The 57,671-nt window shown below is 34.2% G+C and carries 44 protein-coding genes and 1 pseudogene (1 of these 45 running past the window's edge); 21 read left to right on the top strand and 24 right to left on the bottom strand.

Annotated features, from left to right (window positions below):
• From A9G38_RS10545 to A9G38_RS10510, 8 genes are all read right to left on the bottom strand, one after another.
• Nucleotides 1–434, bottom strand: the 5' portion of a protein-coding gene (locus A9G38_RS10545) for a methylated-DNA--[protein]-cysteine S-methyltransferase (protein ID WP_034909882.1). The gene continues 106 nt to the left of window position 1, outside the view; the window shows 434 of its 540 coding nt (coding positions 1–434); the start codon lies at nucleotides 432–434; its stop codon lies off the left edge, out of view.
• Between the two features lie 142 nt (nucleotides 435–576).
• Nucleotides 577–1,341: a histidine phosphatase family protein gene (locus tag A9G38_RS10540; protein WP_034909954.1), complete on the bottom strand. Its 765-nt coding sequence runs from the start codon at nucleotides 1,339–1,341 to the stop codon at nucleotides 577–579.
• A 13-nt stretch (nucleotides 1,342–1,354) separates the two neighbouring features.
• On the bottom strand, nucleotides 1,355–2,683 hold the full coding sequence (locus tag A9G38_RS10535; protein WP_034909880.1) for an OprD family outer membrane porin: 1,329 nt from the start codon (nucleotides 2,681–2,683) through the stop codon (nucleotides 1,355–1,357).
• A 270-nt stretch (nucleotides 2,684–2,953) separates the two neighbouring features.
• Nucleotides 2,954–4,348 carry a glycoside hydrolase family 1 protein gene (locus tag A9G38_RS10530; protein WP_034909877.1) on the bottom strand — a complete coding sequence of 465 codons (1,395 nt, stop codon included), beginning with the start codon at nucleotides 4,346–4,348 and terminating at the stop codon, nucleotides 2,954–2,956.
• A 3-nt stretch (nucleotides 4,349–4,351) separates the two neighbouring features.
• A complete protein-coding gene (locus A9G38_RS10525; protein ID WP_034909875.1) occupies nucleotides 4,352–6,232 on the bottom strand; it encodes a beta-glucoside-specific PTS transporter subunit IIABC in 1,881 nt (626 codons plus the stop codon).
• A gap of 187 nt (nucleotides 6,233–6,419) precedes the next feature.
• Nucleotides 6,420–7,262, bottom strand: a complete 843-nt coding sequence (gene licT, locus A9G38_RS10520; protein ID WP_034909873.1) for a BglG family transcription antiterminator LicT — start codon at nucleotides 7,260–7,262, stop codon at nucleotides 6,420–6,422.
• A gap of 172 nt (nucleotides 7,263–7,434) precedes the next feature.
• A complete protein-coding gene (htpG, locus tag A9G38_RS10515; RefSeq protein WP_034909871.1) occupies nucleotides 7,435–9,309 on the bottom strand; it encodes a molecular chaperone HtpG in 1,875 nt (624 codons plus the stop codon).
• 310 nt (nucleotides 9,310–9,619) lie between these two features.
• Nucleotides 9,620–10,981, bottom strand: a complete 1,362-nt coding sequence (locus A9G38_RS10510) for a sodium-dependent transporter (RefSeq protein WP_202961520.1) — start codon at nucleotides 10,979–10,981, stop codon at nucleotides 9,620–9,622.
• 528 nt (nucleotides 10,982–11,509) lie between these two features.
• Here A9G38_RS10510 and ubiG point away from each other — a divergent pair.
• The 3 genes from ubiG to guaB all read left to right on the top strand — a co-directional run bounded on the left by ubiG (nucleotide 11,510) and on the right by guaB (nucleotide 15,324).
• Nucleotides 11,510–12,220: a bifunctional 2-polyprenyl-6-hydroxyphenol methylase/3-demethylubiquinol 3-O-methyltransferase UbiG gene (gene ubiG / locus A9G38_RS10505; protein WP_034909869.1), complete on the top strand. Its 711-nt coding sequence runs from the start codon at nucleotides 11,510–11,512 to the stop codon at nucleotides 12,218–12,220.
• Between the two features lie 95 nt (nucleotides 12,221–12,315).
• The gene (gene gntT, locus A9G38_RS10500; protein ID WP_335340401.1) at nucleotides 12,316–13,656 is read left to right on the top strand and encodes a gluconate transporter; all 1,341 of its coding nucleotides are present in this window, start codon (nucleotides 12,316–12,318) and stop codon (nucleotides 13,654–13,656) included.
• A 201-nt stretch (nucleotides 13,657–13,857) separates the two neighbouring features.
• Entirely contained in the window at nucleotides 13,858–15,324 is a 1,467-nt protein-coding gene (gene guaB / locus A9G38_RS10495; RefSeq protein ID WP_034909865.1) for an IMP dehydrogenase, read from the top strand.
• Between the two features lie 541 nt (nucleotides 15,325–15,865).
• On the opposite strand, the gene A9G38_RS10490 is transcribed toward guaB, so the two are convergent.
• A complete protein-coding gene (locus A9G38_RS10490) occupies nucleotides 15,866–16,912 on the bottom strand; it encodes a LacI family DNA-binding transcriptional regulator (RefSeq protein WP_034909864.1) in 1,047 nt (348 codons plus the stop codon).
• Between the two features lie 178 nt (nucleotides 16,913–17,090).
• Here A9G38_RS10490 and A9G38_RS10485 point away from each other — a divergent pair, with 178 nt between their 5' ends.
• Genes A9G38_RS10485 through dnaB form a run of 3 tightly spaced genes read left to right on the top strand, consistent with a single transcriptional unit; the run spans nucleotide 17,091 to nucleotide 20,366 of the window.
• Nucleotides 17,091–18,110, top strand: coding sequence for an aspartate-semialdehyde dehydrogenase (locus A9G38_RS10485; protein WP_034909860.1), 1,020 nt, complete (start codon nucleotides 17,091–17,093; stop codon nucleotides 18,108–18,110).
• Nucleotides 18,097–18,888 (top strand): tRNA pseudouridine(38-40) synthase TruA, encoded by a 792-nt coding sequence (gene truA / locus A9G38_RS10480; RefSeq protein ID WP_034909858.1) that lies wholly within the window; start codon nucleotides 18,097–18,099, stop codon nucleotides 18,886–18,888. Before A9G38_RS10485 ends, truA begins: the two co-directional genes overlap by 14 nt.
• A 53-nt stretch (nucleotides 18,889–18,941) precedes the next feature.
• Entirely contained in the window at nucleotides 18,942–20,366 is a 1,425-nt protein-coding gene (gene dnaB / locus A9G38_RS10475) for a replicative DNA helicase (RefSeq protein ID WP_034909856.1), read from the top strand.
• A 117-nt stretch (nucleotides 20,367–20,483) separates the two neighbouring features.
• Here the strand turns inward: dnaB and A9G38_RS10470 are convergent, their stop codons facing one another.
• From A9G38_RS10470 to A9G38_RS10455, 4 genes are read right to left on the bottom strand one after another with little or no spacing between them, the layout of a single operon-like run.
• The gene (locus A9G38_RS10470) at nucleotides 20,484–21,320 is read right to left on the bottom strand and encodes a metal ABC transporter permease (RefSeq protein ID WP_034909854.1); all 837 of its coding nucleotides are present in this window, start codon (nucleotides 21,318–21,320) and stop codon (nucleotides 20,484–20,486) included.
• Nucleotides 21,317–22,183, bottom strand: a complete 867-nt coding sequence (locus A9G38_RS10465) for a metal ABC transporter permease (protein ID WP_034909851.1) — start codon at nucleotides 22,181–22,183, stop codon at nucleotides 21,317–21,319. Before A9G38_RS10465 ends, A9G38_RS10470 begins: the two co-directional genes overlap by 4 nt.
• A 6-nt stretch (nucleotides 22,184–22,189) precedes the next feature.
• Nucleotides 22,190–23,080: a manganese/iron ABC transporter ATP-binding protein gene (locus tag A9G38_RS10460; RefSeq protein ID WP_051634116.1), complete on the bottom strand. Its 891-nt coding sequence runs from the start codon at nucleotides 23,078–23,080 to the stop codon at nucleotides 22,190–22,192.
• The gene (locus A9G38_RS10455; RefSeq protein WP_051634122.1) at nucleotides 23,080–23,925 is read right to left on the bottom strand and encodes a metal ABC transporter substrate-binding protein; all 846 of its coding nucleotides are present in this window, start codon (nucleotides 23,923–23,925) and stop codon (nucleotides 23,080–23,082) included. Before A9G38_RS10455 ends, A9G38_RS10460 begins: the two co-directional genes overlap by 1 nt.
• A gap of 480 nt (nucleotides 23,926–24,405) precedes the next feature.
• Here A9G38_RS10455 and A9G38_RS10450 point away from each other — a divergent pair, with 480 nt between their 5' ends.
• Entirely contained in the window at nucleotides 24,406–25,332 is a 927-nt protein-coding gene (locus A9G38_RS10450) for an L-lactate dehydrogenase (protein ID WP_034909849.1), read from the top strand.
• Nucleotides 25,333–25,471: 139 nt separating this feature from the next.
• On the opposite strand, the gene A9G38_RS10445 is transcribed toward A9G38_RS10450, so the two are convergent.
• Complete coding sequence (locus A9G38_RS10445; protein WP_034909847.1) at nucleotides 25,472–25,756, bottom strand: hypothetical protein; 285 nt, start codon at nucleotides 25,754–25,756, stop codon at nucleotides 25,472–25,474.
• 108 nt (nucleotides 25,757–25,864) lie between these two features.
• Nucleotides 25,865–26,371 (bottom strand): CbrC family protein, encoded by a 507-nt coding sequence (locus A9G38_RS10440; RefSeq protein ID WP_202961519.1) that lies wholly within the window; start codon nucleotides 26,369–26,371, stop codon nucleotides 25,865–25,867.
• 221 nt (nucleotides 26,372–26,592) lie between these two features.
• Here A9G38_RS10440 and A9G38_RS10435 point away from each other — a divergent pair, with 221 nt between their 5' ends.
• The 6 genes and pseudogenes from A9G38_RS10435 to A9G38_RS12355 form a co-directional block, all read left to right on the top strand.
• A complete protein-coding gene (locus tag A9G38_RS10435) occupies nucleotides 26,593–26,865 on the top strand; it encodes a hypothetical protein (RefSeq protein ID WP_141671800.1) in 273 nt (90 codons plus the stop codon).
• A gap of 626 nt (nucleotides 26,866–27,491) precedes the next feature.
• The gene (locus A9G38_RS10430) at nucleotides 27,492–28,127 is read left to right on the top strand and encodes a hypothetical protein (RefSeq protein WP_141671799.1); all 636 of its coding nucleotides are present in this window, start codon (nucleotides 27,492–27,494) and stop codon (nucleotides 28,125–28,127) included.
• Nucleotides 28,108–28,980 (top strand): hypothetical protein, encoded by an 873-nt coding sequence (locus tag A9G38_RS10425; protein WP_034909837.1) that lies wholly within the window; start codon nucleotides 28,108–28,110, stop codon nucleotides 28,978–28,980. Before A9G38_RS10430 ends, A9G38_RS10425 begins: the two co-directional genes overlap by 20 nt.
• A 298-nt stretch (nucleotides 28,981–29,278) precedes the next feature.
• Complete coding sequence (gene proC / locus A9G38_RS10420; RefSeq protein ID WP_034909835.1) at nucleotides 29,279–30,088, top strand: pyrroline-5-carboxylate reductase; 810 nt, start codon at nucleotides 29,279–29,281, stop codon at nucleotides 30,086–30,088.
• A 303-nt stretch (nucleotides 30,089–30,391) separates the two neighbouring features.
• Complete coding sequence (cspE, locus tag A9G38_RS10415; RefSeq protein ID WP_034909833.1) at nucleotides 30,392–30,601, top strand: transcription antiterminator/RNA stability regulator CspE; 210 nt, start codon at nucleotides 30,392–30,394, stop codon at nucleotides 30,599–30,601.
• Between the two features lie 240 nt (nucleotides 30,602–30,841).
• Nucleotides 30,842–31,027: pseudogene (locus A9G38_RS12355) on the top strand (DUF5339 family protein); the annotation flags it as partial.
• Nucleotides 31,028–31,033: 6 nt separating this feature from the next.
• Here the strand turns inward: A9G38_RS12355 and A9G38_RS10410 are convergent.
• From A9G38_RS10410 to A9G38_RS10400, 3 genes are all read right to left on the bottom strand, one after another.
• A complete protein-coding gene (locus A9G38_RS10410; RefSeq protein WP_034909946.1) occupies nucleotides 31,034–31,516 on the bottom strand; it encodes a thermonuclease family protein in 483 nt (160 codons plus the stop codon).
• Nucleotides 31,517–31,653: 137 nt separating this feature from the next.
• Entirely contained in the window at nucleotides 31,654–32,175 is a 522-nt protein-coding gene (gene fabA, locus A9G38_RS10405; protein ID WP_034909831.1) for a bifunctional 3-hydroxydecanoyl-ACP dehydratase/trans-2-decenoyl-ACP isomerase, read from the bottom strand.
• A gap of 117 nt (nucleotides 32,176–32,292) precedes the next feature.
• Nucleotides 32,293–34,065, bottom strand: a complete 1,773-nt coding sequence (locus tag A9G38_RS10400) for an AAA family ATPase (protein WP_202961518.1) — start codon at nucleotides 34,063–34,065, stop codon at nucleotides 32,293–32,295.
• Between the two features lie 189 nt (nucleotides 34,066–34,254).
• On the opposite strand from A9G38_RS10400, the gene A9G38_RS10395 reads away from it, so the two are divergent.
• Nucleotides 34,255–36,027 (top strand): DUF3413 domain-containing protein, encoded by a 1,773-nt coding sequence (locus A9G38_RS10395; RefSeq protein ID WP_051634115.1) that lies wholly within the window; start codon nucleotides 34,255–34,257, stop codon nucleotides 36,025–36,027.
• A gap of 37 nt (nucleotides 36,028–36,064) precedes the next feature.
• Here A9G38_RS10395 and lipA read toward each other — a convergent pair whose 3' ends face one another.
• Together lipA and lipB are read right to left on the bottom strand one after the other, a co-directional pair.
• Nucleotides 36,065–37,024, bottom strand: a complete 960-nt coding sequence (gene lipA / locus A9G38_RS10390; protein ID WP_034909830.1) for a lipoyl synthase — start codon at nucleotides 37,022–37,024, stop codon at nucleotides 36,065–36,067.
• 10 nt (nucleotides 37,025–37,034) lie between these two features.
• Nucleotides 37,035–37,655 (bottom strand): lipoyl(octanoyl) transferase LipB, encoded by a 621-nt coding sequence (gene lipB / locus A9G38_RS10385; protein ID WP_034909828.1) that lies wholly within the window; start codon nucleotides 37,653–37,655, stop codon nucleotides 37,035–37,037.
• Between the two features lie 375 nt (nucleotides 37,656–38,030).
• On the opposite strand from lipB, the gene aceE reads away from it, so the two are divergent.
• The 4 genes from aceE to A9G38_RS10365 all read left to right on the top strand — a co-directional run bounded on the left by aceE (nucleotide 38,031) and on the right by A9G38_RS10365 (nucleotide 44,475).
• Nucleotides 38,031–40,697, top strand: coding sequence for a pyruvate dehydrogenase (acetyl-transferring), homodimeric type (gene aceE / locus A9G38_RS10380; protein ID WP_034909932.1), 2,667 nt, complete (start codon nucleotides 38,031–38,033; stop codon nucleotides 40,695–40,697).
• Between the two features lie 12 nt (nucleotides 40,698–40,709).
• Complete coding sequence (aceF, locus tag A9G38_RS10375) at nucleotides 40,710–42,299, top strand: pyruvate dehydrogenase complex dihydrolipoyllysine-residue acetyltransferase (protein ID WP_034909826.1); 1,590 nt, start codon at nucleotides 40,710–40,712, stop codon at nucleotides 42,297–42,299.
• Between the two features lie 16 nt (nucleotides 42,300–42,315).
• Nucleotides 42,316–43,740, top strand: coding sequence for a dihydrolipoyl dehydrogenase (lpdA, locus tag A9G38_RS10370; RefSeq protein ID WP_034909824.1), 1,425 nt, complete (start codon nucleotides 42,316–42,318; stop codon nucleotides 43,738–43,740).
• A gap of 378 nt (nucleotides 43,741–44,118) precedes the next feature.
• Nucleotides 44,119–44,475 carry a hypothetical protein gene (locus tag A9G38_RS10365; RefSeq protein WP_034909822.1) on the top strand — a complete coding sequence of 119 codons (357 nt, stop codon included), beginning with the start codon at nucleotides 44,119–44,121 and terminating at the stop codon, nucleotides 44,473–44,475.
• Between the two features lie 417 nt (nucleotides 44,476–44,892).
• On the opposite strand, the gene A9G38_RS10360 is transcribed toward A9G38_RS10365, so the two are convergent.
• The 4 genes from A9G38_RS10360 to A9G38_RS10345 are packed head-to-tail and all read right to left on the bottom strand — an operon-like array spanning nucleotide 44,893 to nucleotide 53,806.
• Complete coding sequence (locus A9G38_RS10360; protein WP_034909819.1) at nucleotides 44,893–48,006, bottom strand: type III restriction-modification system endonuclease; 3,114 nt, start codon at nucleotides 48,004–48,006, stop codon at nucleotides 44,893–44,895.
• Entirely contained in the window at nucleotides 48,006–49,943 is a 1,938-nt protein-coding gene (locus tag A9G38_RS10355) for a site-specific DNA-methyltransferase (RefSeq protein WP_034909818.1), read from the bottom strand. The genes A9G38_RS10360 and A9G38_RS10355 overlap by 1 nt, the downstream gene beginning before the upstream one ends.
• Entirely contained in the window at nucleotides 49,944–50,549 is a 606-nt protein-coding gene (locus tag A9G38_RS10350; protein ID WP_034909817.1) for a DUF4391 domain-containing protein, read from the bottom strand.
• Nucleotides 50,549–53,806, bottom strand: a complete 3,258-nt coding sequence (locus A9G38_RS10345; RefSeq protein ID WP_034909814.1) for a helicase-related protein — start codon at nucleotides 53,804–53,806, stop codon at nucleotides 50,549–50,551. Before A9G38_RS10345 ends, A9G38_RS10350 begins: the two co-directional genes overlap by 1 nt.
• A 584-nt stretch (nucleotides 53,807–54,390) precedes the next feature.
• Between A9G38_RS10345 and prfA the strand changes: the two genes are divergently transcribed.
• Genes prfA through kdsA form a run of 3 tightly spaced genes read left to right on the top strand, consistent with a single transcriptional unit; the run spans nucleotide 54,391 to nucleotide 57,180 of the window.
• Nucleotides 54,391–55,476 carry a peptide chain release factor 1 gene (gene prfA, locus A9G38_RS10340; protein WP_034909811.1) on the top strand — a complete coding sequence of 362 codons (1,086 nt, stop codon included), beginning with the start codon at nucleotides 54,391–54,393 and terminating at the stop codon, nucleotides 55,474–55,476.
• Nucleotides 55,473–56,309: a peptide chain release factor N(5)-glutamine methyltransferase gene (gene prmC, locus A9G38_RS10335; RefSeq protein WP_034909809.1), complete on the top strand. Its 837-nt coding sequence runs from the start codon at nucleotides 55,473–55,475 to the stop codon at nucleotides 56,307–56,309. The genes prfA and prmC overlap by 4 nt, the downstream gene beginning before the upstream one ends.
• Before the next feature lie 16 nt (nucleotides 56,310–56,325).
• Nucleotides 56,326–57,180, top strand: a complete 855-nt coding sequence (gene kdsA, locus A9G38_RS10330; protein ID WP_034909929.1) for a 3-deoxy-8-phosphooctulonate synthase — start codon at nucleotides 56,326–56,328, stop codon at nucleotides 57,178–57,180.
• Nucleotides 57,181–57,671: the final 491 nt, after the last annotated feature.

Below are 57,671 nucleotides of genomic sequence, written 5' to 3'. Positions count from 1 at the left end.
TTACCGTTTGCGCCGATAACTCGGTGGCAAGGAATAATGATTGATATGGGATTATGACCAACAGCCCCGCCTACGGCTTGGCTAGACATGCTTGCTTTGTTTGTTTTAATGGTGATCTGTTTTGCGATATCGCCGTAAGTAATGACCTGGCCATATGGAATTTTGCATAAAATTTCCCATACTAAGTTTCGAAAAGGTGTGCCATTTGGCGCAAGCTCTAATTGGTATGGATTCGGTCTTTTTCCTGAAAAATAATCATCAAACCATTTTTTTGTTGAGTTAAAAATGGGTAAATTAGATTTTTCTTCTGTTCGTGTATTGAGTGTGTGACCAAAATATTTTTCACCTTCAATCCAAGCCCCAACGAGCTTATTTTGTTGACTGGCTAGGGTTATTAGTCCCACTGGAGATGAATAATTGCATAAATAAAACATATTGATCTTTTAGTAACATTTAATAAATACACTATTAAATTATGCTTGTTTATGACGATAAATACTACAAATTTATCGATTAATATTATGAGCTAATAGTAAATGTGGAATATGGCTCATTGGTGAGCCATATATTTTGAAGTTATTTTGCTTGATTCTTGCCTTTTTCGACGTAGCTCATATCTCCAAGGCTTTCAACAATAAATTTACCATCGTCGGTGTAACGAATTTTAGTAACACTTGCGTTACCTAATCCAGCTGTAATTGGTTTATCTTGCCACTCTTGAACCATAGCCATAATTGCTAAACCGTGAGATACCACAAGCACGTTGCCACCACCTTGTGCTTTGGCTGATTCAGCAATGGTTTTTAATGATGCTTGCATACGATTTTTTACTTTATTGTAGTCTTCGGCTTCGCCTGATTTTTCAACTGCGGCGATTGCATCCATCATTGTTTTTAGGGTAACCTTGCCTTGAGCCATATCCGCCATTAACTCTTTATCTGATGCATAACCTAAATGCTGTGCTGCTGGTGTCCACATGTTCGGATCAAAATCTCCTTCATAATCGCCAAAACACTGTTCACGTAAGCCTTCCATTTCATTAATTTGAATTTTATCGCCTTTAGCTTCTAAAACAATGCGAGCAGTTTGTCGTGCTCTACCTAAATCACTTGAATAGACTGAAATAAATTTGACACCTTTCAATCCTCGTCCTAGTTGTTCTGCCACCTCGACACCTGGTTTTGTTAGCGGTGTATCAGACCATCCTTGGGCACGGTGTACGTTATTAAACATAGTTTTACCATGGCGAGTGACATAGAGATAAACATCATCAGCAAAAGCTTGTGATAAGGTTGTTATTGAAATAATTAATGTACTAATTAATATAATAAATTTTTTCATTGTTTTGTCCTCTTTATAATAAATTAAATCGGTAATCAATTACCGTTTCCGCCGAAAGTGAAGGTGAACGTTGGTATTTTCCATGTCTAAGTTTAGGTGTAAGGTCTGAAGCACTGACAGTTTTATAAGACCAACCATACCCAACCTTCGATAAAATAGAAAAATTTTTAAAAGCGCCACTAGTTGGTTTCCATATATCAAAAACGTTAATTTCGCCATTTTTTAATGTATTATGTTTGTAGTTAAATTGGCCATAATTCATATATAGACCAGTGCTATTATTTTTAACAAAATCATAACTCATTACAGTTGTTAGTACCATTTCACCATCACGTAAATAATCTGAGCCAGCAGCGGCAAGACCGTTAAAGCGAGCACGAGTATTTTTACCTAAATGTCGATTATAATATCCGATAGCGTTATGTTTGTTAGCGTCTGTATAAGCTAAACCGACTTTAATACTCCAGTCTTCTTCTTTCCATTCGACATCGGTTGCATAGTGCCATGCGTGATCTTCAAACTCCTTTTTGTTTTGTTTCATGGCATCATAATTGTCAAGAGCATAACTTCCGTAGAATTGTCCGCCTAAGATTAATTTTTGTATTGGTTTATACGATAATTCAATGACATGGCGCCTTAAATAATCTTTAGCAACACCATAAGAATAATCTAAAGTAAGATCTTTATTTTTATAAGCGATTTCAGCTGTTGCAATATTATTAATGACTTTTTTACGATCTGCCGTTAAAAAACGTAATTTTTTAGCGGATTCGCGGGGTAGGGTGCTATCAATATAAGCCAATGAAAAATAAACGTTATCATATTTTAGAATTCCGCTATAACCAAGATAACTATTGCGGGTAAGATGTTGGGTTGAACTTATGATACCTAAATCCTTCATGCTATGCCAACCAGCTTTCCCATTAAAGTTAATAGCATCATTACCTAATTTTATTTTGGCATAACGTTGGGTAAATTTATTAAATCCGTGAGCGTTATGTTTGTTATAGCCTTTACCATCGTTATAAAGTAGATTACGGGTCGCAAAGTAATCACTGGCGCCTAATCTTATTATGTTATCATAGGTGACATCAAAACCGATCATGTCAAATAAATAACCTGATTTATAATCAAAGCTAAATGCTTGCCCCCAAGCGCTGTGTACCTCTTTAGGTTGGGATGCATTTTCTTTTAAATATTTCCAATAGTTTCGAGTAGAAAATACAAATTTGGTGTCTTTAAAAAATGTATCATCGAGGATTGAGTTTTGGGTTGTCGCATTTGCTAGCATAGAATAACCTGATATCCCTAATAGCATTATTGTGAAATATTTTATTTTCATTGTTCCTTTTCCTAATTGTTTTTTATATTAAAAAAACCTAAATACTAAATCAGAGAATAATTCTCTAATTAATATTTAGGTTTTGCCTGCCAAAAAGCAGTAACAATCCAATAATTTAAAGTTTTGTTTTATTTTTATGTATATGTGTTTTTTATAGTAATATGATTAATTTAAATAATTTATATCTCCATTCGATTAGCTATTTACCTTGTCACATGTTTATTAAAAAATAATAGGGGAGATGAGCAGCGTCAATCCTCCCAGATTATCTTATGCTTTCAAATTTTCACCTTTTGATGAAATCACGGATTGATACCAGTAGAAGCTTTTCTTTTTATAGCGATTTAATGTGCCTGTGCCATCTTGATTTAGATCTACATAAATAAATCCATAGCGTTTAGTGACTTCGGCTTTGGATGCGCTGATAAGATCTATTGGTCCCCAACTGGTGTATCCCATAACTTCAACACCATCATTAATGGCTTCTCGGATTTGTACTAAATGATCATTCATATAATTAATCCGATAATCATCATTGATTGTATTGTTTGCTTCTAATTTATCTTTGGCACCTAAGCCATTTTCGACAATAAATAACGGTTTTTGATAACGCTCATAAAGTAAATTAAGAAGATAACGAATTCCAATTGGATCGATCTGCCACCCCCATTCGGATGCCTTAAGATAAGGGTTAGGCACCATATCTAAAATATTACCTTTGGTTTTTTGTGACTCATCATCTGTTGCACAGCAACTCATGTAATAACTAAATGAAACAAAATCGACTGTTTCTTTAAGATCTTGTTTATCTTGTTCAGTAATATCAAGCTTAATATGATTTTCTTTAAAGAAGCGATTCATATAGGTTGGGTAATAGCCACGCACCTGAACATCTCCAAAAAATAACCAACCATGATTTTCTTGATGAGTTTCCCAAACATCTTCAGGTTTTGGCGTAAGGGGGTAAGCCACAGCGCCTAATAACATGTTACCAATTTTTGCATCTTGAATGATTTGATGACAGAGTTTAACTGCTCGACCACTGGCAACTAATTGATGATGGATTGCTTGGTAGATTTGCTGTTTGGTGCTATTTCTGTCCAAACCAACACCGGTGAAAGGTTCATGTAATGACATGTTGATTTCATTGAAGGTAAGCCAATATTTAACCTTATTTTTATAGCGTTCAAAAACAGTTTTAGCGTAATGAGTGAAAAATTCAATGACTTTACGATTTTCCCATCCACCATATTGAGTAACAAGATAATAGGGCATTTCATAGTGTGATAAAGTGACTAGTGGCTTTATGTTGTGTTTTGCCATTTCATCAAATAATTTGTCATAAAAGGCTAAGCCAGCTTCATTTGGTTGTTCTTCATCGCCATTAGGAAATATGCGTGTCCAAGCAATTGATGTTCGTAAACAAGTGAAACCCATTTCAGCAAATAGAGCAATATCTTCAGGATAGCGATGATAAAAATCGATAGCTTTGTCTTTTATACTAGCAATATCAGTTTCATTGCGATTGATGATGTCACCAAATAAACCATTTGGCGTACAATCTGATGTAGATAAACCTTTACCATCTTCACGGTAAGCCCCTTCAACTTGGTTAGCGGCAATGGCACCGCCCCAAAGAAAATCATTAGGAAATTTTGTTGACATGTTTTACTCCTTATTTTGGGATAACGCTAATAAAGCCTCTCCGCTTTTAATATTATCTTGTTCAAAGATACGTTGTATATCTTGATAACTATCACTATTAGTAATTATAATTGGTGTGGTAACTTCAAAACCAGCTTGTTTAATTGCCTCTATATCAAAACTGACTAACAAATCACCTTTTTTTACTTTGCTACCAGTTTCTACATGAGCTTCAAAATGTTGACCATCCAATTTAACGGTATCAATACCGATATGAATTAATATTTCAGCTCCAGATTCTGTTTGAAAGCCAATTGCGTGTTTAGTTCGAAATAATGACACAACTTCACCATCATCAGGGGCGACAGCTTGACCAACAGTTGGAATGATTGCAATACCTTTACCCATTAATTCACTGGCAAATGTAGGATCTTTTACCTCACTTAATGGATTGACTTTGCCTGTCATTGGGCTGTAGATCGTGATTTTATGTTCAGTTTCCATATTGTTAGAAGATGAATTATCAATTTCATCCGTTTGAGATTTATCTTTAGGTATACCAAAGAAATAAGTAACGATTGTTGCAATTGCAAAGGAAATAATTGTAGCAATAACAACCGCATAAAATCTTGAATCGACCCCTTCAATTGGAATTAATTGTAAAAATGAAAATATACTAACCATACCAAATGAATAAGTGACAGTGTGATGGTAACCAACAATAGCCCCACCGATTGCGGCAGACAAACAACCAATAATAAATGGTTTTTTTAATGGTAAATTCACACCATAGATTGCGGGTTCTGTTACACCAAAAATCCCTGATAATACAGATGAACTTGCTAATGCTTTAAATTGTTTATCTTTAGAACGTAACATTACCGCCAATGCAGCCCCTGTTTGTGCAAAAACAGCCGGTAATAAAATAGGTAACATAAAGTCTTCATGATAAAGAGCCAAGTTATTCATTGAAAATGGTACTAATCCCCAATGAACCCCAAATATCACCATGATTTGCCAGCTAGCGGCTAAAATCATTGAAGCAATTACAGGGTTTAATTGATAGATGAAGATAATTCCAGAGGCAATAAGGTCACTTAACATTGACACAACTGGACCAATAACCGCAAAAGTTAACGGTACGGTAATTAATATGCTGAGTAATGGCGAGATAAATTTTTTAAATGAATCATGCAATATTTTATTAAAAACTCGTTCAAATATAGAATATACCCAACTCGCTAAAATAATTGGAAATACCGATGATGCATAAGGGATTAGACTAATTGGGATTGAAAAGAATTCGGTTTGTAATTCTAATGCGCCTTTCATCATACCGACAATATTAGGGTGAACTAATGCACCACCAATTGCCATGCCTACATAGGGATTACCGCCAAATTTTTTAACAGCAGAAAATCCTAAAATAATAGGTAGGTAATAAAAAGGTGCATCAGCAATGGCAAATAGGAAATTATAAGTAGGTGTTTCAGGGATAATGACATTGATTACTTGTAACAACGAGATTAAACCTTTTAAAATCCCACCAGCAACAAGTATAGCAAGTGCTGGAATAAAAATTCCCGAAACAAGATCAATCAATTTAGAGAAAATCCCCGATTTTTTGCCTGATTGCGAGGCTGGTTCGTTATTTTCATTAAGATTTGTCAGTTGCATAATGTCACTATATACATCAGCAACATTATTACCAATAACAACCTGAAATTGTCCTCCACTTTGTACAACAGTAATAACCCCGACCAGTTTTTTTAATGTTTCTGCATCGGCTTTGTTATCATCTTTCAATACAAATCTTAAACGAGTAGCACAATGCACTAAGCTGATAACATTGTCCTTACCCCCAACATATTGAATAATTGATTCGGCAAGCTGTTTGTTTTTCATACCTATCCTTTTCAATGCAAAAAAAAACCTAAATCCCTTTAATTTAAGGAATTTAGGTTTTGCTCGCATAGCTAATTGCTTTTCTATGCAATAACAATCCAAAAATGATTTAATAAAATTAGCATGATTTAAGAATAATGGATATAGTTTGTTTAAATATAATGATTAAAATGTGAGTTATATCACATTATTGATTTTTCAGTTCAGTTCGTAATCGTTCAATATGAATAGTTAAATAGAGACTATCGTCATCAGAAAGTGGATGTTGATATTGTTGTATTAAATGTAAATCTATCTGTTTAGTACAAAGATAGGCTAGTTCGTATTTTTGTCGTACTAATTCATACAAAGAATTATCTTGTTGTGTTTGCTTGCTGTGGCTTAAAATACGGTGAGCAAAAAATTTTAAATGAGTAACAAAACGTTGATAAGATAGGCAATTTTCGTCATATTCAAAGTTAAAGTGATATTTCACTATATTAAGAATTTCGTGCATGATTTTAGTCATATTAACAATATTGGGCATTGTGTCATTTAATTGCGCATTGATAATATGAAAAGTAATAAAACCAGCTTCGTCTTCTGGTAATTCAATTGATAATCGTTCTTTTATTATTGATAAGGCATACAAACCGATTTGAAACTCTTTAGGGTAAAACTTTTTGATTTCCCATAGAAATCCATTAGGAATATCAAAACCTTGTTTATGGCGCTCAATAGCAAAATGGATATGGTCGGTCAGCGAAATATAAATGCTGTCTTGTAATTTGCCATCTATGCATTGTTTTGCATGATTAATAATAATTTCAGATGTGGTTAACACTTCAAAAGAAATCTTTGAAAGCAATTCTTCAAATTTAGGGTATGTTTCTTTATTATCGAGTGAAAACTGCTTCTCTATGAGACTTGTATCAATTAAGTCACCTTCACGTTTTTTAAATCCAATTCCACGACCAGTAACAATTAATTCATTACCTTTAGCATCAAGTGTAACAATAACATTGTTGTTTAATATTTTATAAACTTTCATTGGGTATGATTAATTATATATGTCTATTTATTATGAATAGTCATAGAAAAATCGGAAGCAAAAATATAAAGAAATGTGATAAATATCATATTTTAAAAAATATTGTTTTTCTTTTACTATAAAAAAGCCCCGATAGGGTTAATGTATCGAGGCTGATTAGTCTATTATTTTATTATTGTGCTAATAATTTATTCATTGTTTGAATAAATTTACTTGGATCGCTAAGTGAACCTTTTTCAGCAAGTAAGGCCTGATCTAGTAGTAGTTCTACCCAATCGTTAAATGCGCTTTCATCTTGCGTATCAGCAATACGTTTAACCAGCTTATGATCTGGGTTGATTTCAAACGTGTATTTGATTTCTGGTGCTTTTTGACCTGCTGCTGCAAACAATTTAGCCATTTGTGTGCTCATTTCGTCGGCAGCAGTGGTAACAATCGCAGGTGTATCAGTTAAGCGATGCGTTAATTTTACTTCTTTCACTTTATCGCCTAATGTAGTTTTAACTCGTTCAATAAATGGCACAAGTTCTTTTTCAACTTGCTTTTGCTGTTCACTATCTTGATCAGCTAATTTTTCGATTGATTCGTCTGATTTACTGATAGATTGGAACTGTTTGCCATCAAATTCAGTTAAGTTACTCATCATCCATTCATCAATACGATCGGATAATAACAATACTTCAATACCTTTTTTACGGAATAGCTCAAGATGAGGACTATTTTTTGCCGCACCATAGCTATCAGCGGTAATATAGTAGATCTTTTCTTGACCTTCTTGCATTCGGCTAATGTAATCTTCTAGTGATATTGTTTGCGCATCGCTATCGCTATGAGTTGACGCAAAACGGAGTAATTTTGCAATTGCTTCACGGTTGGCAAAGTCTTCACCAGTACCTTCTTTTAATACTAAACCAAATTCACTCCAGAACTGTTGATACTGTTCTTTATCGTCTTTAGCAAGTTTTTCAAGCATTTGTAACACACGCTTAGTACATGCATTACGTAAGTTTTGGGTGATTTTGTTATCTTGCAAAATTTCGCGCGATACATTTAATGGCAAATCATTTGAATCAATTAAGCCTTTTATAAAACGTAAATAGTTAGGCATAAATTGTTCAGCATCATCCATAATAAATACACGTTGTACATACAGTTTTAAGCCGTGTTTATTATCACGATTCCACATATCCCAAGGCGCTTTTGCTGGAATATAAAGTAAGCTAGTATATTCTTGTTTACCTTCAACACGGTTATGACTCCAACTTAATGGATCGGCAAAGTCGTGTGATAAATGTTTATAAAACTCTTTATATTCCTCGTCAGTCACTTCTGATTTACTACGAGTCCATAGAGCTTGTGCTTTGTTAACCTTTTCCCATTTGACTTCTTTGCTTTTTTCATCAGTAGTTTGTACTTCAACAGGCAGTGAAATGTGATCAGAATATTTACTGATAATAGAGCGTAAACGCCAATCGTCTAAAAACTCTTTTTCATCTTCTTTTAAGTGTAAAGTAATTTCTGTACCACGAGTTTCTTTATTATCATCTGATATAGTATATTCACCTTCACCTGTTGACTCCCACATAACTGCTTCGTCGGCTTTTGCGACGGCTGCGCGCGTTCTAACTGTGACTTTATCGGCAACGATAAAAGCAGAATAAAAACCTACACCAAACTGACCAATTAGTTGGCTATCTTTGGCTTGATCGCTACCAATAGACTCTAAAAATGCTTTGGTACCTGATTTAGCAATAGTACCTAAGTTTTCAATCACTTCATCACGAGTCATACCAATACCATTATCGGCAATAGTCAAAGTGCCTGCCTCTTTATTGGTCGAAATACGCACACCAAGTTCACCATCGCCAGCATATAGATCTGGATTTTCTAACGCTTTAAATCGAAGTTTGTCGGCTGCATCGGATGCGTTTGAAATAAGTTCTCTTAAAAAAATCTCTTTATTTGAGTATAAAGAGTGAATCATTAAATGTAGAATTTGTTTAACTTCGGATTGAAATCCACGAGTTTCAGTGCCTTGCTTACTCATTGACTAGTTCCTCTATTATATTTAGTCAATTCAATTAATTCTAATGACGAAAATGATTTGTTATTAACTAACTTTTATCATTTTGCTCATTTAATAGCGCATTGCCTGTTAGATTAACTGAATAAAATTAACATAATGGTTTGATTTATTGATGTATTGCTATATGGGAGTAAAAAAAAAGATTTCAATAGGGGGGTAAGACATTTATTCATTGTTTGGTTATTTTTTGTTAAAAATGCAAAAAGAGAACAAAAAAAGCCTTAAAGAGGTCAAGGCTTTTTAATTAAAAGTTGTTTTAAATTAATAAAAGCTACATAAATCCATAAACAAGAATTAAAATAACAGCAACTGGAATAACGAATCGTGATAAAACAGTCCAAATGTTAAACCAGAAATTATTTAAATTTAATTCTTCGCGGATACGTTTTTGGTTCATCATCCAAGCACCAAATATCACAGTGCCTAAACCTGTAACAGGTAACATTATTTTACTAGTTAAGTAATCAAGCAAATCAAATATATTTTTACCAAATAGTTTCACTTCAGCCCATTCATTAAATGATAAAATACATGCGATACCTAATGCCCAAATAACTAAACTACTTAAAATTGTTGCTGATTTTCTACCCAATGGTGTTTTTTCTTCTAACAATTCAACTGTTGGTTCAAGTAATGAAATAGAAGAAGTTAATGCAGCAAAAGTAAGAAAAATAAAGAATAAAACACCTAAAACAGTGCCGCCAGCCATATTACCAAAAGCAATCGGTAAGGTGACAAAAATAAGTCCTGGACCTTCACCAGGTTGTAAACCGTTAGCAAATACCAGTGGGAAAATCGCCATACCAGATAGCATCGCCACAATTACATCTAAAATAACTACAGTACGTGCAGTTGATAGTAAGTTCACATCTGAACCCAGATAAGAACCATATGCCATCATAATACCCATACCTAAAGATAGACTAAAAAATGCATGTCCCAATGCTGCCAATACTGCTGTACCGTTAATTGCAGACCAATTAGGAGTGAACAAAAATTTAAAAGCATCATAAAAAGATGGACCGCTAACATAAGCAGCATAACCAACTAAAACAAGTAATAACACTCCGAGCCCAGGCATCATCAATTTACAACCGCGTTCTAAACCAGCACCAACACCAAGAGCAACAATAAATGCTGTAGCAAACATAAATACGGTGTGCCAAGTTAGTAGACTGTTAACATTGCCAAGGAAATGGGTAAAAAGTTGACCAGTAGCTTCGCCATTAGCACCTTCGAAAGAACCTTGGGCTGCTAAAACAATGTAATCAGTCGCCCACCCCCCGATAACACTATAAAATGATAGGATTAAAAAAGAACCTACTACACCAATGATACCAACCCAGCGCCATGATTTAGAACGGCCTTCTGAAACAGCGACATCTTCCATAGTATGAATTGGATTTTTTTGCCCTCGACGCCCAATTAACCATTCTAAAACTAAAATTGGTAAGCCAATTACAAACATAAATAGTAAATAGGTAAGCACAAACGCAGAGCCGCCCATTTCGCCAGCCATATAGGGGAATTTCCAAATATTACCTAACCCAACAGCAGAACCAGCAGCGGCAAGCATAAATCCCATGCGCGAACTCCACTGTGAGTGACTTTTTTTCATAGTACCCGTACTCATTAATATTGTTTCCTTTAATCTTAATTAGTTTAATTTAGCGTTGTGAAAAAAGTGTGTCATTTTATAAATGAAATTTTAATCATGCCATGAAATACTTCTATAAACAAGATATTATGCAAGTTATTGGTTATATCCGTATAAATTTTTAGCGAGTAGCGATAGGAATGTATCATATTTATTTTTTTAAACGATTATACTAATCAATATGTCATATTAAACATTTTTAAAATACTCAAAAAGGAGAAATCTGCAATAAAAAATAACAACATCGCCAATTAAAGGCAAAGTCAATTATATTTGTTAAAAATTATGATATGTTTTGAACTAAATAAATATATTTAAGACCGATTCCTTCTCTTTGTCTCATTAATTGACGTAATAATCTTTTTGTAGGACAAATTATATAGTAAACAGCAGTGTTTAATATGTTATTTTTTGATAAACAAGATTAATCAGGCTGATTTATTGATAATCGCAACAACATAGCATATAGTTAATTTTAGATTTTACTGATATCAAAGAGCCACTATGTCACAAAACATCGACCAAAACGAAATCAACAAATTTTCACAACTTGCTGCCGATTGGTGGAACCCAAATGGTAAATGCAAACCGTTACACATCATCAATCCATTACGTGTGGATTATATAAAACAAAAATGTGGATCACTAACCAACAAATTTGTGCTTGATGTTGGCTGTGGGGGGGGGATATTATCTGAAAGCCTAGCTAAATTAGAGGCAAATGTTACCGCCATTGATCTTGCTGATGAATCGCTTACCGTTGCCAAAATTCATGCCGAACAAAATGGCCTTACGATCGATTATCAAAAGCAAACGGTTGAAAAACATGCACAACAACATCCTGCCAAGTATGATGTCATTACTTGTATGGAGTTATTAGAACATGTACCAGATCCTTTTTCTGTCATACAAGCCTGTGCAAAATTGCTTAAACCAGGAGGTAAACTATTTTTATCGACTATTAACCGTAATCATAAAGCAAAATTGTTATTGATTTATGGAGCAGAATATATTGCTCGCTTAGTGCCCAAAGGTACGCACGACTTTAATCGCTTCATTCGCCCATCAGAGTTAATGGCGCTTGTTGAGCAAGCAAAATTAGATGTAGAAGCTATTATTGGTATGGAATATCTTTTATTTAAAAATCAATTCAAATTAAGTCCAAATGTGGATATAAATTATATATTAATGGCACAAAAATCAGATTCATTTTAAAAATGTGATCAAATTCTCATTTTAGATATTTCTTCCCTGTATTTTTTTTTAATTTCTCTATAATTTAGAATGTTACCGATAACAAGGGATATTTTATTTTAGAGGATCTATTTATGCCGTTAATAATAATTGCTATTGGTGTAGCACTGCTACTTATTTTAATGTTACCACTTCGAGTCAATGGTTTTATTGCTCTAATTCTAGTTGCGCTAAGTGTTGGTGTAATGGAAGGCATGCCAGTTATGGATGTGGTGAAATCCATAAAAAATGGAGTCGGTGGTACGCTTGGTAGTTTAGCCTTAATTATGGGCTTTGGAGCAATGTTGGGAAAATTATTGGCCGATTGTGGTGGAGCTCAACGTATCGCAACAACGCTAATTGAAACATTTGGTGACAAGAAAATCCAATGGGCGGTTACACTTACTGGTTTTATTGTTGGTTTTGCACTTTTCTATGAAGTTGGGTTTGTTCTTTTATTACCATTAGTATTAACTATTGCTGCAACGTTACGTATATCGCCACTATATATTGGTATTCCTATGGCTGCGGCTTTATCTGTGACCCATGGCTTTTTACCTCCTCATCCTGGTCCTACAGCTATTGCTGAAATTTTTAAAGCAGATATGGGACGTACCTTACTCTATGGTACTATCATCGGTATCCCAACGGTAATTTTAGCTGGACCTGTATTAGCAAGATTACCATTTATTCGCGTAATTAATCATCCAATTGAAGAAGGTTTATATAATTCTAAAAAATTTACTGATGAGCAAATGCCAAGCTTTGCGGTCAGTGTTTTTACTGCTTTAATTCCGGTTATTTTAATGTCAATTCGTGCAGTTTGCGATATGACTTTAGATAAAGGACATGCAGTATTACCTTATGTAGAGTTTCTAGGTGATCCAGTCATTGCAACTTTGATTTCTGTATTAGTTGCGGTATTTACATTTGGCTTGTTACGTGGACGCTCTATGGTTGAGGTTAATACAACTTTAGTTGATTCAATCAAAATTATTGCCATGATGTTATTAATTATTGGCGGTGGTGGAGCATTTAAACAAGTGCTTGTTGATAGTGGTGTAAAAGTTTACATTGAACAAATGATGCATTCATCAAATATTTCACCTATTGTAATGGCTTGGTTAATTGCGGCATTGCTTCGATTAGCGCTTGGTTCTGCAACTGTTGCAGCATTGACAGCTGGAGGCATTGTGTTCCCTCTCATTGCATCAACCGGAGTAAGTCCTGAATTAATGGTTATTGCAACAGGTGCCGGAAGTGTTGTATTTTCGCATGTAAATGATCCTGGATTTTGGTTATTTAAAGAATATTTCAATTTAAGCATTACTGAGACCATGAAATCTTGGTCACTGTTAGAAACCATAATTTCCGTTTGTGGATTAGTAGGATGCTTAGCTATTAATATGGTTATTTAGCAAAACATTAAAAGCCTAATTTTTGCCTCACTAGTTTTTATTTAATTAGTGAGGTATTTTCAACATATCTTCACTTATATTTAGTTCTTTTGGGTCTTTATTTAAAAATAGCGTTAAATTCTACTAGCCTTTTAAGTAAAAGATAAGTAGAATACCTCGGCAATATTTTATCAACAATTTAACTCAATGGTGAATATTGTCATGTCCCGTATTGTCAAAGAAGCTCTCACGTTTGACGACGTGCTATTAGTTCCCGCTCATTCAACTGTATTACCTAACACGGCTGATATTAGCACTCAACTAACCCAAACCATCAAGCTCAATATTCCAATGATTTCTGCCGCAATGGATACTGTAACTGAATCTGATTTAGCTATTGCACTTGCTCAAGAAGGTGGTATTGGGTTTATTCATAAAAATATGTCAATTGAAAATCAAGCCAATCATGTAAGACGTGTTAAGAAACATGAAAGCGGCATAGTACAAGATCCTGTATCAGTTCTACCAACTGCAACTATAAAGCAAGTTATCGAACTAGCTAAAGAGTATGGTTTTGCAGGGTTTCCAGTTGTGACTGAAACTCAAGAACTAGTTGGCATTATCACCGCACGTGATGTACGATTTGCAACGGATCTTTCTTTACCTGTTACTGCTGTGATGACGCCGAAAGAACGCTTAGTGACTGTAAATGAAGGTGAACAACGTGAAATCGTGCTGCAAAAAATGCACGAATACCGGGTTGAAAAAGTCCTTGTTGTTGATGGTCGATTCCACCTAAAAGGTATGATTACCGTCAAAGATTATAACAAAGCTGAACAAAAACCTAATGCTTGTAAAGACAAGCAAGGTCGTTTGCGTGTTGGAGCCGCTGTTGGCGCAGCCGCTGGTAATGAAGAGCGGATTGCAGCATTAGTAGAAGCAGGTGTAGATGTATTATTGATTGATTCATCGCACGGCCATTCAGAAGGCGTACTTGAGCGTATTCGCCAAGCAAGAAAGTCCTATCCAGATTTACAAATTATTGGCGGTAACATCGCCACAGCAGAAGGAGCTAAAGCCTTAATTGATGCAGGTGTTAACGCCGTTAAAGTAGGAATTGGCCCCGGCTCAATTTGTACAACACGCATTGTAACTGGTGTTGGCGTACCTCAAATTAGCGCCATAATGGATGCTGTCGAAATTGCACAAAAACACAACATTCCTGTTATTGCTGATGGTGGAATTCGATATTCAGGTGATATTGCTAAAGCTATTGCAGCAGGTGCATCTTGTGTAATGGTTGGCTCAATGTTTGCAGGTACTGAAGAAGCGCCAGGTGAAATTGAACTATTCCAAGGCAGAGCATATAAATCATATCGTGGAATGGGTTCGCTTGGTGCAATGACAAAAGGATCTTCTGACCGTTATTTCCAAACTGACAATGCTGCTGATAAACTTGTGCCAGAGGGTATAGAAGGTCGTATTGCCTACAAAGGTTTACTAAAAGAAATAGTTCATCAACAAATGGGGGGATTAAGATCTTGTATGGGATTGACCGGTTGCGCAACAATTGATGATTTAAGAACTAAACCTAAATTCTATCGCATTACTGGTGCTGGAATGAAAGAAAGCCATGTGCACGATGTACTTATCACCAAAGAACCACCAAATTACAGAGCTGGATCGTAAAAAAAAGAGGGATGCTTCCCTCTTTTTATGTACTGATTTAACGCCGTTTACCAATAAAGCGAACATTTAAACAAACATAATAATTGCTATCTAATATCTTAAATGGTGTAAATAAAGGTTATTTGGAAAAATTATCTTGTTTTTAGAGTTAATTCTAAATTTTGTGTATTTGCTAATTAAAGGTGAAAGGCAATTTAATCACCGAATTTTATATTAAAAATGCTCGAATATTGAAATTTCATATTAATTTATTCACATTGGGTAAAGTCCTGTAAATGATAATGGATGAAATTTAATAAGTGGCTATTCAACTTAAAAGCTTACTATCTGGGAAAAAGATTACGGCTACACTTTGCCTTATTTATAACCCTCCTTATTTCAATTTGCCAAGCGCTAAGGCGATATCAGATCTCAATAAAACTAAACGGTCTGGACTTCTGAATTATTTTTACTCTCTGCAATATCAGAATGTACGATGATTATTTGCAATGAAAGCGAGCAAAAACAAAATAGGGAATATCTTTTAAAGATAGTACACGTATTAGTAAAACATCGATTCAATATTGATAATTTTATTGTGTTTAATAGACTTTGTTGTGTCTTTAATAATATCACATAGTAAAGTTGCAGACTGTTGTCCCATTTTAAATAGTGGTTTATTAATTCTACATAAATTATCTAATTCATTATATTTGAGTTCTTTAGAAGAGCTAAAATAAGAGATAGTGAGAGGTTGAGTCAGTTTTGATTTACTTTCATTGGCTTGATGTAACGCCCCTAAAACCATGTTATCAGGAGATTGATTGTGTAGGTCTTTATAATAAATTTCATCTAAATAGGTTAAGCTAAAATTATCGGCACAAATGACGGCTGATGGCGATTTACTGCCGTTTATTAATTTTTCTATTGCTGATCTGGCATGTTGATAAGTAAAACAACCTTGAATAATATATCGAGGCTCAATAACAATATTGGCACGTAGCAATGCTTGTTTATAACCTTGTAGCAGAAGTGCTGAATTTATCAATTGGTCATTATTAAGCAAAATAGCAACTTTGGTATGAGAATTTTCAGTTAAATATTTCGTCATTTGATATCCGATCAATAAATGATCAAAGTGAACGCAAATAAAATCAAGCGAAAAGTGATTAACTAACACAATGGGTGGTAATGTATCTTTATAAGAAACCAGTGTTTTTAAATATGGAGCATCATTGATAATGATAATACCGTCAAATGCATTTTGGGCTACATAACGAATAATATGATGGATATCGTTTCTATTATTATAAGGAAACTGCAAATAAAACAGTTGATACTGCTCTTTTTTCAAAGCTTGTTCTAAACCAAGATTGATTAAACTTTTTGAAAAAAGTTGATTATCAATAATTAATATCTTTCTACTGTTATGTATTGATTGAAAGGGTTTTAAATTTTTTGATGTATCTATATTTAATTCCTCAATAGCTTGATAAACGCGTAGTTGAGCTTGAGGGGAAGTTAAATGTGGTTTTTTTAATACTCTTGAAACCGAAGCAACTGAAACATTAGCTTTTGTAGCAATATCCGATAGAGTGATTTTTGTCATATTAACGAATAAATTTTGATTAAAGTGGCTTATTACTTTACGGATATTAAGCTAATTTGTAAGGGATCAGATTTTGTTTTGTCGATCTGTGTTCCAAAATTGAAAAATATCTTTTTCCGCTATCTTTGACAATATAGTGATATAATTACCGTTAATTTTTTTATTTGGGTTTATAAATATGTCTGCATGGAATATTGCTATTGTGGGGGCGACAGGACAAGTGGGTTCTGCGCTAGTTGAATTATTACAACAACGTAGTTTACAAGACAATAGTCTAAAAATTGAAAATCTCTATTTGGTCGGTAGTGACAATAGTGCTGGTGAAGTTGTTCGTTTTGCTGGTAAAAATTTAACTGTTACCGATAGTGTACAAATGGATTGGAGCCAGTGCCATTTTGCCTTTTTTGTTGCTGGTTATGAAACAAGTGAAAAATATGCACAAATTGCGGCAGAATCAGGTTGCGTAGTGATTGATGCAAGTGGCTATTTTGTTCAGCAGGATCATATTCCATTAGTAGTACCTAAAGTTAATAACAGTGTATTAACTGAATACCGTAATGAAAACATTATAGCTGTAGCTAGTGCCACAGTGTGCCAATTATTGCGTTGTGTTGCGTCGTTAACTGATATTGAGTTATTAACCAATTTACATGTCACCAGTTTTATTCCGGCCTCATTGTATGGTAAGCCAGGAGTGGATGAGCTGGCTGGGCAGAGCGCTCGCTTATTAAATGGCATGCCAGTTGATAATCAGTTATTTGACAAGCAATTAGCATTTAACTTATTACCCGTATCGCACGAACATGATGATTCAATATTAGGTGAAAAGTCACAAGTTAATCAAATTCGTAAAATATTAAATAATTATGAACTTCCTGTCTCTATTGAGTCAGTAATTGTGCCTGTGTTTTATGGGGTGTCACAAGCTATTAATGTATCAAGTAGCTTACCGATTGAGTTAGATATGGCACGTTTTAGCGAGTTTGGGGTTGAAGTGCAAAGCGATAATCTGCCAACTCCAGTGACCGAAGTTAGTATAGAGTCTGAAGGTCAGCTAACTATTAAATTGGCTAATTTGAGACACAGTTACGGCCATTATGAACAAATTCAATTTTGGTCAGTTGCTGATAATATTCGTTATTTAGGTGCATTAATGTTAATTGAGACACTTGAGATCCTCATTAATGACTATATATAAAATTGCCCTTGGTATTGAATATGATGGTAGTAATTACTTTGGCTGGCAACGACAGCAGCATGTTGATTCTATTCAAGAAAGACTAGAATCCGCACTATCGACAATTGCTAATTCACCAATAAACGTCTTTTGTGCTGGTCGCACAGATGCTGGTGTACACGCAACTGGTCAAGTTATTCATTTTGAAACCCAAGCCATGCGATCAGCTAGTGCTTGGACAATGGGAGTGAATTCTCATTTACCTGATAATATTGCGGTGCGTTGGTCACAAGTAGTTGATGATAGTTTTCATGCGCGGTTTAGTGCGACTGCTCGGCGTTATCGTTATGTGATTTATAATCATCGTTATCGGACAGCAATTTTAGCTAAAGGAGTATCGCATTATTATTTACCTTTGGATGAAACCTTAATGCATCAAGCTGCACAGTATTTATTAGGTGAGAATGATTTTTCATCCTTTAGAGCAGCGCAGTGCCAATCAAGAACACCTTGGCGTAATATTCATCATATCGAAGTTTGGCGACAAGGTGAATTTATTATTGTTGATATTAAAGCTAACGCGTTTGTTCACCATATGGTACGTAACATTGTGGGCAGTTTACTTGAAGTTGGTGCGGGTAATCAACCTCCAGAATGGATTAGCGAACTTTTACAGGCTAAAGATAGGACGAAAGCTGCTGCAACAGCAAAACCTGAAGGATTATATTTAGTTCAGGTGGATTATCCATCAGAATATCAAATACCAACCCAAGCATTAGGCCCATTATTTTTAAAATAAGTTGGATAATAAGCAAACAATAAAAAGTTAATTAAATTAAAAAGATAAATGTAATGAAGACTGATCGAACAAGCACAAATAAAGATTCTAGAAATCAAGAAGCGAAAAAATCAAACTTGCATAATATCAAGCTTCCACCACACTCAATTGAAGCTGAACAAGCAGTACTTGGTAGCTTGATGCTTGATAATCAACGTTGGGATGCTGTATCTGAAATGATCACTGATCGCGATTTTTATTCGCGTCATCATCAACTAATTTTTTCTGAAATGCATACATTGGTCAGTAAAGGTACACCAATTGATTTAATTACCCTTTCTGAAAGCCTTGAAAGTAAAGATGTTTTAGCTGATGTTGGTGGTTTTGCTTATTTGGCTGAACTTTCAAAAAACACACCAAGTGCGATTAATGTTGTTGCTTATAGTGATATTATTCGCCAACAAGCGATTTTACGTGAATTAATTAGTGCATCAAATGATATTGCTGATAATTGTTATGCAACAGAAGGGCGAGATAGTACCGAAATTTTAGATTTGGCGGAAAGCAAAATATTTCAAATCGCTGAAAGCCGAACTAAACAAGGTGAAGGTCCAAAAAGTATTACCGAAGTGCTAGAAGCAACGGTAGCTAAAATCGAAGAGTTGTTTCAACGTCCACATGATGGTGTGACAGGGGTTTCAACAGGTTATATCGATTTAGATAAAAAAACGGCTGGTTTGCAACGTTCCGATTTAATTATCATTGCGGCAAGGCCATCAATGGGTAAAACCACTTTTGCTATGAATTTGTGTGAAAATGCTGCGCTAGAACAAGAAAAACCAGTATTAATATTCAGCTTAGAAATGCCTTCAGAACAAATCATGATGCGTATGCTAGCTTCGCTTTCACGTGTTGATCAAACGAAAATTCGAACAGGACAACTGCAAGACGATGATTGGGCAAGAATCTCAAGCACAATGGGACTATTGCTCGAAAAGAAAAACATCTATATCGATGACTCATCAGGTTTAACGCCAATGGAATTACGCTCAAGAGCAAGACGTATTTATCGGGAACATAAAGGCTTAAGTATGATAATGGTTGATTACTTACAGCTTATGCGTGTACCGAATATTTCTGAAAATCGGACTTTAGAAATTGCCGAAATATCGCGTTCATTAAAAGCCTTGGCTAAAGAATTACAAGTTCCTGTTGTTGCACTATCTCAGCTTAATCGTAGTTTGGAGCAACGAGCCGATAAAAGACCAGTTAACTCTGATTTACGTGAATCAGGCTCTATCGAACAAGATGCTGATGTGATTATGTTTATCTATCGTGATGAGGTTTATAACGAAGCCTCAGAACATAAAGGTATTGCTGAAATTATTCTAGGAAAACAGCGAAACGGACCAATTGGGAAAGTTCGATTAAAATTCCAAGGTCAGTTTTCACGTTTTGATAATTATGCTGATAATAGTAAATATTTGGATGATGAATAACAATTAAATTAATAATAACAGCGTAAAATGGCTTAAAAATATCATTACGCTGTTTTTTTATAGCTGTAAAAAAGTATTTCTAAAAACGGCTTCTTTGCAATAGTTACAAGAATAATTTTAGTGGCGTAATTTTTTGCTAGTAATAAACTGATAAACCTGAGCAAATAAAAATATGGTTGCCTGCAAAATAACAATACAAGCACTGGTTGATGCATCTGCATAATAACTTATCAAAGTGCCCACCACCGTTGAAAATGCGGAAACTAACACAGCAATTACTAACATCCATTCAAAACGTTTAGTTAACGAAAAAGCAGTTATACCTGGAGCTATCAGCATAGCAATAACTAAAATCATACCCGCTATTTTTAACGAACTTACAATGGTTAAAGCTAACACACTTAATAAACCATAATGTAATAGTTTAACTGGTAGTCCAACAACTTTGGCTTGTACAGGATCAAAGCAGTAAAGCATAAGATCGCGGCGTTTTATAATAACTAAGATTGATACAATTGTAGCAATAAATATGATCTTTTTAAGCTCGTCATAGCTAGTGCCAAGTACACTACCAAATAGGATATGATTTAAATGCTGTGAAGTATCTACTTTTGAAAATAATACTAAACCAAAAGCAAACATACCCGAAAATACAATCCCCATTACGGTATCTTCTTTCAATCGGCTGTTTTCTTTGATATAACCTGTTGCAACTGAGCAAAATAGGCCTGAAGCAAAAGCACCAATTATAATGGGAATACCTGCTAAATAGGCAAGCACAATTCCAGGTAAAACCGCATGCGAAATTGCATCCCCCATTAATGACCAGCCTTTTAAAACTAAAAAGCAAGAAAGCAAAGCACAAACTATACCAGTTGCTAGTGCAGCTAAAATTGCTCGCTGAATAAGAGGAAGGGTCAGAGGATAGTAGATAAATTCCCAAAACTCTGTCATACCTTTCTCCCTTTATTTAAACGGCTTTTACGGATCTGAAGATGATTGGCAATAAGTCCTTGCTTTGGTGCAAATAAAAATGCGGCAATAAAAATCAGCGTTTGTAGCGTTACAATAACGCCACCAGTTTCGCCATTTAAAAAGTAGCTAATCCAAGCACCAACAGCACTAGTTACAGTGCCAATAAGAACCGAGATAATCAATAACCGAGAAAATCGATTAGTCAGTAAGTAAGCGGTTGCCCCAGGGGTAACAACCATAGCTATTACTAAAATAGCCCCAACTGTTTGTAATGCTGCAACGGTACATGCGCTTAAAATAGTAAAAAATAGGATTTTTAGTTTTAATGGTTTTAATCCAATCGATCTGGCATGAGTTTCATCAAAAAAGACAACTAACAAATCCTTCCAAAAAAAGAAAAGTAGTATAAATGATACCAAAATAATGATTTGCACTTGCCACATATCGCTATCATCAATTCCAAGAATATTACCAAATATAATAGTTTGTGCGTTAACAGATGTTGGATTGAGCGAAATAATTAACAAACCGACAGCAAAAAAGGTTGAAAAAATAAAACCGATAGTGGCGTCTTCTTTTAAGCGTGTAAAGGCACGAGCCAACGTAATTGCAAGTGCCGCCAGTAACCCAGTAAAAAATGCTCCAATTGAATAAGGTAGTCCAAGCGCATACGCACCAGCAACGCCAGGTACAACAGAGTGCGATAGCGCATCGCCCATTAGTGACCAACCTTTTAACATTAAAAAAGCCGATAAAAAAGCACAAGCAGCGCCAACAATACTACTTACCCAAATCGCTTTAAGCATAAAATCGTAGGTAAATGGTTCAAGTAAAAGTTCCATTTATTGTTACCCCTTGGGTTTATTATCGTAATGGTCAATCAATAAATCTCGATGGGGGGAATCATGCTTACCTTCGCCATAAAAAATAGCAGCACGCTCATCGTCAGTTAATATGGATACTTTACGAGGATCTTCGTCATCATGCAGTTTCTCGCCTGATAAACTAAGGTAACGTAGTGCACCACCAAAGGTGGTCATTAAATTTTGCGGTGTAAAAGTTGTTTTAGTTGGACCAAAGGCCAGTACAGTTTGATTAATTAATACCACTTGATCACAAAATTCAGGAACACTACCTAAGTTATGGGTTGAAACTAAAATTAAATGGCCTTCTTCTCGCAGATCTTTCAATAAATCAATAATGGCATTTTCGGTTTTAACATCAACTCCAGTAAAGGGCTCATCTAGCAACAACACTTTACCTTGTTGAGCTAATGCTCGAGCTAAAAATACTCGTTTTTTTTGCCCACCAGAAAGTTCGCCAATTTGACGATGCTTAAAATCAAGCATGTTCACACGTTCAAGAGCAATATCAACTTGTTTTTTATCTTCTTTGCTTGGAATACGTAAAAAAGACATATGCCCGTATCGCCCCATCATTACTACATCCGACACCAGAACTGGAAAATCCCAATCGACTTCTTCGGTTTGTGGCACATAGGCAATGATATTTTGCTTTAAAGCTTGCTTTACTGAGAAATCATTAAAAGTTACACGCCCACGGGTTGGATGAACCATTCCCATAATGCTTTTAAATAACGTTGACTTGCCACTACCATTAATACCAACTAAAGCACAAATAGTACCACCGTTTAAGCTAAAGCTAGCATCATAAATTGCAGTATGGCCATTATTATAAGTCACCGTGATATCATCAACTTTCAAGCAAATTTGAGTCATTATTTTTCAAATCCTTTAGCAATAGTTTCAACGGTCACTTTTAACAAATCAATATAAGTTGGAACAGGACCATTTTTAGTTGAAAGCGAATCGACATACAAAACGCCACCATATTTAATATCGGTTTCTTTGCTCACTTGTTTAGCGGGTTTATCTGAAATAGTACTCTCACTAAAAATGACAGGAATATCATTTGCTCTCACTAAATCAATTAATTGCCTAACTTGCTGAGGTGTGCCTTGTTGTTCAGCGTTTATTGGCCATAGGTAAGCTTCTTTCAAATTATAGTCACGAGCTAGATAACTAAAAGCTCCTTCGCTGGTCACAAGCCAACGTTTTGACTCAGGGATTTTGGCCAATCGTTCACGTAATGGTGCATCAAGTGCTTTAATTTTAGCAATATAATCAGCAGCATTTCTATTATAAATAGCCGTATTTTTAGGATCATATTTAACAAATGCCGCGCGAATATTTTCAATATAAATTAAGGCTAGTGTTGGTGACATCCAAGCATGTGGATTAGGGTTACCTTTATAGCTTCCTTCTCGGATTGGCATTGGCTCAATACCTTCAGTCACAACAACGGATGGGACATCTTTTACATCTTCAAAAAAGCGTTTAAACCAAAGCTCTAAATTAAGACCATTCCATAACACTAAATCTGCTGAAAGCACTTTGGTAATATCTTGCGGGGTAGGGTCGTATTCATGAATTTCTGCGCCGACCTTGGTAATTGACTCTACTATAGCTGCATCACCAGCTACATTTTGCGCAATATCTTGAATAACCGTAAAGGTAGTAACGACTTTAAATTTCCTTTCTGACGCTTGTGCAGATGCGTGCATACCTGTCAAAATAATTAACGAAGTTAAAATAACCTTTAATAATATTTTACGATTTTTCCAAAAATTGAACTTCATTAGCGACTCCTAGCGTTTGACTCATAAACAAATAGCAAAATTCAGTGATTGTTCCTAACAAATCTAACAAATATCTTTCAATTTAATTACTTGTAGTAGTGAAACTGCATTGCCAATTATTTATAGCAATAAATTTAAATGTTAATAAGAATTATTATCACTTAAAAAATAAAAGTCAATTTTTAAAAGTTCGCGGTTTCAATTAACTTATAACTTCTATTAATTTACGACATAGTTATATCGTTAATTTATTGTATATAAAACTAAATTAAATAGTAGCTAATTCCGTCTATTTAAATAATAGTTAAAGTAGAAAAGATAATTTATTAAATCATACTAATCTAGCTTTATACTATGAAAAACATTTGTTGTTTTACCTTATTTTTTAATAAAGCGAGGCTTAATATGAAACTGCGAAAAGTGATGATTATCGGCGTGGGTAATGTGGGATCAACAACGGCTTATACACTGGTTAATCGAGGAATTTGCGAAGAAATTGCACTTGTTGATCTTAATAAAGAATTAGCCTATGGGTATGCACAAGATTTACTAGATGCGGCGGCCTATCGGCAAAATATGGTTAAAGTCAGTTTACGCGAATCGACCGATTGCGCCGATATTGATATTGCGATTATCACTGTAACTTCAGGCATAGCTCAAAAAAGCCGTGCAGAAGAGCTTGCAGGAACCTCTAAAATTATTGCCAACATAGTACCTGATATGATGAACAATGGTTTTAAAGGCATATTTTTAATTGCCACCAATCCTTGCGATGCCATTACATATCAAGTCTGGAAACTATCTGGCTTACCTCGTCACCGAGTGATTGGTACAGGAGTATGGCTTGATACGGTACGTTTGCGTCGATTATTGGGCGAAAAAATGGATATTGGTCCACAAAGCATTGATGCCTTTATTGTCGGTGAACATGGTGATTCACAGTTTCCTGTTTGGTCGCATTCATCTGTTTATGGAATTAATCTTAATGATTTAGAAAAAAACAAAATCGATTTTGAACAAATTGGCACCAAAGCTCGAAAAATGGGTTTTGAAATTGCTAACCGTAAGCACTGCACTGAATATGGAATAGCTAGCACCATAACCGAAATTTGCCAACATATATTTACTAATAGCCACCGAGCATTAGCGCTTAGTTGTATTTTAGACGGAGAGTATGGCTATAAAAATGTTGCAATTGGTGTTCCTGCAATATTAGATCAACATGGTATTAAAAAAGTGATCAAGCTCGACTTTAACGAAAATGAAAAACAACTCTTTGAAAAAAGTATCAATATTGTAAAAGGGTATATTGATCATATCAAATTACCGTAGCACAAGTTATTTTAGCTTGCTCGAATAACCCACTAACCCAGCGTTATCCATTTGTGGCGTCATTGCATACACAATACGCCACGAACAAGGTTTTTATAACGATCATGGAAGAAAAAGAAATAGTTTTGAAATGTAACTGCTAATCTTCTAAGATGATTTTAAGTTGGTTTTCAAGTTGATTATAGTTAGCATCACTTAAAAAATGGTAATGAGTATCTCTGATATGGCTGGCGATTTTTTTATATGTATTAAGATGTTCAGATACGGGATAGCAAGCAATATAATCATTAAAAGCGGCAACATCAGCAACGTTAGCAAACTGCTTTTTATATTGAGATGATGCAGTTTGAGTATTGGCGAACGTATAATTAGTATTAAACCAACTAAACAACAATATAGTTAATAACAATGGTATTTTTTTCATGGTTGCATTTTTCCTAGTTATTTCCTTTTATCAGTGAGATATTGCACACTATTATTTCTTATTTTAATTTAGCATATTAAATCTATACTCTGTATAGAGTTATTAAAATCAATCACAATCAACATGCAACCTTTTTTTAGCACATTGCACACACTCAAACAAATAGCCAACGAACGTCCCGTCTTTCGATAAAGACGATTTTATCAATTCTTCGGGATAGTCTTGGATATCATCTAAGATTTCATCAAAATAGGGTTCAATTTCTTTGGCTCCAACATAACCAATAAAAGCACAAGGTTCGTTACAATGCGATAACCACACTTCCTGTTGCCATGATGAATAACTCGGGGTTTTTAATACTATTTCGTCTAACATTTCGGATGGCACATCTTCTACGCCATAATTATCGTTGAATTGACCTTGATATTTTTCTGCAGCCGAACCATCGGCAATACACCATGGGCAGATATAATCAGGATCTTCAACACAATAAGGTACCAAATTATATTTTATTGTTCGTTTTTGATTACAAACGGAACAAATTCCCTTTTCATTAACAAAAATATCGAGTTGATATGCATTTGGGTGATATTTAAACATAGGTAAGCATATCACAGACTCCTTTATTATAATAAAATTAAGATTATATAACCTAAGTGAGTTCAATACAAAATAATTAAATGCCAGATTACTATCATCAGCAAGTTGATAGTTAAATAGTAATTCTTGAAAGTTAAGTCTAAAAAATATACTAAGTTAAAATACAAAAAATAGCTGTAACAAAAATCACACTATTAACTAACACTTCAAGTGCGACAAACCCGATTAAGTTACCAGTGGGTGAGCAAAGTTTTGCAGATATAGGCATGATGGTTTCTACATTAAGATCAAGTAACTTAGTGAGTATAAGTTACTTAGTCACACGTTATAACTATTGGGGAGATGATGATGGAGACGGACAAAGTGGAGTAACGACATTTGAGAATTTGATGTTGAGTATTATAGATAAAAATAACCAAGCAATAGGCTGTAGTGATGTATTAACGATATGTAATGCACCTTATAAAGTGGAATTAAGTAGTCATAATAACCAAATTGCTAGCCTATAAGTGTTTGATTTTATTTAGAAACGCAAATAAAAACTTAAATAAAATCAATAGTCTACCTGAACGTTTTTAGAGCAAAACACACTTATAGCACCACAATATTAATATGCTTGCCTTATCACAGCATCAAAATATACCGATAACGAAATAAAGCTAGCACGCCAAACTGGGCTGTTGGGCGTGTTTGTGTTTTAGATGTTATCAGCAATATTAATTATTCCGCAAAAATCAAAAAGTCCTAAAGCTAACACCCTATTTTAATTATAAAATTCACCTATCTCTAAAGCTGAACCGTTTTCATCTTTACATTTCTTTACAAAAAAGTCCGCAAAAAAACTAGTCAATCATCCCTTAAACGGCTATACTTTCATCGCTTTAGAAAGGTGAGCTTATTAAATAAGCGAATAAACATAAAAATTCAAATAAAACAAAATATTACTTGACAGGTAAAACGAAATGCAGTACCATTTTAGGCACAAGGCACAAGGCACAAGCACTGGCAAACTTATGTCTTAAATTTATCAAATAATCCTATTCGACAAGTTTTTACTCGAAACTTATTTATATCTTCGAAATCATTTCTCGAATTATTTTCGAAATTATCCACAAAACTATTTTCAAAAATCCCATTGGCATTAGCGCCGTTGTTGTTATTGCCGTACTCTTTAGAATCGCAGGCACTATCGGCTACTACTTCTAATTACATTCACGGTACTGCGCCTTATTTAACCTTTGATGGCGGCGCGACTCATGCTGATTCAGTTAGTCCCTTATTATCAGTAACATTGCCTGGAAACAAAATTGTTACTGTATCAAATGATAGCTCAAGCCTGGAAAACCCATTAGTGTTAGATAAACTTTCAGCCACTTTTGCAGATATCAAGACATTAGTACCTCATAGGGATTATCCAGAAGTATTGACCGATAAAGTTATTGATGACAATGGTTATTGGAAGGATGATGATGGCGATACACTTCATCGTGTCAATTCAAGTAAATTAAAAATTAAATGGCAAAATTTATATGGTCAAGATATTACTAATTATGTGAAGGATAACTCAGATAAAGCATTAAATGGCTGTGATGCTCCTTATCAATTGACATTAGAAGCGGAAGATGTGAGCATTAAGACAGAATATGGTATTCCTTCTGAAAGTGATAAATTTACTGGAAATAGGCATACCTATTATCTTTATCCCAAAATGGATAAACCACAATTCTGTTATGCTATGCCTAACTTAGAATATGATTGGCATATCAAATGATATACCTTACGATGGTGCAGTTTCTTCTCTTAACGATCCGAATGGCGAGTGGAATAAATATAGAGGATTTTATGCTTATAATCCAGCGAACCCTGGAGCAAACTTTCCAACCACAGGCTCTCATAATTTATTTTTTTACTTGAGTGTTGCAGGAATGAAAGCGCAAGATATAGTAAATAAAAGTGGTCGAACAATTTCGACGGGAGGGGTAACATTAACGTTAAATGCTGAAAATACGCTACCTACAGGGCTTGTAAAAATTAACTTAACGGGTCCTAAGGAGAGTAATCCTAGTTCTTTTATTCCTTCAACATTTTATTTACACGATAAAAATAATGACCCATTGTATAGTTTTAGGTTAGAGCGTTGGTATGTAGCTAAAAAAGGCGGTGCAGGCGGTTATCAAAATGCAGTAGCATTTTGTAATAACTTTAATGGTGGTGGGTATCGTATGCCCAAAGTGCTTGACTTTACCAATGCAAATAGAAATGATGGTATGCCAAATTGGCAAAATGGTATAACAGACGGAAGCTATTTACGAAAAATTAGTTATAAAGCGAATGGTTATTGGATGGGGGGATTACTTAGCGAATGGGGACGTATGACACAGCTTTACTATAAAGAAAGTGATTGGGAGTTTTTTAGGGTAGGAGATCCCGATTGGAATAACACTAATTTGGCGCATTATTGGACTTCAGACCAACGAGTGAACAATGGCATTGTAGAAAATTATGTTGTAGAAGCTAATGCTGGTATAGTTGGCAGTAGGTTTCATTCGGATCAATACTATAGGCTTGTGTTACACCTTAGTTTGCAGCTACTATCTAAAACACGTCTAATCATGGTTATTTAGGCAAGAAAAAGCTAAATTTTTTGCCAAGATAACCAATAAAATTCACATTGATGTAGACTAAGAATTAATGTGGTTGCTAATTAGTTTTTAAGCAATATGCCAGTAAATGCTATTTTTCTTATTTAAAAAGTAAAATGTCTAACAAATATTGAGCACACACTTTAATAGAAATTAACCTTAGATTTAAAATATTTATAAAAATAGTTAACAATAAACTATATTGTTAAAAAGTGGGTTTTGTATCAAAAAATATTCTATAATTGTGAAAAAGCATTGATATTAAAAAGGTGGTAAATAAATGGAACAAAAAATTGGTTTTATTGGTTTAGGTAACATGGGCAATGCCATATTGCAAGGTATTTTGGGTAGTAATATTGTGCCGGGAACCCAAATTTATGTTTATGATCATCATCAAGAAAAAGGTCAAGTTCTTAATCAAACTTATTCAGTAAATAATCTTGATTCAGCAAGAGATGTTGCTCGTGAAGCCGATATAGTTTTTGTTGCGGTTAAGCCTAATGTGATTGTTGATGTACTTGTTGATATTCAAAAAGAATTAAAGAAAAATACCATCGTTATTTCAATTGCGGCAGGTGTTACCATTAAAACAATTGCCAAATGCGTGGGTTATGAGCAAAAAATTATACGAGTTATGCCTAACACACCAGCCCTTGTTAATGCCGCTATGTGTTCAATTACCCCTAATACCGAAATTACCGATGAAGAATTGTCTATTGTTCAACAATTGTTAAATTGTATTGGTGAAACGGAAGTTGTTCCTGAAGATTTAATTGACGCAGTTATTGGCGCAAGTGGATCTTCCCCTGCTTTTGTGTTTATGTTTATTGAAGCACTAGCAGATGGCGCGGTTAAAGGCGGATTATCAAGAAAACAAGCTTACAAGTTTGCTGCTCAAGCAGTTTTAGGATCGGCAAAACTATTATTAGAAACAGGTAAACATCCAGGGGAGTTAAAAGATATGGTCTGCTCACCTGCAGGTACAACCATTGAAGGTGTGCAACTACTTGAAGCCAAAGGATTTAGGTCAGCAGTTATTGATGCAGTGGAAGCAACGATAAAAAAATCTCAAATGATGGCAAAAGATTAATATTATAAAATTCATAACGTTATATCTTTAAATTAGCGTTATGAATTATTTTTACTGATATAATAAGTAATCTTTTAAAAAGATTGCTTGCATTAGTAAACTAATTATGAGTAAATAGACCCAAGCATACGACATGCGGATTTATTTTGTAACATTTCGATATATGTAGTTTGTAGTTTACTATACCTTAGAGATTAGTTTTCTTTAGTATATTCTTCTTAGTGTTAATAAGTAATCTAGGTTTTATGTTTTTGAATATAGTCCTTTAGGGGCTAAAGTTAATTTATTTATAGGAAGATTATTATGTCTAAGAAAACTGGTCAAGTAAAATGGTTTAACGAAAGTAAAGGTTTTGGTTTTATTTCCCCCGCTGATGGTAGCAAAGATGTATTTGTACATTTCTCTGCAATTTCTGGCGATGGATTCAAAACATTAGGTGAAGGTCAACAAGTAGAATTTTCAATTCAAGACAGTCCTCGTGGTCCTGCAGCAGCGGATGTTACCATCATCTAAGATTTATATTTTATTTTTTAGTTTTGCTACCCTATCGGTAAATTGTTACTGATAGGGTATTTTCTGATAGACTTCCCGCCTTAAATTCTTTGCCATATTCTGGCTATTTCTACTATTAATTATCATTTTTCATGATATTAGCAATAAACTAATAATATAAGAAAATGAAAAGATTACTATTTATTGTGTTATTAGGCTTTTCTTCAATTACTATGGCGGATTTAACATGAATCATGTAAAACCTATTTTGATAAACTTGACAGTTTTATGAAAGTAATTCCTAAACAACAATCTGATATGATTAAACAAAACGTAGAACTGGCTAAACAACAGATTTCGTCACTGTCTGCAGATAATCAAGCTCCAGCTTGTAGACAAGGTATGGATTTTCTTCAACAAGCTGAAGCAAATTTATTTAAAAAATAATATAATTTATCGCATATTATGACGAAAATCCCAAGGAGCTATTGGATGTTTATCTTTCCAAAGTCCTTTTTTATTTTGTTTTGCTCTGGTCTCTAATTTTACCATCATTTTGTTATTAGCTACCCCTTTATAACGATATGCCCAAGCATAACCTTTTTCGACCATTTTGGCATTGATATTAACTTTATTTAAAAAAATAGTACCTAAGGTTCTTTTATAGATATCTTTTTTGTTTTCTTTAACAAAAACATTTTTACCAGCAATAAGTGAAGCTAAATATTTCCGTGATACATTACCATAGGCTTGTTTACTTTCAGGCGCATCGATATCAAGCAAACGAACACGGATTTTTTGTTTTTTGATAGTTAAGATATCAACTGTATCACCATCAATTACTTTGACAACTTTACCACTGAAATCAGCATAAACTAGCGTGTTTGATAAAAAAAATAAAATAATACAAATTAATAAATGTTTTAAACGATTCATTATAAATAAAAAAGTATAAAAATTTGTAGCATTATACATGATTATTCATGCTATAACTAAATATGGATTTAATAAAAAAAGAGATGATGTCAACCTTACTTGTATTTAATAAGGCTGACAGAATGAGTAGCTTTAAATTAAAAAGCGTTGGTATCTTGGAATAGACCTACTTTTAAATCAGAGGCTTGGTAAATAAGCTTACCATCAACAAAAACTTCGCCATCACCGATACCCATAATTAATTTGCGATTAATAACACGTTTGAAATGGATTTTATAGGTTACTTTTTTATTGGTTGGTAGTACTTGGCCAGTAAATTTTACCTCACCAACACCTAAAGCGCGGCCTTTCCCTTTACCACCAATCCAACCTAAATAAAATCCAACTAATTGCCACATAGCATCAAGTCCTAGGCAACCAGGCATAACTGGATCGTTTTTAAAATGACATTTAAAAAACCATAAATCGGGATTAATATCAAGTTCGGCTTCAACAAAACCTTTTCCAAAGTTACCTCCGTTTTCATTCATTTCGATAATACGATCCATCATTAACATTAAATCAGATGGTAATGGTGGTCCATCATGACCAAATAACTCATTATTGCCTGATTTAATCAGATCTGCTTTATCGTACGAAGATTTACGTTCAAATGTCATAAAAAAACCTTTTATTTAATGTAAATTAAAACATGTTTTGAAAAATTAAAAGTTACCTAACTTTCTTTTTCTATTCCGTAATTAATAAAATTTTGTACCAAAGTTTATTTGGTATTGTTACTTTTTGCAATATTTTTGCCATCTACTTAACCAACTATCTTGTTTTTTGTCCTGCAACAATACTGCTTGCATACGTGCATGAATCAATTGGTAAAGATTAATGCTATCTTTATCTTTATAAGGAATACCTGTTAGTAGGTAAAGCGCATCAGCAACATGTTCAACAGACCATATTGAAAACTTTCCTTGATCGATTGCTTCAATAACATCATCATTTAAACTTAAATGGCGTTGATTAGTGGCTGGAATAATTACGCCTTGTTGTCCAGTTAAACCTTGTTGTTTACAAACAGCAAAAAATCCTTCAATTTTTTCGTTCACTCCACCAATTGATTGGACATGACCAAATTGATCTACTGAACCAGTAACAGCCAATTGTTGATCAATAGGTTGTTGTGATAAAGCGCTAATGATTGCACAAAGCCCTGCAAGTGAAGCGCTGTCACCATCAATTTCACTGTAAGATTGTTCAAACACTAAAGAAGTTGAAAAAGGTAATTGATGATTGATAGCAAATTCAGACATAATAAATGCCTGCATTATCATCATTCCTTTTGAGTGAATATTACCAGCTAATTCTGTTTTGCGTTCTATATCAATTATCTCTCCATCACCAAAATGAATAAGACAACTTATACGAGTGGGTTCACCAATCGCTTTTGGATACCCAGGGTATTCAATTACTGATAAGCCGTTTATTTGTCCAACAACTTGCTCTTTAGTATTAATCATTATTTGATTACTAAATATCTCCTCATGTAGCCTTTCTTGCAAATAATTTTCATGCCATGATTTTTGCTTTATAGCAGATGTGATGGCTGATTCATCGATTACATTATTTTGCATAAAGTGTGTAGCATTAACTAATAGCGAATTAATCCAATCTACTGAAAGAGGGAGGTAATGTTGATCACCAGTATAGCGAGTAGCCTCTTTGTAAATTTTTGCTAAAGCTAAGGTGTCAATATTAGGTAATTGTTGTTTATTAGCGATAAATTTTAAGTAATTAATCCAGCGTTCTATTTGCTCGGGTGATTTGACTGGTAATTCATTTTCAAATTCAGTATAGATAGAAGTTGAATAAAATTCAGGTTCAAAATCTTGTAATTCTGCTAAACTTAATCTATCCCCAACTAAAATAATTCGTAAATCAAGTGGCATAGGAGGAATAGACAAAGGTAAAGGATGAGATTCGTCAGCTGAAACCCATTCAAACTCTTGCTTTATTACCATTTGTTTTAGTTTAGACCATAACAATGGTTGGCTAAGTAGTGAGCGAAGGCCTAAAATTAAAATGCCGCCATTAGCACGATGAACAAGTCCAGCTTGTAATTTTATAGGGCTATTTTCAGGTTGTCTAACACAACCAAATAGTTTTTCACTATCAACAGAAGATGCAAATAAACAATTGTCTTGAGCTGCAAAATTATCTTGTTTGCTCTTTGCATTGGCCAGCGTAATTTTACTTTCGCTAAAAAAATAACTATAGCCTAATGAAGGTGAAGATAAATCAGATTTAATGGCTTGTCTTAGTAAATCAAAAAAAAGCTCGCTTTCAGGTGCTTTAAGCAACATAAAGCGGGGGCTATAACATACTCTTTTGGGTGGGCATAACAGTGCTAAGGCAGAGGCCACACGTGGTTGCCACATGAGTAAATGTTCTGATTTTTCTGATTCTAATGATATTGAATTATTAGTTTTGTTTCTAAGTTCAGAAATATAGGATAAATCAGGCTGGATCTGTTTTGCGTTGAGTTGTTTAATTGCCAAAGTTTTTATCTTTTTGTTAACTTATTTCATTTTGAAATTATAACAAGTATCCGATGTATCGCCAACAGATTACCAAAATCTTTATGGTAGCAAATAAAAAATTTACAGAAAGATTTTTTAAAATCAGGTAAACTAAAACATAATTTATTGTTTATTTATCTTAATAATCACCATTAGCAACGACTTAATATGCTCAAAATCAAAAATACTTACTTCAAAGACTATCGTGCCTCACAAATTGTTAGTTGGGGGCATTGGTTTACGTTGTTTAATATTTTTGTTGTAATTTTACTAGGTAGTCAATATTTATTTATTGCAGATTGGCCTCGTACTTTTATGGGGCGATTTTATGCAATTATTAGTGCAATCGGACATTTCAGCTATTTGACCTTTATTGCTTATTTGATTCTGCTTTTTCCGTTAAGTTTTTTCATTCATTCATCTAGATGGCAAAGGATAATTGCAACGGTTTTTGCAACAGTAGGTCTTTCATTACTAATTATTGATATTGAAGTTTTTTCGCATTTTAGAATGCACCTTAATTTGTCTATTTGGCAATTATTTTCATCGCAAAAAGTCACTTATTTAAGTACGGTATTTATTGCTATTCCGTTTATTTTGTTGATTGAAATTTTATTTTCGGTATGGAGCTGGAAAAAGTTACGTAGCTTAAGTAAACGTAAACGCTATGCAAAGCCTGTAGTAATTCTTTTTATTCTTTGTTTTGTTTCCTCACATTTGATTCATATCTGGGCTGATGCTAATTTTTATCGACCAATTACTATGCAGCGTTCAAGCCTACCACTTTCTTATCCTTTAACTGCTCGCCATTTTCTTGAACGTTATGGCTTTATTAAAGAAAATGGTTATCGTGATCGTGTTGCCCAAGAAGGGAATCCTTTTGCGATGGCAATTGAATATCCGTTAGGAAATATTGTTTATAATCAAAAGACAATAAAAAATAATGTGTTAATGATTGTTATTGAAGGGTGGAATACTAATTTATTAACTAAACATATGCCGTGGTTAAATGAGTTTTCTCAAGATAATATTTTCTTTGCTAATCATTATGGAGCAAGTAATCAGTCCTATTTAAATGACTTTTCATTGTTTTATGGGTTAGATCCTAACTACTATAATAGTATCCTTGTTGGACATAAACCGTCTGTATTGCTTGATGTCGTTACAAAACAGCACTACAACTTAGGTCTATTTTCGGAAAATGGTTTTGCTGAACCTTTATATCGTTCAGCTTTGTTATCTAATTTTTCAATACCACAACCTAAAAAACAATCTAATAAACAAATAACAGAAAACTGGAGGGCTTGGCATGAAGAACAAAATAGCCTTGCTAATCATGCACCTCTGTTTTCTATAATCCAATATTCATTGGGAAGTAAAAATAAAAAAATCACGATATCTGATCTTCAATCAGAAGCTAAAAGGCTAGATCAATACATTGAATCATTAATTGCCTATTTAAAATTATCTAATGCCTATGATGATACGATTATTGTTATTACTGGTTCGAATGATATTAAAATTGACGAAGTGAAAAAAGTAGCGTTACGCAATGCAGGAAGCGACTTTAACAGAGAATCATTAAAAGTACCATTGATTATATCATGGCCAAATAAAGGCCGTGCCCAAATAACAGAAGCAACTTCGCAAACTGATATTATGCTTACATTAATGCAAGACGCATTTTATGTTACTACGCCACCTCAGCTGTACAGTCAAGGTAAAAATCTATTTACTCAAAAGTCTAGACAATGGCTAGTTGCTGGTGATGAAAATACTATAGCAGCACTTTATGATGATAAAACGGTTGTTTTAGATGCTTTTGGTCGTTCTAAAATTTATGATATTAATGGTAAATTGCAAAAAGCAGAAAAAATTAGTTTACCCATCTTTTTGCAAATCGTTACTGAAAATCGCCGTTTTATGGTTGTGGATAATTGATTTAGCTTTTGAGTAGAATTATAAAAAGGGGTGAAGATTACTTCACCTCTTTGCCCATTGCTTGTAAATCAGCATGATAAGATGAACGTACAAATGGCCCACAAGCTGCATGAGTGAATCCCATAGCTAATGCCGTTTGCTTTAATTCTTCAAATTCTTGTGGCGAAACATAACGTTCAACGGGTAAATGATATTTACTTGGTTGTAAATATTGACCAAGCGTCAACATAGTAACACCATGACTACGTAAATCTTTTAACACTTGAATTAATTCTTGATTTGTTTCGCCAAGTCCTACCATTAACCCAGATTTTGTAGGAATTTCAGGATGTCGTTCTTTAAATGCTGCCAGTAATTTAAGTGATCCTTCATAGTTAGCGCCAGGTCGGATCCTTTTATATAAGCGAGGTATATTTTCTAAATTATGATTAAATACATCAGGTGGATTATCACTTAAGACATCAATTGCTTCATCAATACAACCACGAAAATCAGGTGTTAATGTTTCAACCTTTATATTTGGGTTTAATGCTCTGATTTCTCGAGTACAATTAGCAAAATGGCTAGCTCCACCATCTTTTAAATCATCCCTATCAACCGAGGTAATAACAACATAGCGTAATTTCATTTCTTGAATGGTTTGCGCTAGCTTAATGGGTTCTTTACTATCTGGTGGTAATGGTCTACCATGAGCTACATCACAAAATGGGCAACGGCGGGTACAAATATCGCCCAAAATCATAAAAGTAGCCGTGCCATGATTAAAACATTCAGCTAAATTAGGGCAAGAAGCTTCTTCACAGACTGAATGTAATCCATGTTTGCGCATTGTGTTTTTAATATGTGCTATATTATCAGAGTGAGCAGATAATTTAATTCGCATCCATTCAGGTTTTTTTAGTGGTGCTACATCTTCTAATGTTACAGTTGGAATTAAGCGTGTCTTGTCAGCATCACGATATTTCGAACTTCTGATTCTTGTTTCATTATTTTGCATAATTGGTATCTTATCTTTGAGGTAACTGCTTAATAAAATTATTAGTTAATAGTTGTTTTATCTCTTTACGGTCAATTTGAGAGACATATTCTTTTAGTTGCGTCATTTGTAATCCGGCATAGCCACAAGGGTTAATGTTATTAAAAGGGGTAAGATCCATATCAACATTGAATGCAAGTCCATGTAAAGTGCAGCCACGACTGATATGCAAACCAAGTGAGCAGATTTTTTTTTCGTTAATATATACTCCCGGTGCATCAGGCTTTGCATGAGCAATAATACCATAATGGAACAATGTTTGAATGACACTATTTTCTAAATAACTAACTACGTCTCGGATACCTAACTTAAGTCTTTTTAAATCAAATAAAATATACATGATTTGTTGACCTGGAGCATGGTAAGTAATTTGACCACCGCGATCGGTCTGAATAACAGGGATATTTGTCTGATTTAATAAATGTTCAGCTTTACCAACTTTACCTTGGGTAAATACAGGCTCATGTTCGACTAACCAGATTTCATCAAGAGAATGCTCATCACGTTGTTTCGTAAAGTCATGCATAGCTTGATAGGTATACACATATGGTTTAATTTTTAAGTCTTTGATTATGACATTATTAATGATCATAGTTTTTTCTGTTATCTTCAAGTAGTATTATCGAAATTTTTACGAGTATATAACAGATTTTATAATAACTTGACAACTTGTAGTTATTATTGGAATAGCTATTAGGAATAACATTTATATGTATCATTAGGTGAAATTTACTTATTTATCATATAAATAACATCAATTTCATTACTAATATTGAAATAGTTGATTAATTTAATAGGAATTAACGTTCTTTTCAAAGCCACAGTTTGCTTTACTTTTTTTTTTTAAATGGCAGACTGATATTAATGAAGCTCCGTAATGCAGAGTTTAAGCTTTTTTGGTTACGTTTTTTAATGTAATTAAGGATAGCAAATAATGCATTTTTCTAAACAAAAAAGAGGTTTTTATATGTCGGACATGCAAATGAATGATGTCGATCCCATTGAAACACAAGATTGGCTCAAAAGTGTTGAGTCTATTATTCGAGAAGAAGGAATCGAACGAGCACAGTATATTATTGAACAAATAGTTAATAAGGCGAGAGATGGGGGTGTTCCAGTACTTTTTGGATCTTCAACAAGCAATTATGTCAATACTATTCCAGTAGAAGAGCAACCTGCTTATCCTGGCGATTGGGAAATAGAAAGACGTATTCGTTCAATTGTCCGTTGGAATGCAATTATGATGGTGTTACGAGCTTCAAAGAAAGATTTAGAGCTTGGTGGCCATATGGCATCGTTCCAATCTGCAGCTACTTTTTATGAAGTCTGTTTTAACCACTTTTTCCGTGCTCGTAATGAAAAAGATGGCGGTGATTTAATTTACTTCCAAGGGCACATCTCACCAGGTATTTATTCTCGAGCCTTTATTGAAGGACGTTTAACCGAAGAGCAATTAGATAATTTCCGTCAAGAAGTTCATGGTAAAGGTTTACCATCATACCCTCATCCTAAATTGCTTCCAGAATTTTGGCAATTTCCAACAGTATCGATGGGGCTTGGTCCTGTTAATGCCATTTATCAAGCACGTTTCTTAAAATATTTAGAAAATCGTGGGTTGAAAGATACTTCTGAACAAACTGTCTATGCTTTCTTAGGTGATGGTGAGATGGATGAACCAGAATCAAAAGGTGCAATTACCGTTGCAACACGTGAAAAACTAGATAATTTAGTTTTTGTTATCAACTGTAATTTACAACGTTTAGATGGTCCAGTAACGGGTAATGGCAAAATTATCAATGAACTAGAAGGTGTATTTGCTGGTGCGGGTTGGAACGTAATTAAAGTTCTTTGGGGTGACCGTTGGGATAAACTTCTCCAAAAAGATAAGTCTGGTAAGTTAATTCGACTAATGAATGAAACACTTGATGGTGATTATCAAACATTAAAATCAAAAGACGGTGCTTATGTTCGCGAGCATTTCTTTGGTAAATACCCTGAAACCGCTGAATTAGTTAAAGATATGTCTGATGAAGAAATCTTTAGATTAAACCGTGGTGGTCAAGATCCTGCTAAAATGTTTGCTGCATTCCAACGAGCAAAAGAAACTAAAGATCGTCCAACTGTTATTCTTGCTCACACCATAAAAGGTTATGGTATGGGGGCTGCTGCTGAAGCAAAAAATATCGCTCACCAAGTGAAAAAAATGAATATGGATGGCGTGCGTCATGTTCGCGATTTCTTCAATATTCCAGTGACAGATGAAGCACTTGAAAAATTACCATACATCAAATTTGAGGAACACACGCCAGAATACAAATACATTCATGAGCGTCGTGAAGCGTTACATGGTTATGTACCATCTAGATTAACTCATTTTTCAGGAACTGTTTCAATTCCTCCATTAAGTGAATTTGCGTCATTACTTGAAGCTCAATCGAAAGAAATATCAACCACTATAGCATTTGTCCGTGCGCTTAATATTATGCTTAAGGATAAAGAACTTGCTCCACGTTTAGTACCTATTCTAGCTGATGAAGCACGTACTTTTGGTATGGAAGGTTTATTCCGTCAAATTGGTATTTATAATCCACACGGTCAACAATATACACCACAAGATAAAGAACAAGTGGCTTATTATCGTGAAGATGAGAAAGGTCAAATTCTTCAAGAAGGAATTAATGAATGTGGTGCAACGGCCTCTTGGATTGCTGCGGCCACTTCATATAGCACAAATGATTTCCCAATGATTCCATTCTACATTTACTATTCAATGTTTGGATTCCAACGTATTGGTGATTTAATGTGGGCAGCAGGTGATCAACAAGCTCGTGGATTTATGATTGGTGGAACCTCTGGTCGAACAACGCTAAATGGTGAAGGTCTACAACACCAAGATGGTCACAGTCACATTCAAGCATTAACTATCCCTAACTGTATATCATATGATCCTGCTTATGCTTATGAAGTTGCGGTAATCATGCAAGACGGTTTACGTCGCATGTATGGTGAGCAAGAAAACGTTTACTACTATATTACAACTCTCAATGAAAACTATGCACAACCAGCAATGCCAGAAGGTGCAGAAGAGGGTATTCGACGAGGTATTTATAAACTAGATACCGTTGAGGGTCAAAAAGGCAAACCGACTGTTCAGTTACTAGGTTCAGGCTCTATTTTACGCCATGTTCGTGAAGCGGCTGAAATCTTAGCTAAAAATTATGGTATTAGCTCAGAAGTTTATAGCGTAACATCATTTACTGAACTTGCTCGTGATGGTCAAGATTGCGAACGATATAATATGTTGCATCCAAGTGAAACACCAAAAGTGCCTTATGTTGCACAAATTATGAATAACAATCCAGCGGTGGTTTCAACTGATTATATGAAATTGTTTGCTGAGCAAATTCGTGGATTTGTACCTGCTGAAAGCTATCGAGTACTCGGTACTGACGGTTTCGGTCGCAGTGATAGCCGTGAAAATTTACGTCATCACTTTGAAGTCGATGCATCTTATGTTGTGGTTGCAGCATTGGGTGAACTTGCTAAACGTGGCGATATTGAAGTTAGCGTTGTTGAAGATGCGATCAAAAAATTCGAAATCAATGCCGATAAACTTAATCCACGAATTGCATAAGAGGTTATTATAATGAGTATTCAAATCAAATTACCTGATATCGGTGGTGACGAAGTAGAAGTAACCGAAATTCTGGTTAAAATAGGCGATAAAGTTGAAGCTGATCAGTCAATTATGACAGTTGAAGGTGATAAAGCATCAATGGAAATTCCAGCACCACAGGCTGGTATTGTTAAATCTATTTCTGTAAAAATTGGCGATAAAGTCAAAACAGGCGTTGACATTATGGTCTTTGATGGGCAAGGTAGCGAAACTGCCGCTCCAGCTACAGCACAAGAAGCACCAAAAGTTGAAGTAACACCAACTGCAACTAGCCAAATTGTAGATGTAAAAGTTCCAGATATTGGTGGTGATGAAGTCGAAGTAACGGAAATTTTGGTAAAAGTAGGCGATACTATATCTGTTGATGATTCATTAATTACCGTTGAGGGTGATAAAGCCTCAATGGAAGTACCAGCAACCATTGCTGGTACGGTTAAAAGTATCACGATAAAAGTGGGTGATAAAGTAAAAACAGGTTCCAAAATCATGGAATTTGAAACCACATCTAGTGCAGCTCCAGTTACTCAAGCAGCTCCAGCTGCCGCAGCTCCTGTTGCTGAAAAAGCAGCACCTGAGCCAACGCCAGCACCAGTTACTGCAAAATCAGCGCCTGCTTCATCAAGCAATGAGTTTGTTGAAAACGATGCTTATGCTCATGCAACACCATCTGTACGTCGTTTAGCACGTGAATTTGGGGTAAATCTAGCAAAAGTTACCGCTACAGGTCCTAAAAACCGTATTTTACGTGAAGACATTCAAACTTACGTAAAAAATGCTGTTAAACAAATTGAAAGTGGCGCTACAGGTGGGGCATTACCTGGTCTATTACCATGGCCTAAAGTTGATTTTAGCAAATTTGGTGAAGTTGAAAGTTTACCATTAACTAAAATTCAAAAAGTATCAGGTGCAAATTTACACCGTAACTGGGTAATGATTCCGCATGTGACAGAATTTGATGAAACAGATATTACTGATTTAGAAGCATTCCGTAAGCAACAAAATGCAGAAGCAGATAAGAAAAAACTTGATCTTAAGATCACGCCACTTGTGTTTATCATGAAAGCGGTAGCAAGTGCATTAACAGCGTATCCACGCTTTAATAGCTCATTATCTGAAGATGCCCAAACCTTAATTATCAAAAAATACATTAATATTGGCGTTGCTGTCGATACACCAAATGGTCTTGTAGTACCAGTATTTAAAGATGTTGATAAAAAGGGTATTGTTGAACTTTCTCGTGAGCTTGCGGCAATTTCTAAAAAGGCACGTGAAGGTAAATTGACAGGTAGCGATATGCAAGGTGGATGTTTCACTATTTCTAGCCTTGGTGGCATTGGTACAACCTCGTTTACACCAATTGTTAATGCGCCAGAAGTTGGTATTTTAGGTGTATCTCGCTCTAGCATGAAACCAGTTTGGAATGGCAAAGAGTTTACACCACGGCTAATGTTGCCATTATCATTATCATTCGATCACCGAGTTATTGATGGTGCTGATGGTGCACGCTTCTTAAGCCATATTGTTAACGTCTTATCCGACTTACGTCGTTTAGTGATGTAATTAAGGAGATCAAATTATGAGTCAAGATGTTAAAACACAAGTTGTGGTTTTAGGAGCAGGACCAGCGGGGTATTCCGCTGCGTTTCGTGCTGCAGACCTTGGACTAGAAGTTACCCTTGTTGAACGTTATTCAACACTTGGTGGTGTTTGTTTAAATGTAGGCTGTATTCCATCAAAAGCATTACTTCATGTTGCTAAAGTAATGGATGAAGCAAAATCATTAACCGAACATGGTATCCATTTTGGTACACCTAGACTTGAATTAGACAAAGTGCGTGGCTGGAAAGAAAAAGTCATTAGTCAACTGACTAATGGACTAGCTGGTATGGCCAAAATGCGCAAAGTCAATGTTATTCAAGGTGAAGCACAGTTTACTGGTAGTCATACAATGGAGGTAACTTCATCAAAAGGAATCACTAAGATCACCTTTGATAATGCAATTATTGCAGCGGGCTCTCGTCCAATCAAGTTGCCTTTTATTCCACATGATGATCCTCGTATTTGGGATTCTACAGATGCCTTAGCTTTAACCACCATTCCTAAAAAATTATTATTAATGGGTGGCGGAATTATAGGTCTTGAAATGGGGACTGTATACCATGCACTTGGTTCAGAAGTCGATGTAGTTGAAATGTTTGATCAAGTGATTCCGGCTGCAGATAAAGATGTAATTAAAGTCTTTACTAAGCAGATCCAAAAGAAATTCACTTTACGATTGGAAACTAAAGTTACTACCGTTGAAGCAAAACATGATGCAATTTATGTCACCATGGAAAAGAAAGACGGCAGCACCGAAACTCATACTTATGATGCGGTATTAGTGGCTATTGGTCGTACACCAAATGGTAAATTAATTAGTGCGGAAAAAGCAGGCGTTAATGTTACTGACCGTGGATTTATCGAAGTCGATAAACAGATGCGTACCAATGTTCCGCATATCTATGCAATTGGAGATATTGTTGGTCAACCAATGCTTGCTCACAAAGGCGTACACGAAGGTCATGTGGCAGCAGAAGTAATTGCAGGTAAAAAACACTTCTTTGATCCAAAAACCATTCCTTCTATCGCTTACACAGAACCGGAAGTTGCCTGGGTAGGTTTAACTGAAAAAGAAGCGAAAGAAAAAGGTATTGATTATGAAATATCAATTTTCCCATGGGCAGCCTCAGGACGAGCCATCGCTTCTGATTGTTCTGAAGGGATGACAAAACTGATCTTCAATAAAGCAGATAATCGCTTATTAGGTGGTGCGGTTGTTGGTGCAAATGGCGGTGAATTACTTGGTGAAATCACCTTAGCTGTCGAAATGGGTTGCGATGCCGAAGATATTGCATTAACAATTCATGCTCACCCAACATTGCATGAATCAATTGGCTTAGCCTCTGAAATTTATGAAGGCTCAGTCACTGATTTACCAAATGCTAAGGCGAAGAAGAAATAGTAATAATAAGTCATTTATATACTTAATAAAATGCCGTTAGCTCAAACTAACGGCATTTTTATTTTTTATAAGATAATTTTTGTCAAAAAGTTTCAGGTAACTATACGTTTCAGTAAAAAATGAATCAAATAACTAAGTGTTGATCTTAATGAAAACGAGAGATAAATAAGTTATATATCTTTGATAACTTTGGTAAACGTCAATACCCTAGTATTGGTTATTAACAGGTGTCTTTATATTATTAAAAAGATTACAATACTTAGGATTTTATTCAGATGATTTAGATGATTTATCTAAGATAAATTTGTCTGTAAGTATATTAAGAGATTTTTCAAAAAAACGATACCAATCAAAATAAATTGAAAAAATGAGGTTAATATGAACACACAGGAAATACAAACAAAATACGGCATTATTTATGCACGAAATGCATTGATATTATCTGACGTTAAATTAGAATGTATACCATTCACTTTGATGGTCAATACATCATTATCACTAGCAGGCTGTAAGCCAAAAATCTTAAATGTTCCAGAAGTTAAAGTTACATTTATTTTTAGTGATATTGATAGCTTATCTATTTATCTAATAGATGAATACCCTTATGAAAAATATTCAAAATCTAGTTTTGATTTAGTAGATGAAGTTCATAAAAAAGGCAAGCAACGTATAATTCTTAGTACTTATGATCATATTTTTGATGTTATAGGCAGATATAAAATTGAATATGATTAATTGATAGAAGAAATACTAACATAAACCTATTTATTATTGATTGTTGACAGCCTAATAATACTCAGTAAGTATTGGTAATAGAAATTATTCTAAATAAAATTCATAAAACACGGTTCTATCTTTCTGCCTTTGATTAAATAGCTTGGAATTTTGATTCACAAAGTATTAAACAATATTTGGATGTTGGTAACAGAATTTGATATGTTAAAACTGAATGTTTTTGCTGATCAAAATTTAATATTTGAACACACCTTTCCTTGTTGCATCCTTATTTACTTAATAAAATGCCGTTAGCTTAAACTAACGGCATTTTTATTTTTTTATAAGATAATTTTTGTCAAAACCTTTCAGGTAACTATACGTTTCAGTAAAAAATAAATAAATTATCTATAACTAAATTTTTAAATGAAAGTAATTTTATAATGAATTCATTATATTCATCAGGCTTTGATAACTATCAACATCATGATAGCGTACCTTACTAGTCGAAAGTTCGTTAAAAAGCTTTTTCGCACACGAAATTTTTGCTTGTTCAATTGGCCTTAAATTTAAACTATCCATCGTACCTTTTGTTTCAGCAATAAAAAAGATATGCTTTACTTTCCCAACATGAAAAGCAATTGCCCAATCGGGTGAATAATTACCAACGGGTGTTGGAATATGAAAGCCTTTCGGTAATTTTGCATATACGCACACTTCTTCTGCTGTATCAAGATCCTCAACAAATCTTCTTTCAATACTTTTTTCGGCTAAGCCATCGGTAAATACATAATCTTGAATGGCTTTTTTCGCTAAAAACGCTTTATCGTAATTTTGCAAACTTTTTTCCTGAGTGAAAATTGTACTGTCATATTTGCCCGAAGTTTTATTGTACGTAATATGTTCTATAATCGTAGTTGCTTTTTGTTCTTTAATTAATTTAATAATTTTAGCAATAAATTCTTCTGGATTATCCTTGAACATATCTAGTTTTTTTGAATCTAACCCCTTTAATATGGCCACTACTGTTTTGCGGGTTAATGTGGTTTCTTGCGCAATCTGACCAATCAGATCATATTTTATTGGTTTAAAATAAGCATGTTCCAAAGTGGTAGTCTTTGTTTCTTGAGTTTTAAACGCATCATTTTGATAGATACTTTGTGTTGTTATTTGATCTTTAAGTTGACCGACAGCCGTAATGTATTGTAGCTGCGAGACAAATAACTTATCGTTGATATGAGCAATTGCTTTATTGATTAATTCATCGCTATTAAAGTTAACAGTATAAGCATATTGCTGATTAATTTGCTGCCATAATGCTTGGAATTCTGCTTTATCAAAATTCTCATTAAGTGGATTATCTTTAATCTTTGTTTCATGACCATCGGTAAACATGGCGTCTAACTCGCTATCATTATAAATAGTCTGAATTAGGCGATGAATTCCGTCACCCATTGGTTGTAATTCATCTGGTAATGGTGCCACTGAGTTCATTACAACATCGTTGCGGTATTTATCGGTTATTTTACGCTCGATATCAACATAGCTATGACTAATTAAATAAAATTCAATTTTATCAGCTACTGCCTTATCGATAATGGTCGATACACCATTAACTTCTACATATTTACCAAAAAAGTACTCACTGGTGGCGACAGTTGGTCGATCATAAATGACTGTTTTTATGTCGGCTTGAAGATCATTAACAAAGTTTCTATAACTTTCACTGGCGATAACGGTTAACATGTTGATATCGTGGACTTGTTCGCCGCAGCTTTCAATATCCATACGATTACCATCTTGATTGACACATAAACGAAGACCACGGCCGACTTCTTGTCGTTTAGCTGTTTGGTTATCGGAGTGTTTTAGTGTACAAATCTGGAAAACATTGGGATTATCCCAACCTTCACGTAGTGCTGAGTGCGAAAAGATAAATCGAGTGGGCTCATCAAAGCTTAACAGTTGTTCTTTATTTTTAAGAATCAGGTCGTAAGCTGAAATATCATCTGAAGACTCGCTACCTCGTTTTAATTGGCTATCAATACTTTTGCCAGTTTTTTTATCAATGCTAAAGTAGCCTTTATGTACTTGGCTTGCATCATTACACTTAGTTTTTAAATATTGCTGATAGGGTGTTTTGCTGGATTGGTCTAAGTATTGTTGTAAAATCGTTAGGTATTCTTGTTCAAAGATTTGACCATATTCGCCCAATATTTCGTTATTGTTTTCATCATATTGGCGGTATTTAGCTACTTCATCAATAAAAAATAATGATAGTGATTTAACGCCCATATTGAACAATTTTTCTTCTTTGTCAAAGTGAGATAATATGGTTTCTCTAATTTGAATGCGGCGCATATTTTCTTCAGAAATATCACCTATCACTTCACCGATTTTAATTGAAACACCATTGGTAAAAGTGACTATTCCAGTCAAAGGATTGATCTCAGATACCGTATATCCCTTGTATTGCTGCATCTGTTTTGAAACAGAATAAAGATTATCACCCTCAGTAAAATGGCGAATTTCACGTTTGATACCATTCTTATGATTTATTTCTAGCTCAATATTTGCCAGTGGTGGTTTTTTACTGGATAAGACGATTTGTTCAAGATACAAGTAGCTATCAGTACCTCTTAGATTTTTAACTTCAAAACCCTTTACTTCAATTTTTTTAACTAGCCGTTTATTGTATGCATCAAGTGCATCAAGTACATAAATTAGATTATTCTGTTTTTTATGGGTAGCAGAATAATTTAATGAAAATAATGGATTAAAATTTTTTAAGGCTTTTTGCGTGACTTCACCACCCATTTTTTGAGGCTCATCCAAAATAATAATGGGATTATTAGCGGCTATAACATCAATCGGCCGGCGCGAGGCAAACTCATCGCGTTTTGAGTAAATAATTCGTGCTTCTTTATTTTTGCCGTCTTCTTTTAGCGAGGACGCAAAAGCTTGGGTGTTAATGATCATAACATTAATGCCCGAATTGGCAGCAAAACTATCTAATAAGTTTAAATTTTTACTGTCATAGACAAAAAAACGAGCTTTTTGACTATAATGCTCCATAAAATGGTCTGTGGTTATTTCAAAGGTTTTTTTTACTCCCTCTCGAATGGCAATAGAGGGTACCACAACAATAAACTTGCTCCAGCCATAATGCTTGTTCACTTCAAACATGGTTTTGAGGTAAACATAAGTTTTACCAGTACCCGTTTCCATTTCGATATCAAGACTACACCGACCTAAGTTTTTAATTAATTCAGTGGACTGTTTGATATTGTTTAGATTTTGTATTTTTTTTATGTTAGCAAGTAACTCGTTATCGGTTAACGAAATAATTTCATTTTTAAAACCAATATCGATTGCGCTGTCATCTGATGTATACCTTGAATCAGTGTCATAACTCATTTCTGCCTGAGTAGGTGTATTGCCTAAATCACGCACATAACGCAGGCTATTTTGATAACCTTGCCCGTTAAAAACTTGAACTACTGCATTTACTGCATCGGTTTGATATTGCTGAATTTTAAAATTAAATTTCATTACAACACCTTCCTCTTGGTTTCAGGGCTGTAGGTGTTGAAAATTTGTTCAAAATTGGTGGCAACACTATCATTTTCCATTGAGCTATCACGCATAACAAAATAGTAAGGTTTTTGTTTGGCAATAGCCGTGATGACCTCTTCATTAATGTCTGTATCAAAACAAGCCATTAAAAAGTTATCCGCTACGTTAAACACTGTTTTACCGGCAATGGAGGTTTGCTTAATATCACTGGAAAGTAATACACCCAAATCCAGCATAACTTGGAACAATAAATCTTCTGCCGTTCTATCGGCTTTGATATTGTCAATCAGCACATCAAGAAGATCGGTATTATACTCAGCAGGGTTGTAATAAACCTCTTTCATATTACTGCTATCACATTTTAAAACGCGAAAGCCTTTATCAAATTTAGCCTGTGGATTTTCTTGAGCAATTTTATTGCCTGCCCGGCGAATGCGCTCTTTACCAATTTCACAGATATTAGTCGCTTTCTTTTGTTTTTGTAAAAACTCAACAGCAAATTTATTGTTTCTTTCCGAAATATCTTCGGGCATCTGTACCAATATATATCTAGCTGACTTATTTTGTTTTACATTATAATCCATTACCGCAGCAGCGGTTGTTGCCGAACCAGAGAAGAAGTCCATGATAATAGGAGATTCTTGTTTATATAAAGTTGCTTGTAATAAAATTTGAATTAATTTTTCAGGTTTCGGAGTATCAAATATATCTCCACCAAATAAATGTCTAATTTGAGCTAAACCATCTTCATTGGTTTCACATGAATAAGAATTAGGAGATAAAACATTTTTCATTTTTTTTATTTCACCACCTAATTTTATATGATTGGGCCTAAAAGGGGCTTTACTAATAACGATTTTTTCTTGATTTTGTACAATTTCATCGATTTTGCTTTGTGAATAGCGCCACTCACCCTCCAAAATTATCTCGGTTATATTTTTATAATTTTCAACAATTACCCTATTTAATAATTTAGTAATAATATTTCCTTCAGACATATCTTGAGGTTCAAAAATTTGTTCTTTAATTGAAAAATCAACCGAGAATGGAGGTAAAGTTATGGTTGAACGATTATTTCCTGCATTGTTTATAGGGTATTTTTTTCCCTCTGTTGTTTTTTCAATTGAAAATGGTACGGTTAGCTCGGATTGTTTAGCATAACAAAGCACGTAGTCAAAAATTTTTCCAACGTTTCTATGTAAAAATGACGGTTTCTTTTTCTTCTCCCATATAAATTCTGCGATAAAATTTTTTTCCCCAAAAATTTCATTACATAATTTCCTAGCATTGTAATTTTCGTTATCATCAAGAGTGATAAAAATGATCCCATTTTTTTTTAAAATATCTTTAGCAATTTTTAATCTTGGATACATCATGTTTAACCAATCGGTATGAAAACGACCATTACTTTCTATATTTTGGATTAATCTATTCCCATTTAGATCATATTGATTGCTATGACCTATATATTCAGCATAGCTTTGGATGAAATTATCCAAATACATAAAATCATGTCCAGTATTGTAAGGGGGATCAATAAATATTAAATCAACTTTATCGAGATAAGTTTCCTGCAATAGTTTTAGTACTTCAAGATTATCGCCTTCAATATATAAATTTTCGGTATCATCAAAATCAACACTTTCTTCACGACAAGGTCGTAAGGTTTTGGCTATGGGGGCATTGGCAAGTAGAATTGATTTCTTTTTATCTGGCCAAGTAAATTGATAACGTTCTTCTCGGCCTTCAACAATCACTGATGAAAGTTCTTGTTTGAGCATATCAAAGTCGATGGCGTATTCCACTTCACCTTGTTGGTTTTTGCGTTCAGTAATACAGTTCGGGAATTGTGCGCCAATTTTTTTGATATTTTCATCCACTTTATTGAGTGAATGCATCTTTAATTTATCCATTTAAGAATCCTTTAACTCTTGTTTCAATTGGTTAATTTTTTGCACCAATTCAAATACTTTTTTAGGCTGTAGCTCTTTTCTTGCTTGCTTTTCAAGGCGAGCAATATTTAAAATCAGTTTTTGTCTTTTATCGGCAATGATAATCTGCTGTTCAAGGCTATTGCCTTGCTCAATATTGAATTTGCCGACTTGTTGAATGATGTTTTGCCAGACATTATCAAGGTTTAATCCTTTTAATTCAATGTGTAATTCTTCTTTAGCTTGCCAATCACTTTGTATCAATTTATGTTGAAAAACGGCCAATTTAGCCTGCTTAGCATATTGCAAAATAAATAGTATATTTTGCGGTATTAGTTTGGATAATAAAACAAGGCTTGTTTCATTAAAATTGATTTTTTTTAGTTGTACCAATGCCACAAAAAAAGCATTGATGTTGTTTCCTGCCGCGAGATTTATTTTCGTTGCCGAAACCTCGTTAACAAGGGTAATTTTGGCTATATCCGCATCGACTTTTTCTTTCGTAGCATTGTTCAGTTGAAACTTTGCATAGATTGTTTTTTTAGCTAACTGGTGATTTATTTCTGTCGTTTTGGGCAAACCAAGCATTATGCTACCTTATTTTCTGATTCACTGACAACTAAAAAACAGATTAATTCAAAGTCATCTAGACCTTTTATACTATCGGTAACAAAACTAACTGAGTTACCGCTTAAAAAATTATCAATATCACTGTGTTTTTTTACTTCAATAATGGAGTTTATGGCGTCACCAAGTCGTTGTGAAAAATGAGTCATATTACTGCCATCGGCTGTGATTTTGTTAAATTGCTGATACAATTTTGCAATGGGTTCTGTTTTGCCTTTGCAAAGTAAGCGTATTTTATCAAGTAATTGTTTTGGTGATAAATGATCACAAATAACTTCGCCATTATTAGCTACATACACCATGTAAAACGGATGAAGTCGATTTTGATTATTAATATTAATGCTGTTTGCCCGATTTTTTAATATATAAATAACACCTGCGGGCATATCTGGTGAAGCTGGCACAACGGCATGTAATCCATACGGTGTTTTATCAAGCTCAGGATGGTTTTTGATGTACTCTAGCAAATCAAGTCTAAATTCATTTAAACCTAAATCCATAATTGATATACTGTTAGTGATATCTTCAATATCAACCACTTCGTCTTGTAAGCGTTTGAGCTGTGCTTTACGATAGGCTAAATCGGATTTTTCTTCTTCACTTAAAATATTGTCATCACCTGTTGCTGTCATGTCGACAATTTTCATGCGAGTTTCTACCTTAGCTTTTAGATCAATATATTCATCTAAAGTAACATCAGGCCAAAAGTTAACTAGCTGAATCGACTGATTTTTGCTGCCTATGCGATCAATACGTCCAAACCGCTGAATAATTCGTACCGGATTCCAATGTATATCGTAATTAATTAAATAATCACAATCTTGTAAGTTTTGCCCTTCAGAGATGCAATCGGTTGCAATTAATATATCAATCTCATGAGTGTTATTCGGCATTAACAAGTGTTTATCTTTTGATTTGGGTGAAAAGCAGGTTAAAACAGTGTTTAAGTCACAATGCAATTTAGGTACAGTAGATCTTCCGTCAACCGAACCTGTTATCATTGCGGTATGTAGGGAAAAGTTATTTTGTACATACTGGCTAACGTGATCAAACAAATAACTTGCTGTATCGGTAAAAGCGGTAAATATAATCACTTTTTTATTATTGTTATTAATGGGGTTTAGTTGCTTATTTTTAATAATAGTAAGTAAATTTTGTAATTTAATATCATGTTTTGCTGTGATGTCACTTATCATATGAGTTAATAATGATAAGATTTCATAATCTTTAGTGAGATAGTGTTTCCATGAAAGATAATCCATATCAGATAAAGAAATTTTCACTTTTTTACCAAATGTAAATAACTGATCATTATTTTGTTCATCTTCATCAAGATCATTGAAATTAGTAATATCGGTAAGCTCAATTTCTTTTTTTACACTTTGATTATAAGATTCAATAGTAGCTATAGTTTGTTGAATAAAGTTCTTTATACGTTCTAATGTATGATTAAATGAGAATACAGAGCTTTCCAGTCGTTTCATCAAGTTGATTGCCATTAAACGACGAATCCCTTGTTCTCGATTAGCTTGGGTAAATCCAATATTGATTTTGTTGTCCTCATATATTTCAGCATACTTATCCATTTTGCTTGGTAAGATAAAGTGGGTAGGGGTATAAATTGATAGATTTAGTAGCATGAGTTGTTCGAAAATTTCGTTATAACTTATCGCATTAGCTAAATCTGTTAGTTTAGGCCTTACTGAAATAGGTTTGAGTCTAGTTGGAAAAGTACCTATATCGGTGGTATCGTAATATTTTTGAATGTGTTTGCGTGAGCGTGCAATTGTAACAGAGTCCAAAACTTCAAAAAAGTCAAAATCCAACATTCTTAGTAGGTTTTCTGTCGTTCTTTCAGTTGTGTCTTGTTTACTCCAAATATTAAATGCTTTTTGTGCATTTTTAAAAATCTCATCCAATGAACGGCGAGTATTGAGATTTTCATCAATATGACTGGTTTTGCCTTCGTAAGCAAGAGCTAATTGATTTTTTAAATCATTAAAGCGATTGTTAACAGGGGTTGCGGAAAGCATCAATACTTTAGTTTTGACCCCTTTTCGAATCACTTGATTAAGTAATTTTAAATATCGATTTTCTTTTTCGTTATCTTTGCCTGATAATTTGCCACCATTACGGAAGTTATGTGATTCATCAATCACTACAAGGTCGTAATTATTCCAATGAATTCGATCTAAATCTATACCATTTGATTGACCACAAGAGCGATTAAGATCAGTATGGAAAAGCACATCATATCGTAATCGATCTTCAGCGATGGGATTATTAATATAATTTGCTTTATAGGTGTTCCAGTTATTGTTTAGTTTTTTGGGGCATAAAACAAGCACAGACTTATTTCGGTTTTCATAATATTTAATGACTGATAAAGCAGTAAATGTTTTACCCAGCCCAACACTGTCAGCTAAAATACAGCCATTATATTTTTCAAGTTTATTGATGATTGCTAAAGCCGCATCTTTTTGATAGTTGAATAGCATATTCCAGATTTTGCTATTTTTAAATCCAGTAGCTTCGTTGGGCAATACATCTTCTGAGATGTCTTCAAGAAATTCATTAAAAATATTATAGAGGATAACAAAATAGATAAACTCAGGTGAATTTTCATTGTAGGCACTAGCAATATTGTCGATAACAACATTTGTTACATCCTGAAGTTTATTTTTATCTTGCCAAAGTTCATTAAAAATGGAAAGAAATTTAATTGAATCAGGGGAAGAAATTTTTTGTACTATATTGTAAGCATTGTTTCCTCGTTCACAACCTAGATCAATAGTTGTAAATCCATTGATTGGTATATAAGCATTATCATCTACATGTATGAATCCAGCCATATTTTCATTAGTGATGTTGGATTTAAATGTAACTTTTTGTCTAATCCAATCAGCACATTCTTTAGCAATCGCTTTTTGTGTTAATTCGTTACGAAGTTTAATTTCAAATTCGGTACCATAAAGGCTACGTTCTCGATTAAGGCGTGGTATGTAGAATTCTCTTTGTGCTTTTGGGGTTTGCTCGGTTATAAATGTTGGCGAAGTAAAGATGAAACGGAGTTCATCTATATTTTTCAACTCTTTTTTGAGTTTTTCAAAAGCAAAAAATGAAAAGCATGCGGCAACGATTGCTAATTTACTCCCTTGCTTTATTTCGCCTGATAGATCTTCTTGGAGCGTTTTCGTTATGTTATCTATGATTCCCATTGTTTTATTTTCTCTGCGATATTATCTGTACTAATGCTAACTTCCCTTATTTTAAATTAGCTTCTACAAAAAAGTATTGTCATTGGTGATTAACTACAGCGCAATTTATTGTGATATTTTTATTATTGTAAAAATGTAAATTATTGTCTAGAAATGTTTTTATCTATTTTTTGCTAAAAAGTATGGTTGTTGATAGTGGCTAAAAATTGGAAAAAATTTACTGATATAAATAAAAATCATAAGCGAATATCTCATGGTCAAAAAAAGTTAGTGTTAAGTTTAAAATAATAATCAACTATCTTTTAACTCTTTCTAAAAAATACACTCACAAGTAGAAAATTTTTTATGAACAAAATAGAATTTAAATGTGAAAAAATGATAGAGCAACAAATAACCTAATATTAAGTTTCTAATATATTGGCTATTTACATATAATATTTCATTTATTCAATCGATTTGCTATATATTGTTGATGTAATGATGCGATATAAGCCCGATAACTAGCTCAAACTGTATTTTAAAAGTGATTAAGTATATAATGCTCCGCAAATTTAATTAATTTATATCATCTAAAATATATTTCTATGAAATCTTCAATTATCAACAAATTAGAAATGCTACAAGAGCGTTATGAAGAAGTTCAAGCATTATTGTCTGATGCTTCGGTTATTGCGGATCAAAATCGCTTTCGCACTTTATCTAAAGAATATTCGCAATTAACAGGGGTGGTTAAGTGTTTTTCTGATTGGAAGCAAACACAAGAGGATATTGAGACAGCTAAAATGATGCTATCTGATCCTGAAATGAGTGAAATGGCACAAGAGGAGTTAAACGAAGCATTAAGTCGAGTTGAAGAACAAGAAAAGCAACTACAAGTTTTACTATTACCTAAAGATCCTAATGATGATTATAATTGTTTTATCGAAGTTAGAGCAGGAACTGGTGGTGATGAAGCGGCTATTTTTGCTGGCGACTTAGCTCGAATGTATACAAGATTTGCCGAATCACGGAATTGGCGTGTTGAGATTATGAGTGCAAATGATGGTGAACATGGTGGCTATAAAGAAGTTATTATGTTAGTTAGTGGGGATGGTGTTTATGGTAATTTAAAATTTGAATCTGGTGGACACCGAGTCCAACGTGTGCCAGAAACAGAATCTCAAGGTCGTATTCATACATCTGCTTGTACCGTTGCTGTTTTACCGGAAGTCCCTGAAGCAGAAATGCCTGAAATCAACCCAGCTGATTTAAAAATTGATACCTATCGTTCATCTGGCGCAGGTGGTCAGCATGTTAATACAACAGATTCTGCTATTCGTATTACCCATATTCCTACAGGCATCGTTGTTGAATGTCAAGATGAGCGATCGCAACATAAAAACAGAGCCAAAGCAATGTCAGTTTTAGCTGCAAGAATTCAAGATGCGGAACTACGTAAGCGCCAACAAGAAGAGGCTTCAACACGTCGAAATCTATTAGGTTCAGGCGATCGTTCAGATAGAATCAGAACATATAATTATCCACAAGGTCGAGTAACCGATCATCGAATTAATTTAACGCTTTACCGTTTAGACGAAGTCATGGAAGGAAAATTAGAGATGCTAATCGATCCGATTGTGCAGGAATATCAAGCAGATCAACTAGCAGCTTTATCGGAACAAGATGAATGACATACTTACAATGGCTTAAAAGTGCATCTCAAACCTTAACAGATAGTGAAAGCCCAAAGCGAGATGCTGAAATTTTACTGAGTTTTGTTACGCAAAAAACGCGGACATTTTTAATGGCGTTCAGTGAAACATTGCTAACTGATGATGAATTGATTGCTTTATCTGAATGTTTAGAACGCAGGAAAAATGGTGAGCCTATCGCTTATATAACTGGCGAAAAAGAGTTTTGGTCTTTAAAGTTTAATGTTTCTAACGCCACTTTAATACCTAGACCGGATACCGAAAAATTAGTTGAATTAGGTTTAGAGTACCTTCCTAAAGTGCCTTGTGAAGTATTGGATCTTGGCACGGGAACAGGCGCGATAGTTATTGCAATGGCAACCGAACGTCAAGACTGTTTATTTACCGCAATTGAAAAAAATAAAGATGCCCTAATCTTAGCTCAAAAAAATGCTGCTCAAATTGGGGTGAATAATGTTTATTTTTTACAAGGTGATTGGTACAAACCAATAAAGAATAGAAAGTTTTCAATGATTGTCAGTAATCCTCCTTATATTGAGCCAACAGACATCCACTTATCCCAAGGCGATGTACGCTACGAACCAAGAAGCGCATTAGTTTCTGAAGATGATGGTTTAGCTGATATTAAACTAATTGTACAAGGTGCAACTAAGCACTTAAACCAATATGGGTGGTTACTAATAGAACATGGTTGGAAACAAGGCGAGGCAGTGCAAACTGTTTTTAAACAACACGGATTTCAATTAGTAGAAACCTTCACCGACTACAGTGGTAATGATAGAGTTACCCTTGGTCGCTGGTTTAAACCTTAACTAGGAAAATTTTATGATGCAGCAAAAAAAAGTAAACATTGGTGACATTACTGTCGCTAATGATCTACCCTTTGTACTATTTGGTGGTATGAATGTGCTTGAATCTCGTGATTTGGCGATGAAAATCTGTGAACATTATGTCACCGTTACCAATAAACTAGATATTCCTTATATTTTTAAAGCCTCTTTTGATAAAGCAAATCGCTCATCAATTCATTCCTATCGTGGACCAGGATTAGAAGAAGGGCTAAAAATATTCCAAGAGCTTAAACAACAATTTGGCGTTAAAATTATTACTGATGTACATACTGAAGCACAATGTCAACCCGTTGCTGATGTGGTTGATGTAATCCAATTACCTGCCTTTTTAGCAAGACAAACTGATTTAGTTGTTGCAATGGCTAAAACAGGCGCAGTAATTAATGTCAAAAAACCACAATTTGTTAGTCCAGGGCAGATGGGTAATATTGTTGAAAAATTTGAAGAGGCTGGTAACAATCAAATCATCCTTTGTGATCGTGGTAGCTGTTTTGGTTATGACAACTTAGTGGTTGATATGCTTGGTTTTAACATTATGAAAAAAGCAAGCAAAGGGTCACCAGTTATTTTTGATGTTACTCACGCTCTTCAATGCCGTGATCCTATGGGAGCAGCATCAGGTGGACGTCGTGGCCAAGTAACTGAACTTGCACGCTCGGGCATGGCTGTTGGTATTGCTGGGTTATTTTTAGAATCCCACCCAGATCCAAGTCATGCAAAATGTGATGGACCGTCAGCATTACCACTAGCAAAATTGGAACCTTTCTTAAAACAGATGAAAGCCATTGATGAACTAGTAAAAAGTTTTGATGAAATTGATACTGAACACTAAGAGTTTAATTATTTAGCTACAATTAAAAAAACGTTATTTATTATAAAGTAAACGGTATTTTTAGCATATTAATAAAAAAGAGAAACCAAATATGATTTCTCTTTTTTATTTGGTTATGTGGTCATTTTACGTCATTAATCTTTAGAAATTACTTACTTTTTAATCTTCAATTTTTCAACCACGGTAATAAATATACATAAAAAATGCCATACCCTAAATCATAGGTAGCGTGTTGATATTATAAATAAAATTGGCGATAGACTAAATATTGACACCAAACGTTCATCTAGAACATATTCATTAACATCTTCTAAAATCGTCATAACACATTAAATAATGTGACTTTAATGATTAATACTAACGTAATTTTGTACGTGGGTTGTCCATTTACAATGGGATATTTATACAAAGGTTTTTATTTTAAGTTATATTTTTGTAAAAAATATTCAGGATTCTATACCGTCATAAGTTTAAAAAATTCTAAAAAAGTC

Source organism: Gilliamella sp. Imp1-1 (assembly GCF_001690415.1).
Classification (GTDB): domain Bacteria; phylum Pseudomonadota; class Gammaproteobacteria; order Enterobacterales; family Orbaceae; genus Gilliamella; species Gilliamella bombi.
This window is presented reverse-complemented; position numbering and strand designations above follow the sequence as displayed.

What these genes read in the sequence shown, in the direction of transcription:
- A9G38_RS10485 (WP_034909860.1), top strand. Translation starts at nt 17,091, where the DNA reads ATGTCTGCATGGAATATTGCTATTGTGGGGGCGACAGGACAAGTGGGT.
- A9G38_RS10460 (WP_051634116.1), bottom strand. Translation starts at nt 23,080, where the DNA reads ATGACTCAAATTTGCTTGAAAGTTGATGATATCACGGTGACTTATAAT.
- htpG (WP_034909871.1), bottom strand. Translation starts at nt 9,309, where the DNA reads ATGAGTAAGCAAGGCACTGAAACTCGTGGATTTCAATCCGAAGTTAAA.
- dnaB (WP_034909856.1), top strand. Translation starts at nt 18,942, where the DNA reads ATGAAGACTGATCGAACAAGCACAAATAAAGATTCTAGAAATCAAGAA.
- lipB (WP_034909828.1), bottom strand. Translation starts at nt 37,655, where the DNA reads ATGATCATTAATAATGTCATAATCAAAGACTTAAAAATTAAACCATAT.
- A9G38_RS10470 (WP_034909854.1), bottom strand. Translation starts at nt 21,320, where the DNA reads ATGACAGAGTTTTGGGAATTTATCTACTATCCTCTGACCCTTCCTCTT.
- A9G38_RS10425 (WP_034909837.1), top strand. Translation starts at nt 28,108, where the DNA reads ATGATTGGCATATCAAATGATATACCTTACGATGGTGCAGTTTCTTCT.
- A9G38_RS10490 (WP_034909864.1), bottom strand. Translation starts at nt 16,912, where the DNA reads ATGACAAAAATCACTCTATCGGATATTGCTACAAAAGCTAATGTTTCA.
- A9G38_RS10395 (WP_051634115.1), top strand. Translation starts at nt 34,255, where the DNA reads ATGCTCAAAATCAAAAATACTTACTTCAAAGACTATCGTGCCTCACAA.
- truA (WP_034909858.1), top strand. Translation starts at nt 18,097, where the DNA reads ATGACTATATATAAAATTGCCCTTGGTATTGAATATGATGGTAGTAAT.
- licT (WP_034909873.1), bottom strand. Translation starts at nt 7,262, where the DNA reads ATGAAAGTTTATAAAATATTAAACAACAATGTTATTGTTACACTTGAT.
- A9G38_RS10535 (WP_034909880.1), bottom strand. Translation starts at nt 2,683, where the DNA reads ATGAAAATAAAATATTTCACAATAATGCTATTAGGGATATCAGGTTAT.
- A9G38_RS10530 (WP_034909877.1), bottom strand. Translation starts at nt 4,348, where the DNA reads ATGTCAACAAAATTTCCTAATGATTTTCTTTGGGGCGGTGCCATTGCC.
- guaB (WP_034909865.1), top strand. Translation starts at nt 13,858, where the DNA reads ATGTCCCGTATTGTCAAAGAAGCTCTCACGTTTGACGACGTGCTATTA.
- fabA (WP_034909831.1), bottom strand. Translation starts at nt 32,175, where the DNA reads ATGACATTTGAACGTAAATCTTCGTACGATAAAGCAGATCTGATTAAA.
- aceE (WP_034909932.1), top strand. Translation starts at nt 38,031, where the DNA reads ATGTCGGACATGCAAATGAATGATGTCGATCCCATTGAAACACAAGAT.
- A9G38_RS10540 (WP_034909954.1), bottom strand. Translation starts at nt 1,341, where the DNA reads ATGAAAAAATTTATTATATTAATTAGTACATTAATTATTTCAATAACA.
- cspE (WP_034909833.1), top strand. Translation starts at nt 30,392, where the DNA reads ATGTCTAAGAAAACTGGTCAAGTAAAATGGTTTAACGAAAGTAAAGGT.
- lipA (WP_034909830.1), bottom strand. Translation starts at nt 37,024, where the DNA reads ATGCAAAATAATGAAACAAGAATCAGAAGTTCGAAATATCGTGATGCT.
- proC (WP_034909835.1), top strand. Translation starts at nt 29,279, where the DNA reads ATGGAACAAAAAATTGGTTTTATTGGTTTAGGTAACATGGGCAATGCC.
- A9G38_RS10365 (WP_034909822.1), top strand. Translation starts at nt 44,119, where the DNA reads ATGAACACACAGGAAATACAAACAAAATACGGCATTATTTATGCACGA.
- A9G38_RS10450 (WP_034909849.1), top strand. Translation starts at nt 24,406, where the DNA reads ATGAAACTGCGAAAAGTGATGATTATCGGCGTGGGTAATGTGGGATCA.
- A9G38_RS10455 (WP_051634122.1), bottom strand. Translation starts at nt 23,925, where the DNA reads ATGCACGCATCTGCACAAGCGTCAGAAAGGAAATTTAAAGTCGTTACT.
- A9G38_RS10445 (WP_034909847.1), bottom strand. Translation starts at nt 25,756, where the DNA reads ATGAAAAAAATACCATTGTTATTAACTATATTGTTGTTTAGTTGGTTT.
- A9G38_RS10360 (WP_034909819.1), bottom strand. Translation starts at nt 48,006, where the DNA reads ATGAAATTTAATTTTAAAATTCAGCAATATCAAACCGATGCAGTAAAT.
- lpdA (WP_034909824.1), top strand. Translation starts at nt 42,316, where the DNA reads ATGAGTCAAGATGTTAAAACACAAGTTGTGGTTTTAGGAGCAGGACCA.
- aceF (WP_034909826.1), top strand. Translation starts at nt 40,710, where the DNA reads ATGAGTATTCAAATCAAATTACCTGATATCGGTGGTGACGAAGTAGAA.
- ubiG (WP_034909869.1), top strand. Translation starts at nt 11,510, where the DNA reads ATGTCACAAAACATCGACCAAAACGAAATCAACAAATTTTCACAACTT.
- A9G38_RS10350 (WP_034909817.1), bottom strand. Translation starts at nt 50,549, where the DNA reads ATGCTTGGTTTGCCCAAAACGACAGAAATAAATCACCAGTTAGCTAAA.
- prfA (WP_034909811.1), top strand. Translation starts at nt 54,391, where the DNA reads ATGAAATCTTCAATTATCAACAAATTAGAAATGCTACAAGAGCGTTAT.
- A9G38_RS10525 (WP_034909875.1), bottom strand. Translation starts at nt 6,232, where the DNA reads ATGAAAAACAAACAGCTTGCCGAATCAATTATTCAATATGTTGGGGGT.
- prmC (WP_034909809.1), top strand. Translation starts at nt 55,473, where the DNA reads ATGACATACTTACAATGGCTTAAAAGTGCATCTCAAACCTTAACAGAT.
- A9G38_RS10345 (WP_034909814.1), bottom strand. Translation starts at nt 53,806, where the DNA reads ATGGGAATCATAGATAACATAACGAAAACGCTCCAAGAAGATCTATCA.
- A9G38_RS10465 (WP_034909851.1), bottom strand. Translation starts at nt 22,183, where the DNA reads ATGGAACTTTTACTTGAACCATTTACCTACGATTTTATGCTTAAAGCG.
- A9G38_RS10355 (WP_034909818.1), bottom strand. Translation starts at nt 49,943, where the DNA reads ATGGATAAATTAAAGATGCATTCACTCAATAAAGTGGATGAAAATATC.
- kdsA (WP_034909929.1), top strand. Translation starts at nt 56,326, where the DNA reads ATGCAGCAAAAAAAAGTAAACATTGGTGACATTACTGTCGCTAATGAT.
- A9G38_RS10410 (WP_034909946.1), bottom strand. Translation starts at nt 31,516, where the DNA reads ATGAATCGTTTAAAACATTTATTAATTTGTATTATTTTATTTTTTTTA.
- A9G38_RS10510 (WP_202961520.1), bottom strand. Translation starts at nt 10,981, where the DNA reads ATGAGTACGGGTACTATGAAAAAAAGTCACTCACAGTGGAGTTCGCGC.